Here is a 50130-nt window from a genome sequence, read left to right as displayed (position 1 = left end):
CTCACCCTAGCCCTCTCCCATCAAGGGAGAGGGAATGCCGCGATGCTTTAACCACCATCAACACCTCATCTGAACAACACCAAATATATACAGGTATATCTGCATAACTTTTTACTAGCAAAGCCTAGAGGCCAATACCTATGACCATCAACGATTACGCGCTATGGCGTGGGCTGCATGTGTTGGGCGTGGTGTTGTGGATTGGCGGCGTGGCCTTTGTGACGACGATTCTGATTCCGGCGCTGCGCCGCAGCGGCGATGATTATGCTTTGTTTGAAAAGCTAGAGCATCGTTTTGGTTTGCAGGCCAAATTCACTACGCAAATTGTGCTGATTTCGGGCTTAGCGATGCTGTATCTCAGCGATACTTGGTCGCGGTTGGCCGATACCTGGTGGCTATGGGCGATGATTGTCACATGGGGTATCTTTAGCTTGATGTTGTTTGTGCTGGAGCCGTGGCTGATACATCGCTGGTTAAAGCGCAAAGCACAGCTTGATCCAGCGGCAACGATGCGCTTGTTGCAACGCTTGCATTACGCTTTACTCGCGCTCAGTTTGCTTACCGTTGGCGCTGGCGTAGTCGGGGCGCATGGCGGCGCTTGGTTTTGAAATACGTATGACTTATTACCCACACTGTCATTTTTGGCTCAGTTAGAATCGCGCAAAATTGATTTGGAAGAATTAAATGCGCTCTTTTAGCTTACGGCAAAATCATAACTCTCAGGCCGTGCGGCGCTTTCAATGGCTGGCGCTGGCGGGCATAGCGCTATTGCTACTGCTGATTTTGTCGCTGGATCGTGCTTACTTAAATACCCTTGACGTGGTGATGAGCCAAGCGCTGTATAACGGCCCCGTGCAGTTGAGCCAGATCTTGGCCGCGCTAATGAGCTTTACCGGTTCGCTGTTGCTGGCCGTGGTGTTGGCGGCGTATTTTTGGCGCTCAGATCGGCTGGCCGCCATCGGTTTACCGCTGAGCGTGGGCGCGTGCTGGGCCTTAGCGGCGGCGATTAAATACACGGTGCAAAGACCCCGACCCGAGCTGTTGCATTTGGCGCACGCCAGTTCGCCCTCGTTTCCCAGTGGCCATTCGATGGCGGCGTGGACGCTGTCGATGGGCGTAGCGTTTATTTTTGCGCAGCGCTATCCCGAGCGACAAAGTTTGTTTTATTGCTTAGCGCTATTGTTTGCCGTGGTGTGTGGCTTATCGCGTGTGGTTTTAGGCGTGCATTATTTTAGCGATGTGCTGGCGGGCTTTGCGGCGGCCACGTTGATTGTGGCGCTTTTTGTCATGCGCTATGCCAAATCGACGCGAGATTTTTAGTCAATAGCGGCTTATTTGCGGCCCGCTGATTTCAAAGTGAACGAACGTCCAGTATTCGCTGTTACAATTGAGCGCATTGATAGCTCGGCCGAAGGCTAGAGCTCTGTGTTGTCGACAGTTGTGATAATGAATTGGCGACTCTTTTGCTCCACTTTAAGGAAATCAGCGCATGATCGGACGTCTTACTGGCCTTATTCTCGAAAAACAGCCACCGCATATTGTGATTGACGTGAATGGCGTTGGTTATGAAGTGGATGTGCCGATGAGCACTTTTTATGTGCTGCCGCATTTGGGTGAAAAAACCACGCTGTTTACGCATTTATTGGTGCGAGAAGACGCGCAATTGCTGTACGGTTTTGCCAGTAAAGACGAGCGCAATAGCTTTCGTACCCTGATTAAAGTTTCGGGCATTGGCGCCAAAATTGCCTTGGCGATTTTATCGGGCATGGGTGCTGACGAGTTAGCCAGCGCAGTAGCCGCCGAAGACATTAAGCGCCTATCGACCATCCCCGGCATCGGCAAAAAAACTGCCGAGCGTTTAGTGCTCGAATTACGCGGTAAGCTCGCGACCAGCAGCTTAACCAGCACGCCAGGCGGTCTGCCATTCACCACCACGCCCGATGATCGAAGTGATATTCTCAACGCCTTGCTGGCCTTGGGCTACAACGAGCGCGAAGCCAATATGGCGATGAAAACCTTGCCAATCGACGCCGATGTATCAACAGGGATTCGGATGGCGTTGAAATCGTTGGCCAAAGGCTAAGGCGTTTTGAATCGCCGGTAGAATCTGCGTGGCATCGCCTACTGCTTAGCACGGCAATGGTATAGAGCTGCAGCCTTTGATTTTCAATGTCTGGGTTTATATACCTAACTAAAAGTAAAAATCATGATCGAAACTGACTCGCTGTTTTCAGCTCCGCCGCCCGATCGATTGATTGCGGCGCAAAAAATTTCCAGCAATGAAGACATGCAAGAGCGGGCTTTACGGCCTAAATTGCTCGACGAATACGTGGGGCAAATGAAGGCGCGCGGCCAGCTGGAGATTTTTATCGAAGCGGCGAAAAAGCGCGGCGAAGCGCTCGATCATGTGTTGTTGTTTGGCCCGCCGGGCCTGGGTAAGACCACGCTAGCGCATATTATTTCCCGCGAATTGGGAGTGAATTTGCGGCAAACGTCGGGGCCGGTGTTGGAACGCGCTGGCGATTTGGCGGCATTGCTGACCAATCTTGAGCCGCACGACGTATTGTTTATTGATGAAATCCATCGACTCTCGCCAGTGGTGGAAGAAATCCTCTACCCCGCGCTCGAAGACTTTCAGCTCGATATTATGATTGGCGAAGGCCCTGCGGCGCGCTCAGTCAAACTCGATCTACCGCCGTTTACCTTGATTGGCGCGACCACGCGCGCGGGGATGTTGACCAATCCGCTGCGTGATCGCTTTGGCATTGTGGCGCGTTTAGAGTTTTATACGCCCGAAGAGCTAACCCGCATCGTGACGCGTTCGGCTAGCTTGATGCAGGTAGAGATGGACGAAGCGGGCGCGTTTGAAGTGGCGCGTCGCTCACGCGGCACGCCGCGAATTGCCAATCGATTATTGCGGCGGGTGCGCGACTTTGCCGAAGTGAAACACGATGGCAAAGTCACCCGCGAAGTGGCCGACGCAGCGCTGCAAATGCTCGACGTCGATCATGCCGGTTTGGATGTGATGGATAGAAAAGTATTACGCGCGATTTTGGATAAATTTGCCGGTGGCCCAGTGGGCTTGGACAATGTGGCGGCGGCGATTGGTGAATCCTCCGACACTATCGAAGAAGTGATTGAGCCGTATTTAATCCAGCAAGGCTTTTTGCAACGCACGCCGCGTGGTCGAATGGCGACTTTAAGCGCTTATCTACATTTTGGATTAGAAGCGCCAAAAACGGAGTAGTCGACAACTTCGTGTAAATAATACGCAATTTATGCCATTCCATTAAAACTTCATCGATTGACCGCGGATAAATCCCGTAAAATAAGTAAACTTTTTGTGGTCCGGCCACTCCAATGGTCGATGTGACCGTATCCTATTGCCGACGCGGCAGCTTGGCCGCACCCATCAGCGTGCCAAGTTTGCGCCGTCGGGCAATATCGCAGCCGCGTTGTGCGCTTCGTTGGCGAATCAATTTTTTTACCTTAAATGCAAAATCGGGCAGTGACTCGAGTTTGCCGAGCCCTATTTGGAGTTTTGCTACATGGCACCTGTTGAAGATATGTCGATTATTAGCTTGGTGTTGCAAGCGAGCTTGGTCGTTCAGATGGTGATGGTGTTGTTATTGGCGCTGTCGTTCATGTCGTGGTGGCATATTTTTACCAAGCATTTCACTTTAAGTACCGCCAAAAAACACACCGATGAATTTGAAGATCGCTTTTGGAGCGGCTCGGACTTGAATGCCTTGTATGAGCAGGTAAAACACAGCCGCAACAATATCGGCATGGAAAAAATCTTTATGGCCGGGTTTAGCGAGTTTTTAAAATTGCGCCAAAAATCGGGCATGGAATTATCCGATGTCATGGAAGGAACCCGGCGCGCAATGCGGGCGTCTTGCCAGCGTGAGCTCGATTATTTAGATAAGCACACTTCGTTTTTGGCCTCGGTCGGTTCAGTCAGCCCTTACATTGGTTTGTTTGGTACGGTGTGGGGGATTATGTATGCGTTTAAAGGCTTGGGTAATGTTGGCCAAGCGACTTTAGCCACGGTGGCACCGCATATTGCCGAGGCTTTGGTGGCCACAGCAATTGGCTTATTTGCCGCGATTCCTGCCGTGGTGGCGTATAACCGCTTTGCGCATGATGTGGATCGTTTAGCCGGTCGTTTTGATACGTTTATTGAAGAATTCTCCAATGTGTTGCAACGCCAAATTGGGCGCTAAGTACAAAAAATATTGAACCACCGCGGCGCAGAGGCGCAGAGAAAAACAACTTCGATTTTGAATTTCTCCGTGCCTCGGTGTCTCTGTGGTTTAAGACTTAGCTGTTCATTGTCGCCATATTCTAAGGATTGATCTTATGGCTCGTCGCCCTCGCCGTGCTAAGAATGAAATTAATGTCGTGCCCTATGTTGATGTGATGTTGGTGCTATTGGTGATCTTTATGGTGGCCGCACCGGGAATGCCTTCGGGTTTGGTCGAGTTGCCTTCAGCTGGCAAATCAAGCCAGCAAGTGACTGGCAATCCAATGACGGTGGATATTGATAAAGATGGCGCGATTTCGCTCAAAGACGGTCAAGAAGTCACGTCTTATCCCGACGCCAAGGCGCTCGCTGCGGCGATTAAAATCAAAGTGGATGCAGCCGCCGGAACTGAGCGCCCTGTGGTGATCGCTGCGGATAAAAATGTTCGCTATGACGCCGTGATGCAAACCACCGACGCGCTACGCATGGCCGAAATCCCCCGAGTTGCTTTACAGGTCTCACAGCAGTAATGAAGCCAAATCAATCCAATTATCCGTCTGAACATCAAGGTCTGGCGCTGGTTTTAGCCATCGCGATGCATTTGCTGTTGCTCGGATTATTGCTGTTTTCTGTGCAATGGAAAACCAAGCAGCCCGATCCTGTGGTGGTCGAATTATGGGGCGCGCCGCCGCCCGCCCCTGTGCGCCAGCCCGTGGTTGAAGCCAAACCGGAGCGCAAAGTGGTGGCGAAAGTTGAGCCGCAAATTGATCCAATCAAAGTGCCGGATGTGGTGACGGAAAAAATCCAAGCCAAGCCAACAGCAAAACCAACACCGACACCAACACCGACGGTCAAACCAACGGCAACGCCAAGCGCTAAACCGACTGCCAAGCCGACCCCAGTGGCGACGGCCAAGCCAAGCGTGGCGCCGCCGCCAGCCAAAGCCAGCGTCGCGCCGAAAAAAGCCGAAGTGAAAAAAGCCGAAGTGAAAAAACCGAAGAGCGAATTAGAAAGCGCCTTGGGCTTTGATAATTTATTAGGTGCCGATACGCAGAGCAAACCCAATCCTAACGCCAAAGCCGGCGGTAAAGTCGGTGGCACCGGTGATACCGTTGGCGCGACGGGTGGTGCAGGTAAAGGCAAGGGTTCGGGCGTAGGTGAAGGCTATGCGCGTGGCGTGGGGCAAGATATTAAACAGAAGATTGTTTATACCCCAAGCAATCAAAATCCACGCGTGACGTATAAGATTCATTTATTGCCCAGCGGTGAGATTCGCCAGATTGAGTTAATCAAGGCCAGTGGCGACCCGAAATGGGATGAAGCGGTGAAGCGCGCAATTCAGTTGTATGCGCCATTCCCTAAACCGCCAGCTGGCGCAACATTTAATGATTACCGTGATATTCGCTGGGAATTTTCCCCCAAAGAGTAATGACTTAGGAGAATAGTGTGTTGCAACGTGTATTTCGTCAGTTGACCTTTTTACTCTTGCTTGCCAGCAGTGTGGCGCAAGCAGATATGACCATCGAAGTGGTTGGCGTGGGTAGCCAGCAGTATCCGATTGCGATTTTGCCGTTTCAAAATGAGCAGCTCGATCGACAGTCGGTTACGCCAGTGATTGCCAGTGATTTAAATACCAGTGGGGTGTTTAAGGTGCTGAACTTTAATGATCCTAGCTTGCAGGCCTATACCCCTGCCGCGCTAAATTATGCTGCCTTGCAAGCCGGTGGCGCGCAGTATGCGGTGATTGGGCAGATGCTCAATGAGGGCGGGCAAGTATTGGTGAAGTTTTGGCTGATTGATGTCGCCAGCAAGCAAGAGCTCATTGCGTTTGAAAAACGCGGCAGCCCGAATCAATTACGCCGGATTAGCCATCAAATTGCCGATATGATTTACGCCAAAATCACCGGCAAGCCGGGCGCTTTTGCTTCGCGAATTGCCTATGTGTTGAAAAACGGCAAGAGCTATCAATTGCAAGTGGCCGATGCCGATGGCTATGGCGCGCAAACGGTATTGAAATCTAGAATGCCGATTATGTCGCCAAAATGGTCGCCCGATGGTGGCAAGCTGGCGTATGTGTCGTTTGAATTAGAAAAACCGGTGGTGTATGTGCATGAGTTAGCGACGGGTAAGCGTTGGACTGCGGCTAATTTTAAAGGCAGTAATTCAGCGCCCGCTTGGTCGCCCGATGGTCGTCAATTGGCGGTGGTGTTGACTAAAGACGGCGGCAGCCAGATCTTTTTGGTGAATGTTGATGGCAGTAATCCGCGCCGCGTTAGCCAAGGCGGTGAAATTAATACGGAACCGACCTTCACTACCGATGGTCAGAGCATTCTTTTTACTTCAGATCGTGGCGGTAGCCCGCAAATTTATCGCTCTAGCCTCAATGGCGGCAATGCCGAGCGGCTGACTTTTTCTGGCGCTTACAATGCCAGCGCCAAAGTCTCGCCCGATGGTAAATATATGACTTACATTACCCGCGACAACGGGTATCGTGTTGCGGTCATGGATTTGAATACGCGGCGGAGCAATACCCTAACGTCGAGTACGATGGACGACTCTCCGTCGTTTGCCCCCAATGGGGCGATGATTTTGTACGAAACTGATATTGGTCGCCGTGGCACATTGGCGATTGTATCTAGCGATGGCAAAGTCAAACAACGCTTGAAGTCGCCTAACGGTGAAGTTCGTCAGCCTGCTTGGGGGCCGATGCTGCGCTAATATTGTCCACAAGCAGGTCAAAATCGATCACCACAGAGGCGCAGAGACACTCAGGAAAAACTAAAAATAACCATCTTAATTCGCTTAGGTGTCGGATTTGGTGGTGAGTTTCTTAGTGCCTTTGTGCCTCTGTGGTGAGTTTTTAATTTTTATCGGAGAACTACAAATGAAAAAAATCGCTCTAAGTATTATGATGGCCGCCTTGTTAGGCGCTTGTTCAACCACACCACCAGCAGCGATTGTTGATCCTGCTGCGGGTAATGCAGGTAAGGACGCTAATAGCAGCGAAATCAAAACCGTTGATACCAGCAAAACCAGCGGCAAGTCGATGTACCCAGAATTAACCGATCCAAGCAATGTGTTGTCGCAACGCCGGGTTTATTTTGATTACGATTCGTATGTGGTTCGCCCAGATTTTAATGAAATGGTGCAAGCGCACGCTAAGTTTTTGTTAAGCCACAAAGACGTTAAAATCATCTTGCAAGGCAATACCGATAACCGCGGTACCGCTGAATACAATTTGGCTTTAGGTCAAAAGCGCGCCGAAGCGGTGAACTCAATGCTTAAAGCTTTGGGCGTACCGGCTGGCCAAATCGAAGCGGTGAGCTTTGGTGAAGAGCGTCCGCTAGAAAACGGTGATACCGATGAAGCATGGTCACGCAATCGCCGTGCCGACATCGTTTACTCTGGTGAGCAAAGCCAGTAATGACTGCGAGTTGGCGATTTATTGCCGTTGGCACCCCCAACGTCAATAGGCCCTAGCGTCATCCGCACAAGCCCCGCCGGTCGGGGTTTGTGCTTTTTATAAGAAAACGGATTAACTTATGACCCACTTCAAAAAAAGTCTGATTGCTTTGGCGTTTTTGGCTTGGAGCGCGCATTCACAAGCCGGTTTATTTGATGACAATGTGGCGCGCCAGCAAGTACTCGATTTAACCAATAAAGTGCAGACTTTGCAGCAGCAAAATCAAATACGCATTGAGCAACTAGAAGCCGGTAATAAACAAATTCTCAATTTGGTGCGCCAAATTGAAATGCAAAAAGATGAATTGGCCAAACTGAATGGCCAAAATGAAGTACTGCAATTTAATTTAAATGAAGCAATTCAACGCCAAAAAGATTTGTATATCGATTTGGATAATCGTTTACGCGCGATTGAACAAGTCAAAGCCGAGAATAAAGCGGTACATCAAGCCAGTGAGCAAGAGAGCTTTGATGCCGCAGTGGCCTTAGTACAAGCCAAAAAATTCAAAGACGCGAGCGCAGCTTTAAATAAATTTGCGAATGAATTTCCTAAAAGCGACAAACTGCCCGCAGCGCAATATTGGCTGGGCACCAGCTACGCGATGAGTAAAGATTATAAATCTGCGACCAGCGCATTTAAAAACGTGGTAGAAAACGCGCCAACCGACCCGAAAGCGGCCGATGCTCTGCTGGGCTTGGCATCCGTAGCTGCGGCGATGGGCGACAAAAAAACCTCGCGCAATTACCTGATTACGATTATTGAGCAATATCCGCAATCAGATGCGGCAGTGCGCGCCAAGAAAGCCTTGATGGCACCCAATTAAGCCATCATGCGCTTGGGCAATTGTTACCTGCTGTAAACATGATTTCGGTATAAAATAGCCCCTCGGCATCGATCATCGATGCCGTTTTTTATTCCCCCGGACTGTATTCCGGCTAGGAGATTGGTAATGCGTACGACCCTTAGAATCACTGAAATATTTCATTCGCTGCAAGGCGAAACGCGCCGTATGGGTTTACCGACGGTGTTTGTTCGCCTAACTGGCTGCCCAATGCGCTGCGGTTATTGCGATAGCGCGTATGCGTTTACTGGCGGCAAAACGCTAGAAATCGACGACATCCTGCAGCAAATCCGCGATTTTGGCTGTAAAACGATCTGTGTCACTGGCGGCGAGCCTTTGGCGCAAAAAGCGGTGCATCTATTATTTGCGCAACTGTGTGATGAAGGTTTTGACGTGAGCGTTGAAACCGGTGGCGGCCAGCCGATTGATACGGTGGATCCACGCGTGTCACGGGTATTGGATATCAAAACGCCGGGCTCGGGCGAGATGCACAATATGCATTGGCCGAATGTCGATGCGGTAAATCAAAACGATGAAATCAAATTTGTTTTGGTCGATCGCGCCGATTATGAATGGGCGCGCGATAAAGTGCGGGCCGAGCAACTTGATCTGCGTGCGCCGGTGATTTTCTCTCCGGTTTGGGAAAGCCTCAAACCCGCCGATTTGGCGCAATGGGTGATTGATGATCGCTTACCGGTGCGAGTTCAAGTGCAATTGCATAAAATCCTCTGGGGCGATAAGCCAGGGGTATAGGCTCGCAAGCCAAGATAATAGTAATTCAGCTGAGTATACCTAGGATATCCGATGGTCTTTAAGCGTTTATTGGTCAAGCTGTATCATTTACCCAGTCGCAGTCGCACGACCATTGCTTTGTGGTTAGGCGCGGCAATCGTTGGCTTAGTGGCTTTTTTGCTGGCGAGTGCGGCCGATTGGGCGTTTGCTGGTTTTAGCGCGATGCAGCAAAAATGGTGGTGGTGGCCTTTGTTGTCTTTGCCATTAGGCGGGATGGCGATACGCTGGATTATGGAGCACATAGGCTCAGGCGCTCAGGGCAGCGGGATTCCGCAGGCGCAAGCCGCTTTGCAGCTCAATCATGATGTAGGGCAGATCGAGCGTTTATTGTCATTGCGGATTGCCGTCGCTAAATTCATCGGCATTGTGTTGGGACTCGGTAGTGGTTTTGTGTTGGGCCGCGAAGGGCCAACGGTGCAAATCGGCGCCAGTATTATGTTTGCTTGCCGCAAGCTCTTACCAATTGATGATCCGGTTTTTCGCCGGCAATTGATTTTGGCAGGCGGCGCAGCAGGGATTGCAGCGGCATTTAATACCCCGCTGGCGGGGATTGTGTTTGCTTTTGAAGAGCTGGCGCGCTCAGTAGAAGAAAAAACCTCGGGTAAATTGCTTGGCGCGGTGATTTTAGCGGGTTTGGTCTCTTTGGCTTTGCAGGGCGATTACGTTTATTTTGGCAAGATTCATGTGCCGCCGTTTAGTTATTCTATTTTATTGCCCTTGGTATTGATTGCGGTCTTGGCGGGTTTGATTGGTGGGGCGTTTTCTTGGCTTTGTGTGAACGTATCGACTTGGATGCCACCCAAGATCAAGGATTACCGGCAATACCATCCTTATTATTTTATTGCTGCGTGCGGATTTTTAATTGGGCTATGCGGTTTGATCGCGCCGATTTATGGCAGCGGCGCTGAAATCACCAGTGAAGTGATTGCCGGGCATACCGAGTTGGCGTGGTACTTTTTGCCGCTTAAATTCATTGGGCAATTAGGCACGTTTTTAACTGGATTACCGGGCGGGATTTTTGCGCCATCATTGAGTTTGGGCGCAGGGATTGGCAGTTGGTTTGTGCCGTTTTTTGATCCTGAGCTCAAAATTAAGTTGATTGCCTTGGGCATGGTGGCGGCATTGGCGGCGATTACCCGCGCGCCGCTGACGTCGGCAATTATTTTAATGGAAATGACCGACGGCCACGATATGGTGATTTCGATCATGATCTCGGCGATGATCGCTTCGAGCGTGGCCCGAATTTATAAAACGAATTTATATCATGATCTCGCTGAGCAAGTGCTTGCTGGATTAAGCCAAGCGGCAAGCGCGCAAACGAGTCAAAAAGAGAAGTCAAAATGATGAAGAAAAAAGCAGTTATTTTATTGTCCGGTGGTTTGGATTCGGCAACGTGCTTGGCGATTGCCAAAGCCAAAGGCTTTGATTGCTATGCACTGTCGTTTGATTATGGTCAGCGGCATAATGCTGAATTGCAAGCTGCGGCGCGGGTGGCGAAAGATTTAGGTGCGATTGAGCATCGGGTAATTAAGATTGATTTGGCAGGCTTTGGCGGTTCGGCGCTGACGGATGCCAATATTGCGGTGCCAGTGGATGGGATTGAGGTCGCGAATGAAATTCCGGTGACCTACGTGCCAGCCCGCAATACCGTGTTACTGTCGTTTGCCTTGGCGTGGTCAGAAGTGCTCAAAGCCGATGATATTTATATTGGTGTGAATGCGGTGGATTATTCGGGTTATCCCGATTGCCGCCCAGAGTATATTTCGGCGTTTCAAGCGATGGCACGTTTGGCGACTAAGGTGGGCGTTGAAGGCTCTTCGCTCAATATTCATACGCCACTGATTCGTTGGTCAAAAGCCGAAATCGTTACTGAAGGCCAAAAATTGGGCGTTGATTACAGCTTGACGGTGACTTGTTATCAGGCCAATGATCAAGGTGAGGCGTGTGGCGTGTGTGATGCTTGTCGTTTGCGCGCCGCTGGTTTTACCGCCGCCCAAATGTCGGATCCAACGCGCTACGCAGCTTAAATTTTTTTCGGCCGATGATGGCCATTCTTTTTATTGGTTTTTATGTCAAATTCTATTGAACATCGCCTTGGTTTGGTTTTTGCCATGGTCGAAGAGCAGCAAGGTCTTACTCAGTATTTGCAAGATACCCAAACGCAAACCGTGGGTAATCGTGAATATATCACCGGTAATTTATGGGGCGTGCCTTGTGTTTGCGTCTTATCTGGGATTGGTAAGGTGGCGGCATCCAGTACCGTCACCAGCTTGATTCAGCAATTTGGCGTGTCGCACATTGTGTTGAGCGGTGTGGCTGGCGCGGCGGATCACGGCTTGAGCGTCGGTGATATTGTGATTGCCGATCAGTTGATTCAGCACGATATGAATGTATCGCCCATGCTACCGAAGTTTGAAATTCCACGCACCGGCAAGAGCCGTTTTGATAGCTGCACCGATTTAAGCGCGCAATTGCGTAGCGCTGCTGAGCATTTTTTAGCCAATGAATTTGCTGAAAAAATTAGCAGTGAATCGCAGCAGCAATTTGCTTTAAATCGCGTCAATATTGTGAATGGTTTGATTGGTAGTGGTGATCAATTTATTAATGATATGCAAGTATTGGCGGGCTTAAAGCTTGAACTGCCAGATTTATTGGCGGTTGAAATGGAAGGCGCAGCGATTGCTCAGGTTTGTGATGATTACCAAATCCCATTTGCGATTATGCGAACGATTTCTGACGAAGCCAATGACAGCGCACCGCTGGATTTTAAATTGTTTATTGACGAAGTGGCAGCACAATACAGCATCGGTATTTTGCGCCAGTTTTGCGCGCAATGGACGCATGCCAATCGCTAATTGCAGCGAATAAGAAAAAAGCCATTCATTGTTGAATGGCTTTTTTTATGGACTTTGTTTTGGTGATATGTGGATGGTTTTAAGCTCTATAACGAGCCGATCGGCACAGTATTAACAACAAAATCTAAGTAGAATTATTTGGTAATGTTCAGATTTGATGCTGTGCCGCGCTCGTCGAGCTGGGGCTTAAAACCCCGTTTAAGCGCACCGAGTGCGGAGCGAGACAAACGGTTTTATCGTTTGGCTCACGACAATCGAGGGCACAGCGGAGCTGGGCGAGATCAAAATCGCCTTTCTTTCCCCCTCTTTCTTTGGCGAGTCAAAGAAAGAAGGCCCCCGTCGCGGACTGCGACTGTAAAACAATGTGCCGCAGGCACTTAAAACCATCAACACGTAATCTGAACATCGCCGATTATTTATGGGTATATAAATCCATAATATGAAATACCATAGCTATATCTAGATACCTATGGTCTTAGTAGCCATAACCCAATTCATGAATTTGCGTTACTTCGCCGGCAATAAAACGTATTTTGGCCATAAAGCGATTGGGGCCAAAATTGTAAATCCATTCGGTATACACCTGCTCGCCACCATTGCGGCGATAACCGCGAGAATCAATATAAATGAACGGCATGGTGTATTGCTGCGCATCGGTGGGCTCGCCGCAATATTGTTCAACTCGGCGCATTGAGTCGCCAACGTCGATTAGAGCTTGATTGCAACGCAAACTTTCCGCCAGCGCAGGGCCTGCGAAACAAGCCAATAATAGTGCTGCCGCGCCATATCTCATGCTGAACTCCTTTTTGGCCACAATAAAAGTGGCGCAGCAATGCCAAATGCTAGCGCTAAGACAATCATCACGGCTTTTACCCCGCTCACACCTGCAGTAACGAGTAATGCTTCGCCGGTTTCCGTCGCAGGTAGGCTGGCAATACCCAGTAAAGCTTGCACCGATTGATACATATACGTGCCGGGCACCATTGGAATTGCGGCGCTGATGGCATAAATAATGGCCGGTTCATTGCGCCGAGTCGACCACCATTCGGCAATTAAGCCGATTAAGATCGCTGCGGCTAAGGTGGCAAATACGATATCACCCTGTAATAGCACCACCCATTTTCTTGCCGCATGCCCCAAAATCGCCAAGCCAGCGCACAGCCATAAAGCGCGTGGCGGTACATTAAATAACAGCGCAAAGCCCAGTGCCGCCGGTGCCGCCCATAATTCTAGAAGCCAAGTGTGCATTTATATCCCCAAGATCCGCAATGCCAAGCTCACCCCAATGGCAATCCCCAGCACAATCACGCCACTCATAGCAAAGCGCACCATACCGTTAAGATAATTGGCATTGAGTAAATCGGCCGCGCCATTAATCAGCGGTACGCCAGGAATTAAAAACAAGACTGAAGCGGCTAAAGCCGCCTCGGGTGTTTGCGTCCAATGGCTGAGTAAGCCAGTGCAGAGCAGAGCGACAAAACTGGCGGCAGTGGCAAACACCGATGGTTTGAAATGATGCAGCACACAGTAAAAACGCACCATCATGCCCAGCGTTGCGCCGAGTGTGGTGATCATGATGGCAGCGCTATCACCGCCAAATAAGGCCGCAAAGCTGCCGCAAGATAGACCGACCAAGATAATGATCAGCCAACGCGGATAGAGAACTGGCTTTTGCGCCATTTCATCTAGCGCTTGCTGCGCTAATTCGGGATTGGCCTCGCCTTGCTCAACGGCACAGAGCCACTGATTGAGCGTGGTGAGTAAAGCAAAATTGGCTCCCATATGCGGCGCTTTGCGAAAGCCAGTTTCTCGCTCACTCCCCCATTCGATGGTGGCGCCAATATTGGTTGAAGAAATAATGACTTCAACCCGTGCAGCGCCAAGCGCTTTGGCCGTGCGCTGAATAATTAAAGAGGTGCGGTGCGTTCCTGCGCCGGATTGATGCGCGAGTAGGCCTGCCTGTAAAGCAATAGTCAGTATCGTCGCGAGAGATTGGCTTGGTTTCATAGTATCCATCATAAACAACACCGCCTGATCGATCTTGGGATCGATCAAAAATTCGCCATAAACCCACAGCAAACTCTCTCTATTCGCCTTTGAACAAGCAAAAATAACCAACTATCAGGCGATACGGTAAAAGTCTGTGGCAAAGCTTATATTGGGCCAATGGCTTAATAGAACAAAGTCAACGGTAAGTTACTTGTGATATTTCGCAATAATGCAGTTAGATTTAACTGTGTTTTTTGAAATGCTGTGTAATTTTTAGCCCAAAAAAAGCAAGCTTGAGGTGTGCAATGAACAATCCATTCAAAGTAAAACCTGTTTATTCATCGATCGCACTGGCATTTGCGCTTCAAAGCTCAGTTATTTTGGCCGGCGGATATTATCCGGCTTTACCACCGACCTTATCCACTTCGGTGACGCCTAACGTCATGCTGATGATCGATAACTCCGGCAGCATGGTGCAAGATCAAAATAATGCATGGATCCCGAAAACTGCTAAATGTGATTCGGATGGTGAAATTTGGACCGGCTGTATTGTTAACAATACCGACTCGTATCGTACCGTGATCGATGCCGACGCCAATACCAAAATGATAATTGCCAAAGACGTGGCGAAAACCTTGGTGAATAATAATCCGACGCTACGCTGGGGGGTGGCCTCGTTCCGAGTGAATGATCCCAAGGGGATTGGCGGCAGTGAGCGTGGTCAGGGCGCCAAAATTGTGACCAATATTGGCAGCACCACCACCACGGTAACGGCCGGGATTGATTCTTTAGTTGGCCGAACTGCAACACCGCTGGGTGAGGCATTATTAGAAATAACCCAATATTATCAAGGCAAAGCATCACTCAATGGATTGGGCAGTTACACCAGTCCGATTCAATATCGTTGCCAAAAAAACTTTACTATTGTCATCACCGATGGCGATGCCAGTAATGATGAAACATTTCCGGCGATTAATTACACCTCAATTAATTCATCTAATGTTGCGGTAAGCAAAACATTTAATGTTTGTACTGCTGCTTCGGGAACGGATTGCCCGGCAACTTTAGAAGGCGCATCAAATACCAGTCCTACATTTGGCAATACCAGTAATTATCCAAGAGCATTACGTGATGTGGCCAAGTATGCTAATGATTTAGATATGCGCGTTTCAACCACCGCAGCACCATTAAATGATTTAGATGGCAAATCATTTGATGATGACAAATTCAAAAAACAAAATATGCAAACCTATACCGTCGGTTTTGCGGTGCTGAATAATGTGTTGCCTGCGGCTGCCAGTGTCGGCGGCGGCAAATACTATAACGCCAATAATAAAGCTGAATTAACTGCCGCATTAACCAGTGCGGTGAATGATATTGTGGCTTCTATTTCTAATGCCGGTGGCGTGGCCACGCAGGCTGATGTTTTAACTTCGGGTAATAAAGTATTTCAGCCGGTATTTAATCCCAATGGCTGGTATGGCGAATTACGCTGTTTTAATCTCGATGCCACAGGAAATTTTAATCCAGCAACATCACAATGCTCTCCGGCCAAAGCGATTATTCCAACCTCCGCCAATCGTAAAATCTACACATCAAAAGTGGTTTCAAATGCGACTACCAGTTTTGATTTTAATGCAAGCACGGTTAGTTTGGGATTAATGACTACGGCGCAATTAAATGCACTGGGCACGACACCCAGCGATCAAACGAATGTGATTGATTTTATTCGTGGCAATACAGTCACCGGTTTTCGCACCCGCAGTAATGGCCTACTCGGCGATATTATCGATAGCCAACCCGTTGTAATTACTAAACCCGCCGGTAGCACCACCGATAGCAGCTATAGCGTATTTCAAACAAGCAATGCCAATCGTAATATGGTTTTTATTGGCGCCAATGACGGCATGTTGCATGCATTTAGCGTTGCTACGATGTCAGAATTGATGGCGTATATTCCATCGCCAGTTTATGGCAATTTAAAAGCATTAACGGCCACCGATTATGGCCAAAGCGGTGGTACGCCACATGAATATCATGTGAATGGGAGTTTGCGGCAGGCCGATGTGAAAATAGGATCAAACTGGAAAACCATCCTTGTCGGCGGTTTAGGGCAAGGCGGAAAAGGTTTTTTTGCCGTTGATGCCACATCCGAATCAACCTTAGATAGCAATAGCAGTATTAAATGGGAATGGACTGATGTCAGCACCAATACTATGGGTTATGCCCTAGGGACGCCCATTATTTACAATGTTCGAACTTCAGATAGCACGGTCGTACCCGCTGTCATTTTAAGCAATGGCTATGAAAATAAATGGGTTAAAGGAGCGGCATCACAACTGGCGAATACCTCGTCTTTATATATTGTGAATGCCGATACCGGCGCATTATTAAAACAAATTGACGTTGCTGGAGGGGTTGGATTGTCGTCGCCTGCTGGCGTGGATGCTGGGCAAGATGGAGTATTAGATTATGTTTATGCCGGAGATATCAACGGCAAGCTATGGCGCTTTGATTTAACCGATTCCAGCCCAAGCAATTTTAAAGTCATTAGCCCGCCAATTTATGATGCCGGTACCAGCAAACCAATCGTCATGCGCCCGGCAGTGATGGCAGTGAATTCAAGCAGTGGTGAACCGATTGGTAGCTTGGTGATGTTTGGTACCGGTAAATTATTAACCGATAGCGATCGATCAGATACCAGCCAGCAAACATTTTATGCGGTACTCGATAAAATGGAAGATTTATTTTCTACGATCACCGAATCTAATTTACAAAAACAAGAAATTTTAACCACTCAGACACAGAGCGGTAGCAGCACGATACGCGCAGGGACTTATCGCAAACTCTCAAGTAATTCGATTGATTTACAATCTGACAGTAATACTAAATTAGGTTGGTTTATTAATTTACCGGTGAGCAGCGAGCGCTTAGTCACATCACCGATGATATTTGAAGATAAATTATTATTTGGTACCGGAATTCCATTAGCCACAGAAAAATGCCTACCTGGTGGTAAAGGTTGGATTATGGGTGTGAATCCATTAACTGGATCAGTAACAAAAAATATCAATAAAAAAACACCTCAAACCTATAGCTTTATCGATATTAATTTTGATAATAAATCTACAGCCGGAGATAAAATTTCTTTTTCTGGTGGCGCTGAATATATGAGTGGCTATGAAAAAGATGGCATTCCAACTGAATTAACTTATGTTGCAAATGAAACTAAATTAGTGACACCTACCGACGCAAGTAACACAACCGGGACGCCCGGCAATGTCATTGCGCAGCGTGAAGCGAATTCGATGGCGGTTTATACCGGAAATCCTAAAACTACATTAGTTAATGGTAAAAAAGTACCGGCAATTAAAATATTCAAACCCATTCCTCGTCCCGCATCGACCGGTAAAGGCTCGCTCTACACTGGCACGATTGGTAATGACACAGTAGAAAAAACCGGGCTATTGACAAAATCCATCGGAGTAAAAGTTGAAACCACACTTTGGCGCGAGATTAAATAATGTTAAAACCATCTCATTTAATTGAACGAGGAATGTCTTTAATTGAATTGATGGTATCAGTGGCTATTTTAAGTATTTTATTGGCCATTGCTGTACCCGATATGATTAGTTTATTTCGCGATGCGCGATTGTCATCGCAAACGGATTTATTGGTAGCAAGTTTAAATACCGCCCGACTTGAGGCGATCAAACAAAAGCAGGATGTTAGCTTGTGTCCGGCCAATAATGCCAATACCGCCACAGTGTGTTCAACGACTTTAAGCGATTGGTCCAAAGGCTGGATTATCCTGCAGGGAACAACGATCTTGCAGCGAATTATTGTGCAAAAAGATGTTGTTGTTACTACCACCAGTAGCAGTATTGTTTTTAATTCCACCTTGGGTAGCACCACCGCTGCGGCCAGTTTTACTTTGTGTTCGCCAGCCAGAAAGCAGCAAAATATAAATGTATCTCTGTCTGGGCGGATTAATAAAACTGTGAGTAGCACCGTGTGTAGTTAAGTACGGATAACAATGGCCTTGAGGATTTAAAGCAATGTTTAAATCAATACATCAACAATCTGGCTTATCACTGATTGAAGTGATGGTTTCAGTGATGATATTAGGGCTCGGCCTATTGGGCTTGGCAGCGTTACAAACGCGCTCAGTGATGATGAATCAGAGCTCGTATTATCGCAGTATTGCCGCAGATTTAGCCGCAGAGCTAAGTGATCGAATTCGCGCTAATCGCACCCCTTTTTTAGCCAGTAGTGATGCTGATAGCCCAGTGGCATTACCACCAGATTTTTCTAAGTGCGTCCAAAATTCATCAAATAATGACAATATTGATTGTGCTGCGCAATCATCAGGCATTGAGTCTTATTTAGTTAGCGCTGAAATGACGAACTGGAATCAATTTTTACGTTCTCAATTACCCGGGGCAACATTTACTTTAGTGCAGGCGGCAGGTCAATCTACTGGGTTTTATCGTTATACATTAGAAATTAGTTGGATTGATAATCGATCAGCCTCATCGGTGGCAAGTAAAACGGCGACCTATTCAACGGTTATTGAATAATGATTAAACACTTTGGATTTACATTAATTGAATTAATGGTGGCAATGGCTATTTCTTTGATCGCCTTATTGGCTTTGTCTGAACTATATATTAATGCCCGAAAAACAGCGGGTTTGCAGATGATTCAAAATCAGGTTTCCGAAGATGGTCGTTATGCCATATCAATGTTGCAGCGCGCGATTGCTCAAGCTGGATTTCGTGCTGATCCAACAGTGGCTTTAGCGAGTGATCGCATTACGGCCACGTCGAATGAATCAATTAGCGTTAAATTTACTTCGGATGGCCAAAATCAGATTGATTGTAATGGCAGCGTTGCCGCTGCAGGCGCGACGACGTTGGTGATTGCTAGACCATCGAGTACGAGTAATCAATTGCAATGCGGCACAGTGGATTGGATTGCGCCGAGCACTTCTGGCTCCGGTAATGGGACTGAATTAATTGATTTTAAAATTTTATATGGTATCGATACTGGGCCCAATTTAACCGACGGTAGTTATGGCTGCGGGAATGATCCGGGTGATGGTAGTAAACCAAGAGATTGTATTGCCGATAGCTATGTGAGCAGCTTAACTGGCGGCGTGACTGCAAGCCAAATTGCATCGATTAAAGTGTGCTTGGTTTTAAGGTCGGAAAAAACAGATATATCAATCGTCAAGCCGGCCGCAGTTAAAGATTGTAGTGGCAGCGATATTACTGGGTCGGATACAGATAAAAAACTGTATCGAATGTTTCGCTCAACGATTATGTTAAGAAATAATTAGCAGTCGATGTAGAAATAAAATCGTAGCGATAAAACTCGACGAAATAATACGGCATACAGTTGATTTACTTTTAGGCGATATCGAAATGGAAAATCATAAAGATAATGGCTTTATTTTAATTGTCGCTTTGATTTTATTGGCCGTGGTGACGATTTTGGTCGTGAATGGAATGCGTAGCACGACGATGAATGAAAAAATGGCCGGCAGTTATATGGATAGAAATCGCGCCTACCAAGCAGCGGAATTGGCGCTGCGACAAGGATCGGCCTTATTGCAAGCCAATGCCGATAGTTGTTTGGACGGCTGTAGCAATGCCACAGTGACTGGTGTTGGCCCAGTGGTGACCGCAATGCCGAGCGTATGGTCCGATACGCTATCAACGCAAGCGGTGATTCCTGTACCCACGGCGTCACCCGCGCCACAATGGGTTTCTGCCAAATACTTGATTAATCAATTGCCCGATGTGATGCGCCCGAGTGATAAAACATCTTGCAAAGCGTATAGCGTAATGGGGCGAGGGCAAGGGATTGATACGCGCTCAGTGGTGGTATTACAAACTACGGCTTTTGTTTGCCCACTTTAAGGAATCAGCATGATTAATCACCGAGGTTTTAGCTTGATTGAATTGATGATTGCGGTGGCGATTATTGGTATTTTATCGGCGATTGCACTGCCAAATTATCAGGAGTATATAAAGAAAACCCGCCGTGTTGACGCCCAGCAAACCATCGTGTCGCAGGCACAGGCGTTTGAGCGTTATTACACCACCAATGGCCGCTACACCACCGCCAGCGGCGGAACGACTTGCGGCGTTGCCAATCCTAGCGGCACCCCAAGTAATACCTATTACACCTTTACTGCGGCGTGTACTGACACCACATTTACGCTGACGGCGACTCCCATTACTGGCAAGTCACAGGCGAGCGACGGCACGCTCATTCTGGATAATACCGGCGCACGGACTGGTACTGGAACTTGGCCAACTTAATCCGCGGCCAAGCTGGATAATCTGGCTTTCAGCTCGGGCAAAATAAAATCAATAAAGGCGCGGTATTTTTTGGGCATCGCGCTGCGTTGTGGATACACCAAATAAATCGGCGTCGGCTTTTCGTACCATTGTGGCAAGACCGCCTGTAATAATCCCAAGCGACAATAGCTTTCACCAACGATGTCGGGCAATAGCGCGATGCCGTGTCCGGCCACGGCACTCATGGCCAGTGTGGGATTGTTATTGCTACACAGCACCGGTTGCAAGTCGACGGTGAATTTGGCGCCAGCCGATTGCATTTGCCATTGCCGCGTTGTTTGATACTCATCGTTAATCAAAATATCGTGGTGAGTCAGGTCTGCTGGGCTGTGTAATTGCGGTGCTTGCTGCAAATAATCCGGTGCGGCGTAGAGTTTTTCCAGTGAGTGGCCAGCAAGTCGTCCGACTAAACGTTCGTCCCCCACCGTGCCTGAGCGAATACAAAAATCAATGCCTTCCAAAATCGGGTCTTGGATGCGGTTATTGGCGTCAACGCGAATATTGAGCTTGGGTTGTAACTTGGCAAATTGCGCCATTAAAGGGCCGATGACATATTGCGCCATTGATGGTGTGGTGCTGATGAGTAATTCACCTTCAATATGTTGCTGGGTATCTTCAATATCTAAACGAACTTGACCTAATAATTCGCGCAAAGCCTGCGCGTGAATTAACAGCGTTTGCCCCGATTCGGTTAAAGAAATGCGCCGCGTGCTACGCAGTAATAACACCGAACTTAATTCCAGTTCTAATTGGCTAATTAACTGGCTAACATGGCTTTTGGCGCAGCCCATTTCTTGCGCAGCGGCGGTAAAGCTACCAAGGCGAGCGAGTGATTCAAAGGCGAGCAAAGCTTCGGGCAGCAATTTTGTTTTCATTGAAGAACAACTCGTTTTGGGTTTGATGACTAATCAATACCGCATTATGCCCATAGGATATGCCGCTGGGTCAATCAATGTGGGATGAGACATGTACCGTTATTTAACGCAATTTTGGCGGAGTTGGCTGATGGATGAGCGAAAATATGATGCTTTTTCACGCACTCATCGCTGGGTAACGCCGCGAAAATCGATTCAGCACGGCGGGAAATCTAACGTCAACAGACCCTAGTACGCGCGGATGGATTGTTCCGAAAAGCGCAATTGGGTCGTTGATACATATCTTGTTATGGCGATCAGCGCTGACTGCGCATGGTTTGGCTTTAAAGTGGCATCAATCGGTGCCACACCAAACGTCAGCAGGGTTTAGAGAGCCATTGAACTGGCGATCAATTACGTTTTTTAAAGATGCATGGGTATAGGTTTATGGGCTTTGTATTTAAAGGCTTGTATGTTTATACCTATTGATTGCTTGGCCGATGGCGCACGCTGAGCTTGAATTTCGCCACTTAGCCGCCATATCTTGCAGATCCCTTTCTAACTTTCGCCGGAGTCGCCATGAGCGTGCCGCACTTGACCACAGCCTTAACCGGGCCTCTCCTAGACCTTGAGCGAAAAATCCTCGCAGCACAGCCCGAGATTGAGCATTGGTTTCGCAATCAGTGGCAAGAGCACACGCCGCCGTTTTATGGCTCGGTTGATTTACGCAACGCCGCGTATAAATTGGCTCCGGTGGATATGAATCTATTTCCGGGTGGCTTTAATAATCTGAATCCGGATTTTCACCCGCTGGCGGTGCAAGCGGCGATGACGGCGTTGGAAGGCTATTGCCCTGATGCGCGCCGCGTCTTGTTGATTCCAGAAAATCACACTCGCAATCAGTTCTATTTACAAAATGTCGCGGCGCTGAGCAAGATTTTGCGTCAAGCCGGGATGGTGGTCCGCATCGGTAGTCTGAATCCAGAAATCACCACCGCAACGACGCTAGAATTGCCTGATGGCAGCAGCATGGTGCAAGAGCCCGTGATTCGTACAGGCAACCGCGTTGGTTTGGCCGATTTTGACCCTTGCGTGGTGTTGCTCAATAACGATTTGTCGGCCGGTATTCCGAGCATATTAGAAAATATCGAGCAAACGCTATTACCGCCGCTGCATGCGGGCTGGTCAACGCGGACTAAAACGCAGCACTTTACGGCTTATGACCGAGTGGTGAATGATTTTGCACAATTGATTGGCATCGATCCATGGATCGTAAATCCGTATTTTGATCATGTTGATGGCTTGGATTTTCAATCGCGCGAAGGCGAGGAAAAACTAGCGGCGACAGTCGATCAAATGATTCAAAAGATTGCGCTTAAATATGCCGAACACGGTATCGAGCAAACGCCATTTGTGATTGTGAAAGCCAATGCTGGCACTTATGGCATGGGAATTATGAGCGTGAAATCGGGCGAAGAACTGCTCGGCTTAAATCGCAAACAGCGTAATAAAATGTCGGTGATTAAAGAAGGTCTGCAAGTGCACGATGTGATCGTGCAAGAAGGCGTGCCCACGATGGAAATCGTCGATGACGGCGTTGCCGAACCGGTGGTGTATATGTTGGACCGGTTTGTGATTGGCGGTTTTTATCGCGTGCATACCGGCCGTGGTATCGACGAAAACCTCAATGCGCCGGGCATGCACTTTAAGCCATTGGCTTTTGCCACGCCACTGACCACCCCCGATTGCGATGGTTCGCCCGATTGTGAAGTCAATCGTTTTTACGCCTATGGCGTCGTTGCCCGCTTGGCGCTGTTGGCCGCTTCGCTTGAATTGGAACAAGAGTAATGTCGGCTTTAAGTCAGGCTTGGCTACTTTTGCTGGGCGCGGGGATTTGTGAAATTGGCTGGCCCTTGGGGTTTAAGCTGTCACAAACCAGCCAGTACCCAAAATTGGCCATCGCCGCGTCGATTATCTCGATTGCCGTGAGTGGTTTATTGCTGTGGATGGCGCAAAAGCAGATTCCAATTGGTACCGCGTATGCCGTATGGACTGGGATTGGCGCTGCGGGGACATTTTTAGTTGGCGTGGTGTGGTTTAACGATCCGCTCACCGTGATGCGTAGCGTGGGGGCGATGATGATTGTGGGTGGCGTGATTGTGATGAAATTAGCGCACTAATTGACCGCGGTTTTCCAGAATCTCTCTGAGTCAACGCGCCATCATTGCGAACAATGATGGCGATTGTTTAGCTCAAGCGATGGCTTGCAATCTGTGCAATCGCTTTGGGCGATTTAAAAAGGATTCAAAAATGCGATTTTTATTTGTTGTTGATCCACTCGCTAGCTTTAAAATTTATAAAGACACGACGTTTGTGATGATGCGCGAGGCGATCTCGCGTGGGCATGAAGTTTGGACGTGTTTGATTGACGAGCTGAGCTTGAAGCAAACGCTGGTTCAAGCGACGGCGCGGCGTTTAACGCTAACGCCCAACGCGGACAATTGGTATCAAGAAGGCGACGCTGAAGCCATCGCTTTGCGGGATTTTTCTGGCGTAATCATGCGTAAAGATCCGCCGTTTAATCAGCAATATTATTACGCGACCCAGCTATTTAGTTTGGCTGAAGAGCAAGGCGCTAATGTCTTTAATAGCGGCCAAGCTTTGCGGGATTTTAATGAAAAACTGGCGATTTTTAAGTTTCCTGAGTTCACCACCACCACCATGGTGAGCCAAAATCCAGCCGATATTCGCGCCTTTGTCGCCGAGCTCGGCGATGTGATTGTCAAGCCGCTCGATGGGATGGGGGGGGCGGGTATCTTTCGCTTGCGCCCAGACGACGCCAACTTGGGCTCGATACTCGAGATGCTCACCGCCAATGGCACGGTTTCCATTATGGCGCAGCAATATCTACCGGCGATTAAAGACGGCGATAAACGCATTTTGCTAATTGATGGCGTACCCGTCGATTGGTGCTTGGCACGAATTCCGGCACAAGGCGAAACGCGCGGCAATTTAGCCGCTGGCGGCACGGGTGTGGCGCGGCCGTTAACGGCGCGTGATCGTGAAATTGCCAACCAGCTTGGTCCACGTTTGGCAGCACAAGGCTTACTCTTGGTCGGCTTGGATGTGATTGGCGATCATCTGACTGAAGTGAATGTCACCAGTCCAACGTGCTTTCAAGAAATCAGCGCCCAATCGGGGATTGATGTTGCCGCGCTGTTTATTGATGCCCTTGAGCGCAAAGTGCTAGCGCAGTGCTAAAGCGCGGCTGGCTTGCTCGTTGCCGTGCGGCAGCCAGCGGATGCGTACTGCTGTTTGTATTAAGTGCCTGCGATCAGCCGCAGCTATATACCCAAGAAAGCTATGTTTTTGGTACTCGAGTACAAATTAGTATTTATGGTTTAGAGCCCGAGGTAGCGGCAAAACACGCCAATATCGTACTCAAAGAGCTCGACCGCTTGCATGTTAAGTTACATGCTTGGCAGCCGTCGGAAATCACCCGTTTAAACCAGGCTTTTGCGCAAGGTGAAACGGCTGTGGTGGATGTTGAATTGGCGCAAATGATTCAGCAAGCGGCCAATTATGCGCGGCGCTCAGATCAGCTATTTAATCCGGCCGTGGGTAATTTGGTGCGCCTATGGGGATTTCATCAAGACCAATTTGCCCCAGTGACGCCCGACTCTGCGGCCTTACAAGCGGCGTTGGCCGCGCAACCTAGCCTCGACAATTTAACGTGGGATGGCGCGAGCGTAAGCAGTCGCAATCCACAGCTGGCGATTGATTTTGGTGGCTTTGCCAAAGGTTGGGCCTTAGATCACGCGGCGAATTATTTGCGTAAAGCACGGGTAATGAATGCGCTGGTGAACATTGGTGGCAATGTAATTGCACTGGGCAAAAAAGGCGGTGAGCCTTGGATCGTAGGCTTACAGCATCCGCGTAGTCCTGAGGCGATGGCCACTTTGCCTTTATACGATGGCGAAGCGATTGGCACCACCGGTGATTATCAACGTTTTTTTGAAGTCAAAGGACAGCGGTTTTCGCATGTGATTGACCCTCGAACTGGACAGCCTGCTCAAGGCATGCAAGCGGTGACGGTACTGAGTCCAAGCCATGTCGAAGCCGGCGCGGTATCTGATGTGGCAACCAAACCGATGTTTATCCAAGGCGTGCCATCTGCGCTGCGTTATGCGCAGCGTTTTGGCATTAAAGACGTTTTAATGGTGAGCGCCAATGGCGATGTTTATATTACTGAACAATTACAACAACGACTGACATGGCTAAAACCACCGCCGCATTTGTATCGATTGCGCTAAATTGTTGTAGTGATGTTGTTAGGTACTATGAACATGTCGTAAGTTTTAAAACAGCTATATTATAGCTATGGTCTGTTCATGTTTTAGTCAACCACACGTTAACAAATACCAGCTAAATAGATTTCAAAGCTCTAACAACGAGCTGTAAAAGGATCCCGTCACACATGGTAGGAATCATCATTGTCACCCATTACACCATGGGTGAAGCGCTTATTGCCTGTGCTCAGCACATTATGGGACGTGCTTTGCCGCAATTGGCTCAATTGGCCGTGAGTAAAGCGGATGATCCCGATGAAATAATGCAGCGAGCGCAAGAACTGATCAATCAGCTGGACGATGGCTCTGGCGTCTTATTATTGACCGATATTTATGGCGGAACGCCATCCAATATTGCCAATCGCTTAATCGTTCCAGGCCGAGTCGAAGCGGTGGCAGGGGTTAATTTGCCAATGCTGGTTCGGGCGCTCACTTATGGTCATCAATCACTAGATATTGCCGTGAGTAAAGCCATTACCGGTGGTTTGGAAGGGGTGTTGTATATGTTACCCACGGTGCCACACGATGAAAAAGGCAATCAATAATGCTGCAGCAAGAAGTTGAAATCATCAATAAATTAGGCTTGCATGCGCGTGCATCGAGTAAGTTAACGCAATTAGCTAGCCAGTTTCAATGTGAAGTATGGATTACCCGCAACCAACGTCGCGTCAACGCCAAGTCAATTATGGGCGTGATGATGTTGGCCGCCGGCAAAGGCAGCAAAATTACGATTGAAACCAGTAATGCGGCCGATGAAGCTGAGGCGATGGCGGCACTTTTAGCCTTAATCGCCGATAAGTTTGGCGAAGGTGAGTAAAGTCTAGAGCAACAAGGGTTTACGAAGGCGCTAAAGCCACCGGCAGCATCGATGGCGTAGCAATGCGGCGATAAAAAATTTGCTTCACAATTGCCCAGCAACTCGCTTTGTGAATTAAACCGTAAGCCACGGCGTTAAGACGGCGAAATGCTCGCCTTGGAGGGAAGTGGATGAGTATTACTTTGCATGGTTTAGGCATTGGTGGCGGTATTGCCATCGGTCACGCGCATTTAATATCGCAAGCCGATATTGAAATCGTGCATTACCAATTGCCGCCCGAAGCGATTGCCGGTGAAGTGCTGCGCTTTGAAGACGCGATTCGTAGTACACGCAAAGAGCTTGAAATGCTATGGGGAAGCATCCCCGAAAATGCGCCCACTGAACTGGGGGCATTTTTAAGCCTGCATATCATGCTGCTCAACGATCACACCCTATCCAAAGACCCGATTCATTTAATTCAGACCCAGCATTGCAATGCCGAATGGGCTTTGCAGCAACAACTGGATGTGTTGTTGGCGCAGTTTGATGAAATCGAAGAAGAATATCTGCGCGAACGGCGCACCGACGTTATTCAAGTCACTGAGCGCATTTTTAAAACCTTGGCCGGACACGAACCGATTTTTCATGCCCCGCATTGTGGTGGCGACGACTGCATTTTGGTCGCGCATGATTTGTCGCCCACCGATATGGTGCTGTTTAAAGACAGTAATTATCGTGCCTTTATTACTGATGTTGGCGGCGTCACGTCACACACCGCAATCTTAGCGCGTAGTTTGGATTTACCCTCGGTATTGGCTTTGCGTCATGCGCGAGAAATGATACGCGAGCAAGAGCTCATCATTGTCGATGGGATTAATGGCGTGGTGATTATTGATCCAGACGAGCTGATTTTGGCCGAATATCGTTTGCGGCAAAACGATTGGCTGCTGAAACAAAACGCGCTGCAAGACATCCGCACCAGCCAAGCCATTACGCTAGATGGCACGCCGGTTGAGCTGTATGCCAATATTGAATTACCTGAAGATTGTGAGTTGGCGCTAGAAAATAATGCGTTTGGTATTGGCTTATTTCGCTCGGAATTTTTGTTTTTAAAAGAAGACGATTTACCCAGCGAAGAAGAGCAATTTATTGCCTATAAGGCGGTTGCCGAATCAATGCAGGGCAAACCGGTGATTATTCGTACTGTCGATTTGGGTAAAGATAAAATCCCTTCGTGGCAATCTGAAAGCGAAGCCCCCAACCCGGCCTTGGGCTTGACCGGAATTCGCTTATGCATGGCCGAGCCGCAAATGTTTCGCACGCAATTGCGCGCGCTATTACGCGCCTCGGCCTTTGGCAAAGTGAAACTACTGCTGCCGATGTTATCGACGATTAATGAAGTCAAGCAAACCCGAGCGCACCTCGAGGAAGTCAAAGCTGATTTGCGTCGTCATCAGATTTTATTTGATGAAGGCATCGAGCTCGGCGGCATGATTGAAGTGCCCGCTGCGGCGATGGCGGTGGCTACTTTTTTAAATCACCTGGATTTTGTTTCCATCGGCACCAACGATTTAATTCAATACGCCTTGGCCGTAGATCGCAACGACGATGCCGTTAGCCATTTATACGACCCACTCAATCCTGGCGTTTTGCAGTTGCTGTATCACGTCATCAGTACCGCCAATCGCTTGGGTAAACCGGTGTCGATGTGTGGCGAAATGGCCGGCGACCCAAGCTTAAGCCGCTTGCTACTGGGCTTAGGTTTACGGCGTTTCTCAATGTTGCCGATTCAATTACTCAAAGTGAAACAATTGATTTTATCGGCAGAAATGGCGTTTATTACGCCAATTGTGGCGCAGATGCTGGCCGCAGAAGACAGCGAACGTTTACGTGATTTATTGCAAGAGCTAAACAAATAACGGGGTATTTGCCTGGGGTTGTTCTATGCAAAGCCTGAGCGATGAATACCTAGTGGCTGTTGACGTTTGGTTTTCTGCCGTGGCTTACGCGATGGCTTGCCAAACCATCGCCATCGCGGCGAATCAATGGGTCGCAGCAAGCTCGAGCGGCAAAAAAACCAAAGGTCAACAGCGCCGAGTTCACGCGGTATAATGGCTTTCTTTGCTGTAATGAATGAGTATTATGTCTCGCGAAACGCTGTCTTTAAACGATGAAATGCGCAATTATTTCCTCGATACCGCCTTGCGCGAACCGGCTATTTTAGGTGAACTGCGTGATTTCACTGGCCAACATCGGGTGGCAAAAATGCAGTTTGCGCCGGAACAAGGCGCGTTACTGATTTTTTTATTGCGCCTAATTCGCGCTAAAAAATACCTCGAAGTGGGCACTTTTACTGGCTATAGCTCAATCGCTGCGGCGTTGGCGATGGGGCCAGATGGACGAGTGATTGCCTGCGATTTGGTCGAAGAGTTTACTAAAATTGCCCAAGAATGGTGGAAAAAAGCCGGCGTTGAGCAGCAAATCACGCTTAAATTGCAAGCGGCGGTATTTTCTTTAGAAACTTTGGTTGCCGAAGGCCATTCAGGCACGTTTGACTGCATGTTGATTGACGCCGATAAGCCGTTTTATCCCACGTATTATGATTTTGCTTTGGAATTGGTGCGCCCGGGCGGCTTGATTATTTTGGACAATATGTTTTTGGGTGGTCGTGTTGCCAATCCCAAACCGCATCACCCAGCCAGCGTGCAAATCTTGCATGATTTTAATCGACAGTTGCGAGATGACCCACGCGTCGAGCACGCCATGTTGCCAGCAGGTGACGGGATGACATTGCTATTTAAACGTTGAACTTTCTGCTCAATAGAAAAAAGCCCTAGGGTATATACCGCTAGGGCTTTTTTGTTAAAGGCTGCGGCTCAATACCAAGTGACTTGGCCATTGCTGGTGTTGTACATTGCGCCGACAATTTTAATTTTGCCTTGTTCTTCCATTTCTTTCAGAATCGGGCTCATTTGGCGGATTTTTTTCACCGTTTGCTGCACATTCATTTCGGCGACATCTTGAACGAACTCATGATTGTGTGAGTTGCGCTCGCCACTGGTCTTCGTGGCGCTCACTGCCGGCATGATCTTTTCAAGCAAACCGGTTAAATTGCCCATCTTCACGTTATCGCATGCGCCTTTGATTGCGCCGCAGCTCGTATGGCCCAGCACCACAATCGCGCGTGAACCCGCCACTTTGGCGGCGTATTCAAGGCTACCTAAGATATCGGCGTTCACGATATTGCCAGCAACCCGCGCCGTAAATAAATCACCAACCCCTTGATTAAACACCAGCTCAGGTGCGGAGCGCGAATCAATACAGGACACCACGCTAGCAAATGGGTATTGCCCCAGCGCGGTCTGGGTGATTTGTTTTTTATAATTTGGGGTATTGGCTTTGCCGCTACTAAAGCGAGTATTACCTTTTTGCAGGATGGTAATGGCTTGCTCTGGACTAATGCCGGCTTGCACCGCCTTAGTCATGGTTTTGCCAACGGTATAGGGTTCTGGTTTCACTTCACCGCCGTGATCATCGGCCGCCCAGACCGACGAAACGGCCAATACAGAAGATAAAACCAGGGGAAGTAGTAAGAGATTTGTTTTCATGGTGTTGACTCCAGATCAAACGTGGTAAAAAACTCAGCGATTGATGCATTCATATGTCAGAAAATATATTTATATTATGCTTCGTTTCTGAATATAGTCACTATTTTTGCTGACACGGAACTTGTGTAATAACAAAATTCATTTTTGAATTGAAGTCCGACGGGTGGTGTTACGCTGTTTGGCAAAAACCGTACCGTTTGAAATGAGGCTGGAGAATGAAAATCGCGTTTAAAAATACTTAAATCCTTAAAAACATTAAGGTTTTTGGTTTCGTAGCGAGAGAAAAAACTCGCGGTTTAGCTCTGCATTCCAGCAAAAATCTGCGACAATGCGCGATTAGCCTTGTTTGTGATCAGCATGAATATCTCTCATTCCCCGATTTATGATTTGCCCGCAGGCGTAACGCCGCGTCAACCCGTGCCTTTTTTGCCGATGAGCCGCAAAGAAATGGCTGCGCTGGGGTGGGATGAGTGCGACATTATTTTGGTCACCGGCGATGCCTACATCGACCATCCGAGTTTTGGCATGGCGCTGTTGGGGCGTTTACTTGAGGCGCAGGGTTTTCGCGTTGGCATTATCAGCCAGCCCGATTGGACTTCCGCCGAAGCGTTCAAACAACTGGGTAAACCGCGACTGTATTTCGGCGTCACCTCGGGCAATATGGATTCGATGATTAACCGCTACACGGCGGATAAAAAACCGCGTTCGGACGATGCCTACACGGCGGGCGGTCTGTCGGGCAGTCGCCCTGATCGTGCGCTGAATGTGTATTGCCAACGTTGCCGCGAAGCGTATCCGGGCGTGCAAATTATGGCGGGCGGCATCGAAGCCAGCTTGCGCCGCATCGCGCAATACGATTATTGGAGCGATAAAATCCGCCAATCGGCGCTGATTTATTCTAAAGCCGATCTTTTACTGTTCGGCAATGCCGAACGCGCCTTGGTTGAAGTCACGCAGCGCGTCGCCGCCGGCGAAAAAATGAGCGAAATCCGCGATGTGCGCGGCACGGCATTTTTAGCGCCAAAAGGCTGGTTGCCTGCCGGTTGGGTTGAGCTGGATTCGTCGGTGGTGGATATTCCGGGTAAGGTTGATCAACATATCAACCCGTATGCGACCGAAGAAGATAAACAACAAGGTGCAGCTGCCGATACCCCTGCACAAGACGCAGTAAAAACCATCCAAATTGTTTCTCGCGAGGCACGCCTTGCCGCGCGCCGCGAAGTGCGGGGTCGCACGGTGATTCGGATTCCATCGTTTGAAACGGTGACCTATGACCCGGTGAGCTATGCGCATGCCAGCCGCACCTTGCATTTGGAATCCAATCCGGGCAATGCCCGCGCTTTGGTGCAGCAGCATGGCGAACGGGATGTGTGGATGAATCCGCCGCCGATTCCGCTAGAAACGGCGGAGATGGATTACGCTTTTGATCAATACTTTGCGCGCAATCCGCATCCGAGCTACGGCCAGCAAGTGATTCCAGCGTGGGATATGATCCGGTTTTCGATCAATATTATGCGCGGTTGTTTTGGCGGCTGTACGTTCTGTTCCATTACCGAGCACGAGGGGCGGATTATTCAAAGCCGCAGCGAGGGCTCGGTATTGCGCGAAATCGAAGAAATCCGCGATAAAACCGCGGGCTTTACTGGGCATATTTCCGATTTGGGTGGACCAACGGCGAATATGTATCGCTTGGCATGTAAAGACCCAAAAATCGAAAAATCCTGTCGCCGCTTAAGCTGTGTTTATCCCGGCATTTGCGAGAATTTAAACACCGATCACAGCAGCTTGATTCAGCTGTATCGCAAAGCACGTAAGATTCCGGGGGTGAAAAAAATCACCATTGGCTCGGGTTTGCGTTACGACTTGGCGGTGACGCAACCGGAATACGTCAAAGAATTGGTCACGCATCATGTGAGCGGCTACTTAAAAATCGCACCGGAGCATACCGAAGAAGGCCCGTTGTCCAAAATGATGAAACCGGGCATCGGTACTTTTGAAAAATTCAAAGCGATGTTTGAAAAATTTAGTGCTGAAGCCGGTAAGCGGCAGTATTTAATTCCTTACTTTATCGCCGCGCATCCGGGCACGTCGGATGAAGACATGCTCAATTTGGCGCTGTGGCTGAAGAAAAACGATTTCCGCCCCGACCAAGTGCAAGCATTTACGCCAACGCCGATGGCGATGGCAACGACGATGTGGCATACCAAGCGCAATCCATTGAAAAAAATCCATCGCAGCTCGGAAAAAGTTGATGTGATTCGCGATGAAAAACGCCGTAAAGCGCATAAAGCGTTCTTGCGTTATCACGATCCGAAAAACTGGCCGCTATTGCGCGAAACGCTACGTGAGATGGGCCGTGCTGATTTGATTGGCAATAGCCCAAAACACCTAATCCCAATGGAAACGGCGGAAGAGCGCGCCATGCAAGCCCCACGCGGCAACGCACGTGGCGGTGGTGGCCCGGGTTCGGTCGGCAAGATACCCAATAGAAGTAATGGCGCGCGTACCACGGCAAACAACGGCCAGCGAGCAATACCCCGTGGCGTTACCGCAGGAAAACCCAAAGCAGCGGCGACGGCTAATCGCTCGCAATCGGCTAAACCGAGTGCCACATTAGTGAAAAAACCACGCGCTCGTTAGCATCGGGAAGCGCTCAGCCACCAGTGATGGGTGGCTGAGCGTGCAAACTCAGCGTTTTAACACGAGATACTGGCAAAGGCGCTGGCATGGAGATCGAGAAAATCCGCCGCAGCGGTTTTGCTGCTAAAGATGGACGGTGCGGTTTGATCGGCTTCACGTAGCATCGCGACCAGATCGGCATCGTCAGTGAAGGCCATTTTTTTGCCAAATAAAATCAGCCAATCGCCATGCACTTCAACGATGCGGGCATGCAGTTGTGGCGTCTGATCGCGTGCTTCTGGCAGGGTGTAAAGATTGATACCTTGAAATTGAATGGTCATCGAAAATATAGCACTGTGGTTGATCTCGGCATCATCTTGCCTTGGGCTGCTGATTTTGGCTAGACAGCGATGCGCAGTGTTTTAAAAATGAAATCTGCGGCTAAGCGAGTATCATCAAAACGATCTTGAAGTTTATTGGAGTGATTATGGAAGCGCGCATCACCGAATTAGAAATCCGCCTTGTATTGCAAGACGAATTACTCGATGATTTAAATCAAATCATCGCGCGGCAACAGCAGCAAATAGATCATTTGCAACAACAAATGCGTTATTTACAAGAACGCAGTGTAGGCCCCGAGCAATCTGGACGCAGTCTTTTGGATGAAATCCCACCGCATTACTAGGGTCTGTTGATATTTAGCTTCCCCAACCCTAAGCTGCATTGTTGCTTGATCAATCTGACGCAACGTCGAAATTTAGGCGTATTCACGCTTGATCCAATGATTGGGTTTTCGTCTTACCAAGGCCGCCATTAGTGCGGCTTTTTTGTGTTTAAAACATGAATTTTTCATCCTGAATGTGGTCGGTAATTTTTTAATTTCACCCTGCTTTTCCTTACAAAGATGTACATATTTGGCTGGGTTGATCAAGTTCAGCATGTTATGGTGTTTTTTCTGAAAATGAAAAGGAGTAGTGGATGAAGACGTCTACCTTATCAACACGAACGACCTTTTGCTGGCCGGTAGTGCTACCTAGTTTGGCTTTAGTGGTGGTGTTATTGCTATTTTCAATGCTGGCGCCTAGTCAGGCTGAGTACATTTTTTCTTCTAGTAAAAGCTGGATTACCGCGTATTTCTCTTGGTTTTACACTCTGGCGGTCGCCGCTTTCGTTATTTTATTAATTGGTATCGCAATTAGCCGCTACGGCAATATTCGCTTAGGGCCGGACGATGCCGAGCCCGAGTTTCGTTTTTCATCGTGGATCGCCATGCTTTTTGCCGCAGGTATGGGCGTAGGGCTGATGTATTTCGGGGTGGGCGAGCCAATACAGCATTTGATTGCACCACCGACGGCCGTCGTTGGCACGCCTTCTGCTGCGCGAGAAGCCATGCTGATGACCTTCTTTCATTGGGGGATTCATGCTTGGGCGATTTATGGGGTGGTTGGGCTGGTGTTGGCTTATTTTGGCTTTCGCTACAATCTGCCGCTAACGGTGCGCTCAGGGCTTTATCCCATTTTAAAAGATCGGATTAATGGCCCTTGGGGTCATGCGGTCGATGTGTTTGCGCTGTGCGGCACGATTTTCGGCATTGCAACCACGCTAGGTTATGGGGTTTTACAACTGTCAGCGGGCTTAACTCACGTCACCGGCTGGGACTTTTCTGGCCTGCCGATGCAATTGGGGTTGATCGCTGCGGTGGTCGGTTTGGCGGGATTGTCAGCCGCATCCGGTTTAGGCAAAGGGGTGAGAATCTTAAGCGAGATTAATTTATCGCTGGCTATTTTCCTGATGCTGTTTGTCTTAGCGGTTGGCCCGACGCTCTATTTATTGGGCAGTTTTAGTGAAAATATTGGCAATTATTTAGCCAATATTGTGCAGCTGACTTTCCGCAACTTTACCTATGAGCCGGCCAATTCAGAAAACTGGTACCAAGGTTGGACCATTTTGTATTGGGCGTGGTGGATTTCTTGGGCGCCGTTTGTTGGCATGTTTATCGCGCGGATTTCGCGAGGCCGTACCATACGGGAATTCATCGTTGGGGTCTTGGTGATTCCAGCAACGTTTAATTTCTTGTGGATGACGGTGTTTGGCAATGCCGCCATTTGGGTTGATACCCATACCGCGATGGGCGCGCTGGGTGCCAGTGCCGGTAATGTCGATGCGCTGTTGTTTACTTTCCTCGATTATTTACCGCTAGCTAGCTTGAGCTCAGTCGTTGCCTTGGTGTTGATTGCGATTTTCTTTGTGACTTCCGCCGATTCAGGCGCTTTTGTCATCGACAATATCGCCAGCCGTGGCAGTACGAAATCGCCCGTTTGGCAACGCTTGTTTTGGGCGGTGATTTTGGGCTTGGTTGCCGGTTGCTTATTGACCGCTGGCGGCTTAAAAGCCTTGCAATCGATGACCATTGTGGCGGCGCTGCCTTTTGCCATTGTGATGTTGTTATTGTGCTTTAGTTTGCTCAAGGGCTTGCGAGCCGATGAATTGCACTCACGACAAAAATTATCGCATGCGAGTAATTTTTGGAATGGCCAGCGTTGGCGTTCACGCTTGGTGCAGATTTTACGTCAGCCTACGCAGCAAGATGTTCGGGCTTTTTTAAGTGATACGGTGCAGCCAGCGATGGAAAAAATCGCCGAAGAATTACTTAAAAACGGGGTTGAGGCCAAGGTTGAGCGCATTAGCGAAGATAAAGTGCAATTGGAAGTCATACAAAATCAGTTGCGTGATTTTGTTTATGGCGTGGCATGTACGCAAAAATTGGTGCCTGATTTTGCTCTAGCTAATACCGCTTTACCGACCTCTGAGCAAGCCGAAACGTTTGAACCGACGACTTATTTTACCGACGGGCGCAAGGGTTATGACGTGCAATCGTTGGTTGAGCCGGAAGTGTTGGCGGATATTTTGAAGCAATACGAGCGGCATTTGAGTCTTTCGCTCAATGCTGACGCCTCTTTATTACAGCATGCGCCATCGCATCGTTAATTTAACGTAAAGAAACAGCGCAGATTGCTGCGCTGTTTCAACTTATACGCTATAAAAAACATACATCCTTTCTTCATAAGTAGGTCAAATGCGTCATTCGTTGACTCGACGCTGTTGCCAGTGGTTAAAACCACTGGTTTCTCAATTTGGCGTGTATTTCTTTTTTGCGCTGGTGATTGGTCTTGGCTTATTGCTGAGCATTGTGGTGTTTTATAGCGGCAAGCAAGTGAATGCCGTCATTCAGCCCCTAGTCAATGAATCCGTCCCTATTTTGCGCACCATCAGTGAGCTTAAAACCAAGGTGACTGAGCGCCAAGTCATCATGAATCAATACTTTGCGTATGGCCTCAATCAAGCACAGTTCAAAAAAAAATATGCTGACAATCAGTTGGCATTAACTCAGCTATTGCAGCAATCTCACCCTAAGCGCCACCAACATCCTCGACACCTGGCGATTATGGCTTTAGATGACAATGCTAAATTATTAGCGACTCGCTTAGAGCAAGCCATGCAAGCCACGCCGGTGGATACCGATGAGGCGCGGGCGATCTTGGTGGAAAGCGCGATCGATACCAATGCATTTTTATCTGAATTAGATCATTCCTTTGTCGACGTGAGTCAAGAAATCGAAACCGCGAGTCGTCATTCTTTGCGTGATGTGAGCGTGATGATCAAGCTGGTGCTGGCGTATAGCTTGGCGATTGTGGTGATTGCGATTTTGGTCGCGTATTACATTCATGCACGCCAGCGCGCTGAAAAAAAATTAGCCCATGCCGCCCGCCATGATCGCTTAACCGACCTACTCAATCGGCGGGTTTTTGAAGCCGATATTGCCGCTCTGGGTGATACGCCGCCGTATGCGGTTATTTTGATTGCAATTGATCGTTTTCAACGGGTCCAAGGCGGCTTGGGTTATGAGGCGGGGGATGAATTATTGGTCGCCGTCACCGCCCGATTGCAGCCGATTATTCAGCAATTTGGCGGCGTATTATATCGATTTGAAAGCTCGTATTTTGCCGCTTTATTGGATTTACGCGGCGAAGATCGGCCGCCAGAGTTGCTAGCTAAAGCGCTGCATGACACTTTGCAATCTGGCATTTTGATTGCCGGACATGAGTTATTTTTAACCTTGAGTATGGGCGGCGCGATTTATCCGCAAGATGGCAACGATGCGGTCACTCTGATCCGAAATATGGACGCCGCACTGGAGCAAGTGCAGCAGCAAGGCGGCAATGCCTTGCGCTATTACGATCAAGAAATGAATGCACGTGCCTTAGAGCGTTTGGCGCTTGAGGCCGATTTACGCTATGCCATCGAGCGCAATCAATTGCAGCTGTATTTTCAACCCCAAGCAAAGATTGATGCATTACAAATTGTTGGTGTTGAGTGCTTAATTCGTTGGCACCATCATGGGCAATTGGTTTCACCGATTGAATTTATTCCCTTGGCCGAAGAATCCGGACTGATTATTCCAATGGGCGAATGGATTTTACGTACTGCTTGCCAGCAAGCTAAAGCTTGGCAAGATGCCGGCACGCCATTGATTGTGGCAATTAATATCTCGGTGCGGCAGTTTCAGCACCCGCATTTTTTGTCTTTGGTAAGGCAGGTGCTGCAAACCACCGCAGTTGATCCAGCGTGGATAGAGTTAGAAATTACAGAAAGCGTCGTGATGCAAGACGCCGATCACACGATAGAGCTATTGCAGCAATTACGCGATTTAGGGGTGATGCTGTCGATTGATGATTTTGGTACCGGTTATTCTAGCTTGTCTTATTTAAGGCGATTTCCGATTAATAAATTAAAAATCGATCAAAGCTTTGTTGGCAATCTGGTACCGGGGAATCAAGACGCCGCCATTGTCGATGCCATTATTCGTCTCGGACATAATCTGGGCTTAACCGTGATTGCTGAGGGCGTTGAAACCGAAGCGCATTTAGCGGTTTTAGCGCAATTGCATTGCGATGAAATACAGGGTTACTACTTCTCTCGACCCCTGCCTTTGGCTGAGCTAACTCGGTTTTTGTCTCAGCCAATGGCTTGATCGATGTCTTATCGCGGTTAATCGCCATCTGAGCAGACTTTTTTTCTGGTAAAAAATGCGTAAAAACAGCAAATTGTGCAGTCTTAGCCGGTGAATTTCGGTATAAGAGAGCCTTCGCGTTTTATTGCTATTGAGTTTGGATTTCCTATGCCTAAGAAAAAATCGACTGCCTCCCCTTCTATTGCCATTATTGGTGGCGGTCCTGCGGGCTTGATGGCTGCTGAAGTGATTGCTGCGGCGGGATATTCAGTTGAACTATTTGATGCAATGCCATCAGTTGGGCGTAAATTTTTATTGGCCGGTGTCGGCGGAATGAATATTACCCATGCTGAAGATTCGGCGCTGTTTTTAGGCCGTTACGGCGCAGCCAGCCAAGACCTAGCGCCAATGATTGCGCCGTTTGGTGCCAATGCACTCACTAGCTGGGTGCATGATTTAGGCATTGAAACTTTTATCGGCTCATCCGGGCGAGTCTTTCCAAAAGAAATGAAAGCCGCGCCCCTATTGCGCGCGTGGTTAGCGCGGCTTAAAGCCAGTGGCGTTAAATTTCATGTTCGCCATCGCTGGTTAGGCTGGGATCAAAACCAAGCATTGCGCTTTGCAAATCCAGAAGGTGAAGTTCAGCGCACATTTGATGCCGTGGTGTTGGCTTTAGGTGGTGCTAGCTGGGCTAAGCTCGGTTCAGATGGCGCTTGGGTGCCGTTATTGGCCGAGCAAGGCGTGGCCATTGCACCATTAAAACCGGCCAACTGCGGTTTTGACGTGGCTTGGAGCACGCATTTAAGCGAAAAATTTGCCGGAAGCCCGCTCAAAACCGTCGCGGCAGCAACTCGCCCGCACGACGCAAAAAAAATCGGTGAATTTGTGCTCACCGCAGGCGGCGTTGAGGGCAGCTTGGTGTATGCGCTGTCTAGCCAATTGCGAGATGATATTGCCGAGCACGGTAGCGCGACGTTGTGGCTGGATTTAGTACCGCAAAAATCGTTAGCACGCATTACCGAAGAATTATCTTTGCCGCGTGGCGCCGATTCGATGGCCAATCATTTACGCCGCAAGTTAGGAATTGAAGGCGTTAAAGCCGGCTTATTGCGTGAATTCGTCAGTAAAGCAGACTTTATGCAGCCGGCAAAATTGGCAGCGGCGATTAAATCATTGCCCATTACACTTGTGGCGCCGCGCCCGATTGATGAAGCCATTAGCAGCGCCGGCGGGGTGATGTTTGCTGGCTTAGACGACAATCTGATGCTCAAGCCAGCGCCCGGCGTATTTTGCGCCGGTGAAATGCTCGATTGGGAAGCGCCAACCGGTGGCTATTTACTCACGGCGTGTTTCAGTAGTGGCCGCGCAGCAGGCTTGGGCGTCATCAATTACTTGCAAACAGCACCAGCGACTCAAGCTAAAAAAGCCGCCGTTAGCCCCACTGAAGATAAAGTGGCCAAGCCTAAAGTGGCGGTCGCAATCGACGATGAAGCGCTGCCAGTGAAAGCCAAACGGGCGAGTAAAGCCAAGGTTGACGCAGTAGCATCCATCGTGGATGCCGCTGAAGCGCCCAAAAAACGCGCCGCTAAAGCCATCCCTGCGGCGAGCAGCGAACTTGAAGTTGCCCCAGTCAAAGCCAAACGTAGCTCGAAAGTAGCCGAAGTAGCTGTCGCCGATGAAGTGGCAGTGGCAGTAGTGCCAGCCAAAGCCAAGCGTAACCCGAAAGTCACCGCAGTCGCTGTCGCCGATGAAGCGGCAGTGGCAGTGGAAGTGGTGCCAGCCAAAACCAAGCGCAGCCCGAAAGTCGCCGCAGTAACTGTCGCCGATGAAGCGGCAGTGGCAGTGGTGCCTGCCAAAGCCAAACGCACCCGTAAACCAAGCCAAGAATAAACCATAAGTAAGCTGCGGTTGATGGCCGGCATTGATGCGGCTTGCGCGGTTTACTGATCGACTGATTACCATTTAATTGAGATAGACCATGACTGATATGATGCAAGAACCATTGTTTTCCTTACTTGATACCGCGCTAGCCAACCGCGCGGACTTAATTACTCAACTCGCCGCCGAGCAAACCAATACTTACCGTTTATTTCACGGCAGTATTGAAGGCGTACCGGGTTTAACGATTGATCGTTATAACGATTTGATCCTGATTCAAACTTTCCACCGCGCTTTGTCGATTGAGCAATACGCCGAAATCGCCGCGTTTTATGCCCGCACTTATCCAGCTTGCGCCCTCGTGTATAACGACCGCAGCCACGGCCATTCGCGGGTGATGAATCGCTTAACTGAAGCCGAAGAAATCATCGCTTACGAGCCACGCATTGCTCAAGAGCTGGGTGTGAATTACCGCATTCAAGGTCGTCACAACGGTCAAGATCCATGGTTGTTTTTAGATTTACGCGCCGGCCGCCGCCGTGTAATGCAAGAAGCCGCAGGCAAATCCGTGCTCAATCTATTTGCCTACACCTGCGGCGTGGGGATTGCGGCCGCCAAAGCCGGTGCCCGCCATGTGGTGAATATTGATTTTGCTGAGTCGAGTTTATTGGTGGGTAAAGACAATGCCAAACTCAACGACTTGCCAATCCGCGTGCGCTTTGTGCAATCGGATGCTTTTGCTGCATTAAATCAATTGTCGGGTAAAGGCCAGGCGACAATGGTGCGCGGTAAACGCATGCCAACGTTCCCAAAACTGGAAAAACAACAATTTGATTTGGTGATGCTCGATCCACCCCGTTTCTCGAAAAGCCCATTTGGCGTGGTTGACCTAGTCAATGATTACGCCTCAGTGTTTAAGCCGGCGCTATTGTCGACCAGCGAAGGCGGTACGCTGATTTGTTGCAATAACGTCGCGCAAGTGTCACGCGATGCTTGGCTAGATCAACTCGAGCGCTCGGCAGCCAAAGCCGGCCGCCCAATCAGCAGCATGGAATGGATTAAGCCCGATAGCGACTTCCCAACATCGGATGGTCAGCATCCGCTTAAAATCGCGCTATTGCGCGTTTAAGTCTTCGCATCACAATGGCCTGCTTTGCAGGCCATTTTTTTATCCCGACAATCCCGATGAATATAGTGCGTTGACAAGATTCAATGTGCAGCACGGCGATCAAGCAAGATGCGGCAACGTAATCTGAACACCGCCTTAATCATAGCGATGTTCAGATTTGGTGTTGATGCTGTGCCGCGCTCGTCGGGCTGGGGCTTAGAAACCCGTCCAAGCGCACCGAGTGAGGAGAGAGACAAACAGCATTATCGTTTGGCTCACGATCGATCGAGGGCACAGCGGAGCTGGGCGAGATCAAAATCGCCTTTCTTTCCCCCTCTTTCTTTGGCGAGTCAAAGAAAGAGGGTCCCCGTCGCGGACTGCGACTGTAAAACACCCGTGCCGCAGGCACTTAAAAAACGATCAACACGTAATCTGAACATTACCCTTTATCTATGGGTATTTGCTTGTAACCGACATTCAAAAATGGCTACAGCCAGATACCTATAACCAACCCTTACGCTTAAAGAACCAATACGGTGAAATCCCCGAGATCACCATCAGCACCAAGGCGGCGGGGTAGCCCCAGCTTTCGGCGAGTTCGGGCATGTGGGCGAAATTCATCCCGTAGATGGAGGCGACCAAGGTGGGCGGTAGAAACACCACGCTGGCAATCGAGAAAATCTTGATGATTTTATTTTGCGCCAGATTAATCAAACCCATCACCGCATCCATCAAGAAGTTAATCTTATCGAACAAAAACGCGCTGTGGTTATTGAGCGATTCTAAATCGCGCAGCACTTCGCGCAAATCGCCCTCTTGCGCGGTGGCCAAGACGCGGCTACGCAGCAAAAACGACAGCGCACGGCGTGTATCCATTAAATCGAGGCGCACTTTACCGTTAATGTCTTCGTGGCCAGCGAGCTCAGCCAGCGCTTGGCCCATGATTTCATCGGTCATTTCGGCGCTGCGATCGAGCACTCGGCGACTCACGCCATCGAGCTGGGTATAGATTGCTTCGAGTACATCGGCGTCGTACTCGACAGCGGCATCGTAAATCGCCAGCAAAATCTCTTGTGCAGTCGAAACAAAGCCCGGCTGAACGCGAGCGCGTAAACGAAACAAACGAAACACCGCCAGCTCGTCTTGGCGAATGGTCAGTAAGCGCCCTTGATTGAGCAAAAACGACACCGTGACGTTGGTGTATTCGTCTTCGGAATGCGACAGAAAAAACGAACTGATATGCACGCCGTTTTCATCGACATAACAGCGCGCCGATTCTTCCAAGTCTTTAACTTCTTCGTCCTCGGGCAGTTCGAGCTTAAACACCTTTTGCACTAATTCACGCTCGTCGTCGGTGGGATCGACCATATCGACCCACAACACTTCGGGGCGCGATAAATCCTCGGGTACCAAGGCAGGCACCTGAATTAAACGACCAGCAGACAGTACAAAGGCATTGAGCATAATGAGCCTTGAAAGGTTAAAGCGGCAAACGCGCCGATTATACGCCGCGCAAGCCGCTGCGCTACAGGCAATTTGCCCTGCTGCACACGACAAATTGCATCGATTCGTACCATCGCTGCAATACGGAATTCGTCATCCAAATACCGCGAATTGGCGCAAATACAGTTCACTTAACGATAAACCCTGAAAACCTGACGCAGAGGCGCGGAGGCGCGGAGGAAATTCAGAGTTTTTCGATTGATTTTCTCGGTACCTTGGCGTCAAAAGCGACACCAGCAATGAAATCGAGAAAAAAATGCCGCTCACTTGGCTTAAGTGAACGGCATTAGCGAATTAGCGCAGGCTTTTTCGACAAAAGCTCGACAAACACCGTCGTCAGCTAGCGCCTATTTGTAAGTCAAAGACAGGGCGTATTCAGGAAAGCACCGTCGCTTAAGTTTCACTTCATCTTCACGGCGCTTAATGAGGGCTCGAGTTCACGCCACTAGGCGGCGCTTGGTTTACCAGCCGCGTTTGCGCGGCTTTGGGTCACGGCGTTGTGGTTCAAGCCGCAAGCAGAACGCCGCCAAGATGGCTGCCACCTTATTTTAAGGAAATACCGATGTATACCAAGCCACTGCCGCTGATTTTACTCATCAGCACGCTGCTGTATTGCGCAGCCAGTTACTTACAAAACGGCATGCCTATTAGCTATTGGCAATGGCGGCACGAGCTGGTGCTGCTCACCGGTGTGCAGCTGATGACGGTGATGTCCGCCGCCATGCTCTTGGCAGTGCGCCCAGCATGGCTAGAAAACACCCTTAGTGGCCTGGATAAAATGTATGCGCTGCACAAGCAGCTCGGGATTACCGCCGGGATTTTGCTCGCCGCGCATTGGTTGATTAAGTTATCGCCCAAACTGTTGCTGGCGATGAAATGGGCCGCGCCACGCATTCGTAGCGGTGCCAAAATCAAAGAACCGCTAGTTTCTTTGGCGAAAGACGTCGGTGAATGGGCGGCATGGGCGATTTTGGCGATGGTGATTTTAGCGCTACTGCGCGCGGTGCCTTATCGCTATTGGCGCAAAGTACACCAGCTGTTTGCCCCGCTATTTTTAATGGGCGCATTTCATGGCCTGATTTTAATGCCGAGCGAATTTTGGCTGACGCCAGTGGGCGCTTTAATGGCCATCGCTTTGTTCGTTGGCTCGCTGTGTGCGCTGTATTCGCTATTTGGGCAAATTGGCAAACGCCAACAACACCAAGGCCAGATCCAACATATTGAACAATTGGCGGCCAATCAATTAGAAGTAACTTGCCAGCTCAATACGTGGCCAGGGCATACCGCTGGGCAATTTGCACTGGTGAGTTTTGATCCAGCCGAGGGTGCTCATCCGTATACTATTGCCTCGGCCGATCGGGGTAATGGCCAGCTACGCTTTATCATCAAAGGCTTGGGCGACTATACCCGTACACTCGCGCAGCAGCTGCAGGTGGGTGGCCCAGTGCAAATCGAAGGCCCGTATGGCCGCTTTGATGGCAAGGCCAGCGGCGCACAAGGGCAAGCTTGGATTGCCGGTGGCATTGGCGTAACGCCTTTTTTAGCTTGGCTAGAAAGCGCTCAGTTTCAGCAGCAGCCGATTGATTTTTATTACTGTGTCACCCAAGCCGAGCATGCGGCACGACTGGCTGAAATCCAAGCCGCTTGCGCCAAAAAACAAATTCGCCTGCATTTAATCGAAAGCGATTTAGGGCAAAGACTGGATATTCGCCAAATCCCTATCGAGCAACTGAGTGATATTTGGTACTGCGGCCCAGCTGGCTTAGGGCAAATGATTCAAGATTATTTAAGCCAGCACGCCAGCGCACCACGCTTTCACCATGAAGCTTTTGCCATGCGCTAAGCCCCCATAATGATCAACTGCTTTGGCCCGCCGTATTTGGCGGGCTTTTTTTAGCCCGCCAATCCATTCGCGGCATCCACCAAATCAGTCGCCGCCAGCTGTTTAACAAACTCATGCTTAATCAAAGTATCCGAAATAAAAAACACCGTAATGTGATGCTTATCTTGAATATACGCTGCGCGAAAATTCATCTCCGGTGACAAAACGATTTTATATTCATAAATCACCCGCTCTGCCCGTTTTAAGTGATACGCCGCTTTAATTTTATGGGGTCGATGCCGAATGATTTCGGGTAATTCATTGGCAATATTGAGCTTCACCGCCCTCGCATACGATTTAAATTGGCGAAAAAACTGCGCCATATAACGATTACTTTCTAACTGGACATCCAACATCCGTCTCTCCTTACCCAGCAAACCCATTAATACCTAGGATAGACCGCCAGCAAAATGAAAAACAACCGAAAGATACATAGCGCCCGTATGTCAGCCCTGCCAATCGCCTGAGCTTGACCACCCTCAGGTCAAAAAAATCGCCACGCCGTATAATCAAGCTTCTTTCTGCCCGCCCGACCGGACGACTCTATGCCAAATCCCACTTCCATTGATAAACAAGCCGCCGCCAAACGCAGCACTTGGATTAGCGTGGTCGTCAATGTCGTGCTCACCGCCATCCAGCTGGTTGCCGGTGTTTTCGCGCACTCGCAAGCCTTGATCGCCGATGCGATTCATTCGCTATCGGACTTAATCGCCGATTTTGTGGTGCTATTTGCCAATCATCACAGCCAAAAAGACGCCGACGCCGACCATCATTACGGCCATCAACGCTATGAAAACGCCGCCTCGCTGGTGCTGGGCACCTTGCTGTTGGTGGTGGGCATTGGCATGTTGTGGTCGGCGCTGGGCAAAATCCAGCATCCCGAATCCATCGCCCCAGTCAAAAGCATTGCGCTATGGGTGGCGCTGGGCGCGCTAGTGAGTAAAGAATTGCTGTTTCGCTATATGCTCGCCGTCGCTGAGCGCGTGCGCTCTAGCATGTTGGTCGCCAACGCTTGGCATGCCCGCTCGGATGCCGCATCGTCTTTAGTCGTTGCGCTAGGCATTGGCGGTAATTTGCTCGGTTATCACTTTCTTGACCCCATCGCCGCGATGATTGTGGGCCTAATGGTCGGCAAAATGGGCTGGCGCTTTGCATGGAATGCGATGAACGATTTAATGGATCGCGCCGTCGATGAAGCCACCATCAGCGGCATCGAGCAAACCCTGAGCGAAACGCCCGACGTACTGGGCATTCATGCGCTCAAAACCCGCAAAATGGGCGATTTGATTTTGGTCGACGTGCATGTTGAAGTCGATCGCACGATGAGCGTCGAGCAAGGCCACAACATCGCCGTCCTCGCCCGCCAGCGCGTCCTCAACCAACACAGCGACGTGCTCAACGTCATGACCCACGTTGACCCTGCCGACAAAAAATAAGCTGCAGGCGTAAGCCGCCACAAGACGCCAACATCACGACCGCTGTAGGGTGCCAATAAGCGTTAGCGCATTGCACCATATTGCAGCAGCTAATGAGTTATTGGGTAAGTTGGGCTAAGCCTGCGCAGCCCAACAATCGCGCGGTAAATGTTGAGCGGCAGCGCGGTTTCCAGCATTGCGCTCATGCCGCGCGGCACCTACTTTTCTTTGCTTCGCCAAAGAAAAGTAGGCCAAAGAAAGGCGACCCGAACGCGCCCAGCTCCGCTGTTCCCTCGATTGTCGCGAGCCAAACGATAAAACTGTTTGTCTCACTTCGCACTCGGTGCGCTTACACGGGATCTCAAGCCCCAAACCAACGATCAAGAAATATCATCGATGTATTGCCAGCAAAGCATTGATAGTCAAAAGCCACAAGTAAATACCTATAAGGTAGGGCGTATTCGACGCGCAGCGGCAATACGCCGAATGAAGTGCTCCGCAAGCGGCGTAATGCCTTCGGCGATTACGCCCTACTCACTGCAGGCGCCACAAGACGCCAACATCACGACCGCTGTAGGGTGCCAATAAGCGTTAGCGCACCATATCGCAGCAGCTAATGAGTTATTGGGTAAGTTGGGCTAAGGCTGCGCAGCCCAAAAATCGCGCGGTGTGTCGCTAAGATGGCTGCGCGGCGATGCCTATCGCCCTGATTGATGGGTATCGCTGCGCTCCCCCATCTACTCGCTCAAATATTTACGATATACTTACTATATTTACATGCACGGAGTAATAATATGCGTATTGCCTTACTGGGTCTGGTCGGGGTTTTCACCGCGTTCACGGCATTGGCTGCCGATGACCATAGCAGCGTTTACAAAAAAGACGTGGCCGCCAATGTCGTATTTAAAACCAGCACCACCGCCAACGGCCAGCCGATTCATTACAACCACACCGATGATCCCGAAGCGACCATGCTGCAGGTTGAAATCCCCGCCGGCAAAGAAACCGGCTGGCATCAACACCCTGTTTCTGGCTACGCGTATATTTTATCTGGCCAGCTCACCGTGCAACTCAAAGACGGTAGCAGCAGCACCTTTGGCCCCGGCCAAGGCTTTGCCGAAGTAATTAGCACCGCGCACAATGGCAAAAACCTCGGCACCGAGCCGGTGAAATTAGTCGTTGTTTTCACCGGTACCAAATCTCAACCCTTCACCATCAAAGAGTAATCGGCCTTGCCATACCTGCGGTGCGCTCGCTGCGCCGCAGGCACAATAAATATTTCCCGTTAAACCACCAAAACCGTTGAACCTTTCATCGCTGCCTTACTCTTATTGGCGCGGCCATTCGGGCTGCTTTTATAGAGATGCGACAGATGTTCAAGAAATTGTTTGCCGCCGTAGGTGTGGGCGGCGCGACGGTGGATACCGTACTCGACAACGCCAGTGTTTATCCCGGCAGTACGCTCAATGGTTATGTGTTGATTCGTGGCGGCAGCGTCGATCAGGCGATTGAATACGTCGACCTCGTGCTGATGACCGAAGCCGAACAAAAAGTCGGCGATAGCGAAGTGCGCGTGGCGCAAACCATCGCCAAATTTCGCGTCGCCAACGGCTTTGTCGCCACTGCAGGTGTCGAGCGTCGACTGCCTTTTTCTTTGACCTTACCGCTCGAAACGCCAGTCAATAACGCCTATGCCTTAGCCACACCGGGCTACGGCTATGCGCCCAATGTCAAAGCGGCGGTGTGGATTCATACCGACTTAGCCATTGCCTCGGCCATTGACGCCAAAGATCGCGATTTTCTCGATGTGCAGCCGCTAGCGCAAATGCAGCGCCTGATTGCCGCCATGGGCAATCTGGGCTTTGCCCACGTCAGCAGCGATGTTGAAATCGGCACTGCGCGCATCGGCCAAGTGGCCAGCTCAATCGGTTGCTACCAAGAATTTGAGTTCCGCCCCAAGCAGCACGGATTTTCGCGAATTCAAGAAGTCGAAATCACCTGCATTAGCCGCGCCGATGGCGTGTATGTGTTGATCGAAGCCGACCGCCGCTTTAGCCGCGACAGTTATTCGAGCATGCATATGGACCCGCAATGGCCAAACGTCGATTGGGAAGGTCGTTTACGGATGATGTTGAGCTAAGGGGCCACACATGAGCATGAAGCAAAAGCTGTTCTACGGCGCACTGAGCCTGTTGCTCAAATGGGTGATGAAGAAAAAAGGTGGCAGCCACCAAAGCCATTCGCCCTACGGCAAAAAACCGTATTACAAAAAAAGCGCTGGTTTGATTAAACCGGCTCACGCAACAAATTGGATGGGGATAGTGAGTACCGTAGGGCGGCTTAGCCGCAGGCGTAACCCGCCATAAGGTGCCAATATCACGACACCGTAGGGCGTCAATGAGCACCGCGAATTGCGCCGAATGCGCCGTAAATAAGCATCGCAACGGCGCGATTCGCGGTGCTCTCAGCACCCTACGATTGCAGCTTACGAGTTACGATTGCGGCTTACGAGTTATAAGGTAGGGCGTATTCGACGCGAAGCGGCAATACGCCAAATGACGTGCTCCGCAAGTGGCGTAATGCCTTCGGCGATTACGCCCTACTCGCTCAAGCCCCAGACCAACGATCAAGAAATAACATCGAGGTATTGCCAGAAAAGCATTGATAATCAATGGCTACAAGCAAATACATCAACACCGTAGGGCGTCAATGAGCGCAGCGAATTGCGCCGAATGCGCCGCAAATAAACATCGCAACGGCGCGATTCGCTTCGCTCATCAGCACCCTACGATTGCGGCTTACGAGTTGTAGGGTGCCAATAAGCGTTAGCGCATTGCACCTTATCGCAGCAGCTAATGAGTAACTTGGGTAAGTTGGGCTAAGCCTGCGCAGCCCCGCAATCGCGGGCAAGGCCGATGTAAATCGACAATTTCAGCTATACCACTAGCAGTCCGTGCCGCGCGCAAAGCAGCATGGACTCAACCTGAAAGCGACCATTTACGTCTAGGAGCCCAATATGTATATCGATGGATTTGTACTCGCCGTTCCCACTGCCAACCGCACCGCCTACCAAGAATACGCCCTCGCCGCCGCGCCACTCTTTAAAGCCCACGGCGCGCTTAGCGTCGTAGAAAGCTGGGGCGTGGACGTGCCCGAAGGCAAACTCACCTCATTCCCACTCGCCGTGCAATTACAAGCCGACGAAACCGTCGTTTTTTCGTGGATCACATGGCCATCCAAAGCCGCGCGCGATGCCGCATGGGAAAAGCTAATGCAAGAACCGCTATTCGACATCAAAACCAACCCCATGCCTTGCGACGGCAAACGGATGATTTTTGGCGGATTTGAATCATTGCTGGTGCTGTGAGGCCGCAGGCGATTGGATCACTCAGCCGCCACGCGGTATAAGCTTTAATCAATTGTTTTGATGTATCGCCAGCGAAGCAGCATTCATCAAAGCCTACATGCAAATACATCACACCGTAGGGCGGGTTAGCCGCAGGCGTAACCCGCCATAAAACGCTTTGGTAAGTTGGGCTAAGCCTGCGCAGCCCAACAAGCGCGGGGCCAATGTTGAGCGGCATCGCGGTTTCCAGCATGGCGCTCATGCCGCGCGGCACCTACTTTTCTTTGCTTCGCCAAAGAAAAGTAGGCCAAAGAAAGGCGACCCGAGCGCGCCCAGCTCCGCTGTCCCCTCGATTGTCGCGAGCCAAACGATAAAACCGTTCGTCTCACTCCGCACTCGGTGCGCTTACACGGGATCTCAAGCCCCAGACCAACGATCAAGAAAAAACATCCATGTATTGCCAGCAAAGCTTTGAGAATCAGAGACTACAAGCAAATACATATTACGTAGGGCGTCAATGAGCACAGCGAATTGCGCCGAATGCGCCGTAAATAAGCATCGCAACGGTGCGATTCGCTTCGCTCATCAGCACCCTACGATTGCGGCTTACGAGTTACTTAGCCCTAGAAAATGATTTATTAATAATTTTCACCAGCTTGTAAAATTCATCATAATCACCATCAGAAATTTTTGCTTCTTTGATAAATTTATCGGTATATAATTTTTTCAGATTTGCCTTTGCTGATTCTTGCTCTACTTTTGAACCATGCATTGCCGCTGAAGTTAATTCACTATTCTCTAAGTTAATTGCATCAATATATTTTCTTGGGACAAGACCTTCTATATTTCTAAATCCAGCTTTATCTTGACCAATTGAAATATAATCGACAGAACGTTTGAAGCTATTCTGCTTAAGAATACTTTCCAAATCTTTCTCAATATCTAAATCATAAGTTATAAAAAACTGTTTACATCTACTTCTTAAAAACCTCAACAGTGTTGGATTTTTTAAAGTTGTCCACCCATCATAGTCGAAAATTTCACCTTCAAAATCCAATTTATTTTTCCCATGCTCTGGAGCTCTTAAAGCTTCAAAATAAAGTCTATCTAACTTTCCTTCAACCATCAAGATGGAGCTTGAATTATTAAAAAAGGGTATGCGGAAAATTTGATTGAAAACCCTGTCTTTAGCTCGATCAGTTTTTCC

50 protein-coding genes are annotated in these 50130 nt (G+C 49.4%); 41 read left to right on the top strand and 9 right to left on the bottom strand.

All coding sequences use genetic code 11. The features are described 5' to 3' along the window. Positions 1 to 140: 140 nt before the first annotated feature. The 14 genes from Q0V82_RS08980 (at position 141) to Q0V82_RS08915 (ending at position 12197) form a co-directional block, all read left to right on the top strand. Positions 141 to 608 carry a DUF4149 domain-containing protein gene (locus Q0V82_RS08980; protein WP_297574860.1) on the top strand — a complete coding sequence of 156 codons (468 nt, stop codon included), beginning with the start codon at positions 141 to 143 and terminating at the stop codon, positions 606 to 608. Positions 609 to 684: 76 nt separating this feature from the next. Next, entirely contained in the window at positions 685 to 1320 is a 636-nt protein-coding gene (locus Q0V82_RS08975; RefSeq protein ID WP_297574858.1) for a phosphatase PAP2 family protein, read from the top strand. A gap of 169 nt (positions 1321 to 1489) precedes the next feature. Beyond that, on the top strand, positions 1490 to 2083 hold the full coding sequence (gene ruvA, locus Q0V82_RS08970) for a Holliday junction branch migration protein RuvA (protein WP_297574856.1): 594 nt from the start codon (positions 1490 to 1492) through the stop codon (positions 2081 to 2083). A gap of 123 nt (positions 2084 to 2206) precedes the next feature. Continuing rightward, entirely contained in the window at positions 2207 to 3247 is a 1041-nt protein-coding gene (gene ruvB / locus Q0V82_RS08965) for a Holliday junction branch migration DNA helicase RuvB (RefSeq protein WP_226764257.1), read from the top strand. Between the two features lie 319 nt (positions 3248 to 3566). After that, positions 3567 to 4226 (top strand): protein TolQ, encoded by a 660-nt coding sequence (gene tolQ, locus Q0V82_RS08960; protein WP_373314862.1) that lies wholly within the window; start codon positions 3567 to 3569, stop codon positions 4224 to 4226. Between the two features lie 136 nt (positions 4227 to 4362). Continuing rightward, complete coding sequence (locus tag Q0V82_RS08955; protein WP_221021689.1) at positions 4363 to 4776, top strand: biopolymer transporter ExbD; 414 nt, start codon at positions 4363 to 4365, stop codon at positions 4774 to 4776. Continuing rightward, positions 4776 to 5675, top strand: a complete 900-nt coding sequence (gene tolA / locus Q0V82_RS08950; protein WP_297574854.1) for a cell envelope integrity protein TolA — start codon at positions 4776 to 4778, stop codon at positions 5673 to 5675. Before Q0V82_RS08955 ends, tolA begins: the two co-directional genes overlap by 1 nt. Before the next feature lie 17 nt (positions 5676 to 5692). Further along, on the top strand, positions 5693 to 6964 hold the full coding sequence (gene tolB / locus Q0V82_RS08945; RefSeq protein ID WP_297574852.1) for a Tol-Pal system beta propeller repeat protein TolB: 1272 nt from the start codon (positions 5693 to 5695) through the stop codon (positions 6962 to 6964). Between the two features lie 166 nt (positions 6965 to 7130). After that, on the top strand, positions 7131 to 7670 hold the full coding sequence (pal, locus tag Q0V82_RS08940; protein ID WP_297574851.1) for a peptidoglycan-associated lipoprotein Pal: 540 nt from the start codon (positions 7131 to 7133) through the stop codon (positions 7668 to 7670). A 118-nt stretch (positions 7671 to 7788) separates the two neighbouring features. Next, positions 7789 to 8532, top strand: coding sequence for a tol-pal system protein YbgF (gene ybgF, locus Q0V82_RS08935; protein WP_297574849.1), 744 nt, complete (start codon positions 7789 to 7791; stop codon positions 8530 to 8532). Positions 8533 to 8658: 126 nt separating this feature from the next. Next, positions 8659 to 9303: a 7-carboxy-7-deazaguanine synthase QueE gene (queE, locus tag Q0V82_RS08930; RefSeq protein ID WP_297574847.1), complete on the top strand. Its 645-nt coding sequence runs from the start codon at positions 8659 to 8661 to the stop codon at positions 9301 to 9303. Positions 9304 to 9354: 51 nt separating this feature from the next. Beyond that, on the top strand, positions 9355 to 10686 hold the full coding sequence (locus tag Q0V82_RS08925) for a chloride channel protein (RefSeq protein WP_221021683.1): 1332 nt from the start codon (positions 9355 to 9357) through the stop codon (positions 10684 to 10686). Further along, the gene (queC, locus tag Q0V82_RS08920; protein ID WP_297574844.1) at positions 10683 to 11369 is read left to right on the top strand and encodes a 7-cyano-7-deazaguanine synthase QueC; all 687 of its coding nucleotides are present in this window, start codon (positions 10683 to 10685) and stop codon (positions 11367 to 11369) included. The genes Q0V82_RS08925 and queC overlap by 4 nt, the downstream gene beginning before the upstream one ends. Before the next feature lie 42 nt (positions 11370 to 11411). Continuing rightward, positions 11412 to 12197: a 5'-methylthioadenosine/adenosylhomocysteine nucleosidase gene (locus tag Q0V82_RS08915; RefSeq protein WP_297574842.1), complete on the top strand. Its 786-nt coding sequence runs from the start codon at positions 11412 to 11414 to the stop codon at positions 12195 to 12197. Between the two features lie 475 nt (positions 12198 to 12672). Here Q0V82_RS08915 and Q0V82_RS08910 read toward each other — a convergent pair whose 3' ends face one another. The 3 genes from Q0V82_RS08910 to Q0V82_RS08900 are packed head-to-tail and all read right to left on the bottom strand — an operon-like array spanning position 12673 to position 14216. Further along, on the bottom strand, positions 12673 to 12990 hold the full coding sequence (locus tag Q0V82_RS08910) for a DUF2845 domain-containing protein (protein WP_297574840.1): 318 nt from the start codon (positions 12988 to 12990) through the stop codon (positions 12673 to 12675). Beyond that, positions 12987 to 13445: a threonine/serine exporter family protein gene (locus Q0V82_RS08905; protein WP_297574838.1), complete on the bottom strand. Its 459-nt coding sequence runs from the start codon at positions 13443 to 13445 to the stop codon at positions 12987 to 12989. The genes Q0V82_RS08910 and Q0V82_RS08905 overlap by 4 nt, the downstream gene beginning before the upstream one ends. After that, entirely contained in the window at positions 13446 to 14216 is a 771-nt protein-coding gene (locus Q0V82_RS08900; protein WP_297574836.1) for a threonine/serine exporter ThrE family protein, read from the bottom strand. It abuts the gene before it with no gap. A gap of 275 nt (positions 14217 to 14491) precedes the next feature. On the opposite strand from Q0V82_RS08900, the gene Q0V82_RS08895 reads away from it, so the two are divergent. The 6 genes from Q0V82_RS08895 to Q0V82_RS08870 all read left to right on the top strand — a co-directional run bounded on the left by Q0V82_RS08895 (position 14492) and on the right by Q0V82_RS08870 (position 20515). Beyond that, positions 14492 to 17710 carry a pilus assembly protein gene (locus Q0V82_RS08895; RefSeq protein WP_297574833.1) on the top strand — a complete coding sequence of 1073 codons (3219 nt, stop codon included), beginning with the start codon at positions 14492 to 14494 and terminating at the stop codon, positions 17708 to 17710. A 32-nt stretch (positions 17711 to 17742) separates the two neighbouring features. After that, positions 17743 to 18210, top strand: coding sequence for a GspH/FimT family pseudopilin (locus Q0V82_RS08890; protein WP_297574830.1), 468 nt, complete (start codon positions 17743 to 17745; stop codon positions 18208 to 18210). A 34-nt stretch (positions 18211 to 18244) separates the two neighbouring features. After that, the gene (pilV, locus tag Q0V82_RS08885) at positions 18245 to 18766 is read left to right on the top strand and encodes a type IV pilus modification protein PilV (RefSeq protein ID WP_297574827.1); all 522 of its coding nucleotides are present in this window, start codon (positions 18245 to 18247) and stop codon (positions 18764 to 18766) included. Beyond that, positions 18766 to 19527 (top strand): PilW family protein, encoded by a 762-nt coding sequence (locus tag Q0V82_RS08880; RefSeq protein WP_297574824.1) that lies wholly within the window; start codon positions 18766 to 18768, stop codon positions 19525 to 19527. Before pilV ends, Q0V82_RS08880 begins: the two co-directional genes overlap by 1 nt. Positions 19528 to 19612: 85 nt before the next feature. Then, positions 19613 to 20110 (top strand): PilX N-terminal domain-containing pilus assembly protein, encoded by a 498-nt coding sequence (locus tag Q0V82_RS08875; RefSeq protein ID WP_297574823.1) that lies wholly within the window; start codon positions 19613 to 19615, stop codon positions 20108 to 20110. Between the two features lie 9 nt (positions 20111 to 20119). Then, positions 20120 to 20515, top strand: coding sequence for a type IV pilin protein (locus tag Q0V82_RS08870; RefSeq protein WP_297574821.1), 396 nt, complete (start codon positions 20120 to 20122; stop codon positions 20513 to 20515). Here Q0V82_RS08870 and Q0V82_RS08865 read toward each other — a convergent pair. Further along, the gene (locus Q0V82_RS08865) at positions 20512 to 21429 is read right to left on the bottom strand and encodes a LysR family transcriptional regulator (protein ID WP_297574819.1); all 918 of its coding nucleotides are present in this window, start codon (positions 21427 to 21429) and stop codon (positions 20512 to 20514) included. The two genes, Q0V82_RS08870 and Q0V82_RS08865, sit on opposite strands and share 4 nt — an antisense overlap. Positions 21430 to 21987: 558 nt before the next feature. Between Q0V82_RS08865 and gshA the strand changes: the two genes are divergently transcribed. The 9 genes from gshA (at position 21988) to Q0V82_RS08820 (ending at position 29361) form a co-directional block, all read left to right on the top strand. Beyond that, entirely contained in the window at positions 21988 to 23256 is a 1269-nt protein-coding gene (gene gshA, locus Q0V82_RS08860; RefSeq protein ID WP_297574817.1) for a glutamate--cysteine ligase, read from the top strand. Beyond that, the gene (locus tag Q0V82_RS08855) at positions 23256 to 23588 is read left to right on the top strand and encodes a multidrug efflux SMR transporter (RefSeq protein WP_297574815.1); all 333 of its coding nucleotides are present in this window, start codon (positions 23256 to 23258) and stop codon (positions 23586 to 23588) included. The genes gshA and Q0V82_RS08855 overlap by 1 nt, the downstream gene beginning before the upstream one ends. 130 nt (positions 23589 to 23718) lie before the next feature. Then, positions 23719 to 24669 carry a glutathione synthase gene (gshB, locus tag Q0V82_RS08850; protein WP_297574813.1) on the top strand — a complete coding sequence of 317 codons (951 nt, stop codon included), beginning with the start codon at positions 23719 to 23721 and terminating at the stop codon, positions 24667 to 24669. After that, positions 24663 to 25721 carry an FAD:protein FMN transferase gene (locus Q0V82_RS08845; RefSeq protein WP_297574811.1) on the top strand — a complete coding sequence of 353 codons (1059 nt, stop codon included), beginning with the start codon at positions 24663 to 24665 and terminating at the stop codon, positions 25719 to 25721. The genes gshB and Q0V82_RS08845 overlap by 7 nt, the downstream gene beginning before the upstream one ends. A 164-nt stretch (positions 25722 to 25885) precedes the next feature. Beyond that, the gene (locus tag Q0V82_RS08840) at positions 25886 to 26302 is read left to right on the top strand and encodes a PTS sugar transporter subunit IIA (protein ID WP_297574809.1); all 417 of its coding nucleotides are present in this window, start codon (positions 25886 to 25888) and stop codon (positions 26300 to 26302) included. Beyond that, positions 26302 to 26574: an HPr family phosphocarrier protein gene (locus tag Q0V82_RS08835; protein ID WP_226764704.1), complete on the top strand. Its 273-nt coding sequence runs from the start codon at positions 26302 to 26304 to the stop codon at positions 26572 to 26574. Before Q0V82_RS08840 ends, Q0V82_RS08835 begins: the two co-directional genes overlap by 1 nt. A 170-nt stretch (positions 26575 to 26744) precedes the next feature. Continuing rightward, positions 26745 to 28472 (top strand): phosphoenolpyruvate--protein phosphotransferase, encoded by a 1728-nt coding sequence (ptsP, locus tag Q0V82_RS08830; RefSeq protein WP_297574807.1) that lies wholly within the window; start codon positions 26745 to 26747, stop codon positions 28470 to 28472. A 25-nt stretch (positions 28473 to 28497) separates the two neighbouring features. Next, on the top strand, positions 28498 to 28665 hold the full coding sequence (locus Q0V82_RS08825; RefSeq protein ID WP_297574805.1) for a hypothetical protein: 168 nt from the start codon (positions 28498 to 28500) through the stop codon (positions 28663 to 28665). Positions 28666 to 28686: 21 nt separating this feature from the next. After that, the gene (locus Q0V82_RS08820) at positions 28687 to 29361 is read left to right on the top strand and encodes a class I SAM-dependent methyltransferase (protein WP_297574803.1); all 675 of its coding nucleotides are present in this window, start codon (positions 28687 to 28689) and stop codon (positions 29359 to 29361) included. A gap of 68 nt (positions 29362 to 29429) precedes the next feature. Here the strand turns inward: Q0V82_RS08820 and Q0V82_RS08815 are convergent, their stop codons facing one another. After that, the gene (locus Q0V82_RS08815; protein ID WP_297574801.1) at positions 29430 to 30161 is read right to left on the bottom strand and encodes a carbonic anhydrase family protein; all 732 of its coding nucleotides are present in this window, start codon (positions 30159 to 30161) and stop codon (positions 29430 to 29432) included. Between the two features lie 357 nt (positions 30162 to 30518). Between Q0V82_RS08815 and Q0V82_RS08810 the strand changes: the two genes are divergently transcribed. Next, a complete protein-coding gene (locus Q0V82_RS08810; protein ID WP_297574799.1) occupies positions 30519 to 32801 on the top strand; it encodes a YgiQ family radical SAM protein in 2283 nt (760 codons plus the stop codon). Between the two features lie 56 nt (positions 32802 to 32857). On the opposite strand, the gene Q0V82_RS08805 is transcribed toward Q0V82_RS08810, so the two are convergent. Continuing rightward, complete coding sequence (locus Q0V82_RS08805; RefSeq protein ID WP_297574797.1) at positions 32858 to 33121, bottom strand: hypothetical protein; 264 nt, start codon at positions 33119 to 33121, stop codon at positions 32858 to 32860. A 146-nt stretch (positions 33122 to 33267) separates the two neighbouring features. On the opposite strand from Q0V82_RS08805, the gene Q0V82_RS08800 reads away from it, so the two are divergent. The 5 genes from Q0V82_RS08800 to Q0V82_RS08780 all read left to right on the top strand — a co-directional run bounded on the left by Q0V82_RS08800 (position 33268) and on the right by Q0V82_RS08780 (position 40798). Beyond that, entirely contained in the window at positions 33268 to 33465 is a 198-nt protein-coding gene (locus Q0V82_RS08800; protein ID WP_297574795.1) for a SlyX family protein, read from the top strand. A 293-nt stretch (positions 33466 to 33758) separates the two neighbouring features. Next, entirely contained in the window at positions 33759 to 35768 is a 2010-nt protein-coding gene (locus Q0V82_RS08795) for a BCCT family transporter (protein WP_297574793.1), read from the top strand. An 88-nt stretch (positions 35769 to 35856) separates the two neighbouring features. After that, positions 35857 to 37812 carry a bifunctional diguanylate cyclase/phosphodiesterase gene (locus tag Q0V82_RS08790; protein WP_297574791.1) on the top strand — a complete coding sequence of 652 codons (1956 nt, stop codon included), beginning with the start codon at positions 35857 to 35859 and terminating at the stop codon, positions 37810 to 37812. A gap of 147 nt (positions 37813 to 37959) precedes the next feature. Further along, on the top strand, positions 37960 to 39681 hold the full coding sequence (locus Q0V82_RS08785; RefSeq protein WP_297574790.1) for a TIGR03862 family flavoprotein: 1722 nt from the start codon (positions 37960 to 37962) through the stop codon (positions 39679 to 39681). Positions 39682 to 39769: 88 nt separating this feature from the next. Beyond that, the gene (locus Q0V82_RS08780; protein WP_297574789.1) at positions 39770 to 40798 is read left to right on the top strand and encodes a class I SAM-dependent rRNA methyltransferase; all 1029 of its coding nucleotides are present in this window, start codon (positions 39770 to 39772) and stop codon (positions 40796 to 40798) included. 480 nt (positions 40799 to 41278) lie between these two features. On the opposite strand, the gene corA is transcribed toward Q0V82_RS08780, so the two are convergent. Beyond that, positions 41279 to 42241 (bottom strand): magnesium/cobalt transporter CorA, encoded by a 963-nt coding sequence (gene corA / locus Q0V82_RS08775; RefSeq protein WP_297574788.1) that lies wholly within the window; start codon positions 42239 to 42241, stop codon positions 41279 to 41281. 601 nt (positions 42242 to 42842) lie between these two features. Between corA and Q0V82_RS08770 the strand changes: the two genes are divergently transcribed. Then, the gene (locus tag Q0V82_RS08770; RefSeq protein ID WP_297574787.1) at positions 42843 to 44123 is read left to right on the top strand and encodes a ferric reductase-like transmembrane domain-containing protein; all 1281 of its coding nucleotides are present in this window, start codon (positions 42843 to 42845) and stop codon (positions 44121 to 44123) included. 50 nt (positions 44124 to 44173) lie between these two features. Here the strand turns inward: Q0V82_RS08770 and Q0V82_RS08765 are convergent, their stop codons facing one another. Then, a complete protein-coding gene (locus tag Q0V82_RS08765; protein WP_297574785.1) occupies positions 44174 to 44518 on the bottom strand; it encodes a hypothetical protein in 345 nt (114 codons plus the stop codon). Positions 44519 to 44707: 189 nt separating this feature from the next. Between Q0V82_RS08765 and Q0V82_RS08760 the strand changes: the two genes are divergently transcribed. The 5 genes from Q0V82_RS08760 to Q0V82_RS08740 all read left to right on the top strand — a co-directional run bounded on the left by Q0V82_RS08760 (position 44708) and on the right by Q0V82_RS08740 (position 48944). Further along, entirely contained in the window at positions 44708 to 45598 is an 891-nt protein-coding gene (locus Q0V82_RS08760; RefSeq protein WP_297574783.1) for a cation diffusion facilitator family transporter, read from the top strand. 773 nt (positions 45599 to 46371) lie between these two features. Then, positions 46372 to 46803 (top strand): cupin domain-containing protein, encoded by a 432-nt coding sequence (locus tag Q0V82_RS08755; protein WP_182075966.1) that lies wholly within the window; start codon positions 46372 to 46374, stop codon positions 46801 to 46803. Positions 46804 to 46949: 146 nt separating this feature from the next. Then, the gene (locus Q0V82_RS08750; RefSeq protein WP_297574781.1) at positions 46950 to 47717 is read left to right on the top strand and encodes a sporulation protein; all 768 of its coding nucleotides are present in this window, start codon (positions 46950 to 46952) and stop codon (positions 47715 to 47717) included. A gap of 10 nt (positions 47718 to 47727) precedes the next feature. After that, a complete protein-coding gene (locus tag Q0V82_RS08745) occupies positions 47728 to 47943 on the top strand; it encodes a hypothetical protein (protein WP_297574779.1) in 216 nt (71 codons plus the stop codon). Between the two features lie 650 nt (positions 47944 to 48593). Next, positions 48594 to 48944 carry a DUF1428 domain-containing protein gene (locus Q0V82_RS08740; RefSeq protein ID WP_182075968.1) on the top strand — a complete coding sequence of 117 codons (351 nt, stop codon included), beginning with the start codon at positions 48594 to 48596 and terminating at the stop codon, positions 48942 to 48944. Positions 48945 to 49536: 592 nt separating this feature from the next. On the opposite strand, the gene Q0V82_RS08735 is transcribed toward Q0V82_RS08740, so the two are convergent. Next, positions 49537 to 50130 (bottom strand): hypothetical protein (locus Q0V82_RS08735; RefSeq protein ID WP_297574777.1); only part of this gene is annotated, 594 nt, incomplete at its 5' end.

This window comes from uncultured Deefgea sp., from assembly GCF_947072475.1.
Taxonomy (GTDB): domain Bacteria; phylum Pseudomonadota; class Gammaproteobacteria; order Burkholderiales; family Chitinibacteraceae; genus Deefgea.
This window is presented reverse-complemented; position numbering and strand designations above follow the sequence as displayed.

Coding starts and splice junctions, on each gene's coding strand:
- Q0V82_RS08980 (WP_297574860.1), top strand. CDS start 141: ATGACCATCAACGATTACGCGCTATGGCGTGGGCTGCATGTGTTGGGC.
- Q0V82_RS08975 (WP_297574858.1), top strand. CDS start 685: ATGCGCTCTTTTAGCTTACGGCAAAATCATAACTCTCAGGCCGTGCGG.
- ruvA (WP_297574856.1), top strand. CDS start 1,490: ATGATCGGACGTCTTACTGGCCTTATTCTCGAAAAACAGCCACCGCAT.
- ruvB (WP_226764257.1), top strand. CDS start 2,207: ATGATCGAAACTGACTCGCTGTTTTCAGCTCCGCCGCCCGATCGATTG.
- tolQ (WP_373314862.1), top strand. CDS start 3,567: ATGTCGATTATTAGCTTGGTGTTGCAAGCGAGCTTGGTCGTTCAGATG.
- Q0V82_RS08955 (WP_221021689.1), top strand. CDS start 4,363: ATGGCTCGTCGCCCTCGCCGTGCTAAGAATGAAATTAATGTCGTGCCC.
- tolA (WP_297574854.1), top strand. CDS start 4,776: ATGAAGCCAAATCAATCCAATTATCCGTCTGAACATCAAGGTCTGGCG.
- pal (WP_297574851.1), top strand. CDS start 7,131: ATGAAAAAAATCGCTCTAAGTATTATGATGGCCGCCTTGTTAGGCGCT.
- ybgF (WP_297574849.1), top strand. CDS start 7,789: ATGACCCACTTCAAAAAAAGTCTGATTGCTTTGGCGTTTTTGGCTTGG.
- queE (WP_297574847.1), top strand. CDS start 8,659: ATGCGTACGACCCTTAGAATCACTGAAATATTTCATTCGCTGCAAGGC.
- Q0V82_RS08925 (WP_221021683.1), top strand. CDS start 9,355: ATGGTCTTTAAGCGTTTATTGGTCAAGCTGTATCATTTACCCAGTCGC.
- queC (WP_297574844.1), top strand. CDS start 10,683: ATGATGAAGAAAAAAGCAGTTATTTTATTGTCCGGTGGTTTGGATTCG.
- Q0V82_RS08915 (WP_297574842.1), top strand. CDS start 11,412: ATGTCAAATTCTATTGAACATCGCCTTGGTTTGGTTTTTGCCATGGTC.
- Q0V82_RS08910 (WP_297574840.1), bottom strand. CDS start 12,990: ATGAGATATGGCGCGGCAGCACTATTATTGGCTTGTTTCGCAGGCCCT.
- Q0V82_RS08905 (WP_297574838.1), bottom strand. CDS start 13,445: ATGCACACTTGGCTTCTAGAATTATGGGCGGCACCGGCGGCACTGGGC.
- Q0V82_RS08900 (WP_297574836.1), bottom strand. CDS start 14,216: ATGATGGATACTATGAAACCAAGCCAATCTCTCGCGACGATACTGACT.
- Q0V82_RS08895 (WP_297574833.1), top strand. CDS start 14,492: ATGAACAATCCATTCAAAGTAAAACCTGTTTATTCATCGATCGCACTG.
- Q0V82_RS08890 (WP_297574830.1), top strand. CDS start 17,743: ATGTCTTTAATTGAATTGATGGTATCAGTGGCTATTTTAAGTATTTTA.
- pilV (WP_297574827.1), top strand. CDS start 18,245: ATGTTTAAATCAATACATCAACAATCTGGCTTATCACTGATTGAAGTG.
- Q0V82_RS08880 (WP_297574824.1), top strand. CDS start 18,766: ATGATTAAACACTTTGGATTTACATTAATTGAATTAATGGTGGCAATG.
- Q0V82_RS08875 (WP_297574823.1), top strand. CDS start 19,613: ATGGAAAATCATAAAGATAATGGCTTTATTTTAATTGTCGCTTTGATT.
- Q0V82_RS08870 (WP_297574821.1), top strand. CDS start 20,120: ATGATTAATCACCGAGGTTTTAGCTTGATTGAATTGATGATTGCGGTG.
- Q0V82_RS08865 (WP_297574819.1), bottom strand. CDS start 21,429: ATGAAAACAAAATTGCTGCCCGAAGCTTTGCTCGCCTTTGAATCACTC.
- gshA (WP_297574817.1), top strand. CDS start 21,988: ATGAGCGTGCCGCACTTGACCACAGCCTTAACCGGGCCTCTCCTAGAC.
- Q0V82_RS08855 (WP_297574815.1), top strand. CDS start 23,256: ATGTCGGCTTTAAGTCAGGCTTGGCTACTTTTGCTGGGCGCGGGGATT.
- gshB (WP_297574813.1), top strand. CDS start 23,719: ATGCGATTTTTATTTGTTGTTGATCCACTCGCTAGCTTTAAAATTTAT.
- Q0V82_RS08840 (WP_297574809.1), top strand. CDS start 25,886: ATGGTAGGAATCATCATTGTCACCCATTACACCATGGGTGAAGCGCTT.
- Q0V82_RS08835 (WP_226764704.1), top strand. CDS start 26,302: ATGCTGCAGCAAGAAGTTGAAATCATCAATAAATTAGGCTTGCATGCG.
- ptsP (WP_297574807.1), top strand. CDS start 26,745: ATGAGTATTACTTTGCATGGTTTAGGCATTGGTGGCGGTATTGCCATC.
- Q0V82_RS08825 (WP_297574805.1), top strand. CDS start 28,498: ATGCAAAGCCTGAGCGATGAATACCTAGTGGCTGTTGACGTTTGGTTT.
- Q0V82_RS08820 (WP_297574803.1), top strand. CDS start 28,687: ATGAGTATTATGTCTCGCGAAACGCTGTCTTTAAACGATGAAATGCGC.
- Q0V82_RS08815 (WP_297574801.1), bottom strand. CDS start 30,161: ATGAAAACAAATCTCTTACTACTTCCCCTGGTTTTATCTTCTGTATTG.
- Q0V82_RS08810 (WP_297574799.1), top strand. CDS start 30,519: ATGAATATCTCTCATTCCCCGATTTATGATTTGCCCGCAGGCGTAACG.
- Q0V82_RS08805 (WP_297574797.1), bottom strand. CDS start 33,121: ATGACCATTCAATTTCAAGGTATCAATCTTTACACCCTGCCAGAAGCA.
- Q0V82_RS08800 (WP_297574795.1), top strand. CDS start 33,268: ATGGAAGCGCGCATCACCGAATTAGAAATCCGCCTTGTATTGCAAGAC.
- Q0V82_RS08795 (WP_297574793.1), top strand. CDS start 33,759: ATGAAGACGTCTACCTTATCAACACGAACGACCTTTTGCTGGCCGGTA.
- Q0V82_RS08790 (WP_297574791.1), top strand. CDS start 35,857: ATGCGTCATTCGTTGACTCGACGCTGTTGCCAGTGGTTAAAACCACTG.
- Q0V82_RS08785 (WP_297574790.1), top strand. CDS start 37,960: ATGCCTAAGAAAAAATCGACTGCCTCCCCTTCTATTGCCATTATTGGT.
- Q0V82_RS08780 (WP_297574789.1), top strand. CDS start 39,770: ATGACTGATATGATGCAAGAACCATTGTTTTCCTTACTTGATACCGCG.
- corA (WP_297574788.1), bottom strand. CDS start 42,241: ATGCTCAATGCCTTTGTACTGTCTGCTGGTCGTTTAATTCAGGTGCCT.
- Q0V82_RS08770 (WP_297574787.1), top strand. CDS start 42,843: ATGTATACCAAGCCACTGCCGCTGATTTTACTCATCAGCACGCTGCTG.
- Q0V82_RS08765 (WP_297574785.1), bottom strand. CDS start 44,518: ATGTTGGATGTCCAGTTAGAAAGTAATCGTTATATGGCGCAGTTTTTT.
- Q0V82_RS08760 (WP_297574783.1), top strand. CDS start 44,708: ATGCCAAATCCCACTTCCATTGATAAACAAGCCGCCGCCAAACGCAGC.
- Q0V82_RS08755 (WP_182075966.1), top strand. CDS start 46,372: ATGCGTATTGCCTTACTGGGTCTGGTCGGGGTTTTCACCGCGTTCACG.
- Q0V82_RS08750 (WP_297574781.1), top strand. CDS start 46,950: ATGTTCAAGAAATTGTTTGCCGCCGTAGGTGTGGGCGGCGCGACGGTG.
- Q0V82_RS08745 (WP_297574779.1), top strand. CDS start 47,728: ATGAGCATGAAGCAAAAGCTGTTCTACGGCGCACTGAGCCTGTTGCTC.
- Q0V82_RS08740 (WP_182075968.1), top strand. CDS start 48,594: ATGTATATCGATGGATTTGTACTCGCCGTTCCCACTGCCAACCGCACC.